Source organism: Corynebacterium sp. ACRPJ (assembly GCF_022347345.1).
Lineage (GTDB): Bacteria > Actinomycetota > Actinomycetes > Mycobacteriales > Mycobacteriaceae > Corynebacterium > Corynebacterium tuberculostearicum_D.
In genome coordinates, this window is sequence record NZ_JAKRNC010000002.1 from 1 (window position 1) to 57,671 (window position 57,671).

The 57,671-nt window shown below is 58.8% G+C and carries 50 protein-coding genes (1 of these 50 running past the window's edge); 23 read left to right on the plus strand and 27 right to left on the minus strand.

What is annotated here, in order from left to right; genetic code table 11:
* Positions 1-35: 35 nt before the first annotated feature.
* The 8 genes from secA to MHY08_RS01370 all read right to left on the minus strand — a co-directional run bounded on the left by secA (position 36) and on the right by MHY08_RS01370 (position 9,627).
* On the minus strand, positions 36-2,621 hold the full coding sequence (gene secA / locus MHY08_RS01335) for a preprotein translocase subunit SecA (protein WP_239234867.1): 2,586 nt from the start codon (positions 2,619-2,621) through the stop codon (positions 36-38).
* 225 nt (positions 2,622-2,846) lie between these two features.
* Complete coding sequence (gene hpf / locus MHY08_RS01340; protein WP_204609920.1) at positions 2,847-3,491, minus strand: ribosome hibernation-promoting factor, HPF/YfiA family; 645 nt, start codon at positions 3,489-3,491, stop codon at positions 2,847-2,849.
* Positions 3,492-3,635: 144 nt separating this feature from the next.
* A complete protein-coding gene (locus MHY08_RS01345; protein WP_239234869.1) occupies positions 3,636-4,157 on the minus strand; it encodes a ComF family protein in 522 nt (173 codons plus the stop codon).
* A 141-nt stretch (positions 4,158-4,298) separates the two neighbouring features.
* Positions 4,299-6,032 carry an MtrAB system accessory lipoprotein LpqB gene (gene lpqB, locus MHY08_RS01350; RefSeq protein WP_239234871.1) on the minus strand — a complete coding sequence of 578 codons (1,734 nt, stop codon included), beginning with the start codon at positions 6,030-6,032 and terminating at the stop codon, positions 4,299-4,301.
* 2 nt (positions 6,033-6,034) lie between these two features.
* A complete protein-coding gene (mtrB, locus tag MHY08_RS01355; protein ID WP_239234873.1) occupies positions 6,035-7,792 on the minus strand; it encodes an MtrAB system histidine kinase MtrB in 1,758 nt (585 codons plus the stop codon).
* Positions 7,793-7,881: 89 nt separating this feature from the next.
* A complete protein-coding gene (gene mtrA, locus MHY08_RS01360) occupies positions 7,882-8,574 on the minus strand; it encodes an MtrAB system response regulator MtrA (protein ID WP_005322406.1) in 693 nt (230 codons plus the stop codon).
* A 3-nt stretch (positions 8,575-8,577) separates the two neighbouring features.
* Positions 8,578-9,192 carry a dTMP kinase gene (locus MHY08_RS01365; protein WP_239193477.1) on the minus strand — a complete coding sequence of 205 codons (615 nt, stop codon included), beginning with the start codon at positions 9,190-9,192 and terminating at the stop codon, positions 8,578-8,580.
* A gap of 81 nt (positions 9,193-9,273) precedes the next feature.
* Positions 9,274-9,627 (minus strand): DUF4259 domain-containing protein, encoded by a 354-nt coding sequence (locus MHY08_RS01370; protein ID WP_179387511.1) that lies wholly within the window; start codon positions 9,625-9,627, stop codon positions 9,274-9,276.
* 247 nt (positions 9,628-9,874) lie between these two features.
* On the opposite strand from MHY08_RS01370, the gene MHY08_RS01375 reads away from it, so the two are divergent.
* Complete coding sequence (locus MHY08_RS01375; protein WP_239234875.1) at positions 9,875-10,663, plus strand: hypothetical protein; 789 nt, start codon at positions 9,875-9,877, stop codon at positions 10,661-10,663.
* Between the two features lie 242 nt (positions 10,664-10,905).
* On the opposite strand, the gene manA is transcribed toward MHY08_RS01375, so the two are convergent.
* Positions 10,906-12,135: a mannose-6-phosphate isomerase, class I gene (gene manA / locus MHY08_RS01380; RefSeq protein WP_239230506.1), complete on the minus strand. Its 1,230-nt coding sequence runs from the start codon at positions 12,133-12,135 to the stop codon at positions 10,906-10,908.
* A 6-nt stretch (positions 12,136-12,141) separates the two neighbouring features.
* Positions 12,142-13,164, minus strand: coding sequence for an exopolyphosphatase (locus MHY08_RS01385; RefSeq protein ID WP_239234877.1), 1,023 nt, complete (start codon positions 13,162-13,164; stop codon positions 12,142-12,144).
* 41 nt (positions 13,165-13,205) lie between these two features.
* Here MHY08_RS01385 and cobA point away from each other — a divergent pair, with 41 nt between their 5' ends.
* The gene (gene cobA / locus MHY08_RS01390; protein WP_239193469.1) at positions 13,206-13,943 is read left to right on the plus strand and encodes a uroporphyrinogen-III C-methyltransferase; all 738 of its coding nucleotides are present in this window, start codon (positions 13,206-13,208) and stop codon (positions 13,941-13,943) included.
* A gap of 106 nt (positions 13,944-14,049) precedes the next feature.
* On the opposite strand, the gene MHY08_RS01395 is transcribed toward cobA, so the two are convergent.
* Genes MHY08_RS01395 through MHY08_RS01410 form a run of 4 tightly spaced genes read right to left on the minus strand, consistent with a single transcriptional unit; the run spans position 14,050 to position 17,715 of the window.
* Entirely contained in the window at positions 14,050-15,099 is a 1,050-nt protein-coding gene (locus MHY08_RS01395) for a sulfite exporter TauE/SafE family protein (RefSeq protein ID WP_239193467.1), read from the minus strand.
* Positions 15,093-15,779, minus strand: a complete 687-nt coding sequence (locus MHY08_RS01400; RefSeq protein ID WP_239234879.1) for a sirohydrochlorin chelatase — start codon at positions 15,777-15,779, stop codon at positions 15,093-15,095. Before MHY08_RS01400 ends, MHY08_RS01395 begins: the two co-directional genes overlap by 7 nt.
* 11 nt (positions 15,780-15,790) lie before the next feature.
* Positions 15,791-16,042, minus strand: a complete 252-nt coding sequence (locus MHY08_RS01405; RefSeq protein ID WP_005322420.1) for a hypothetical protein — start codon at positions 16,040-16,042, stop codon at positions 15,791-15,793.
* Complete coding sequence (locus MHY08_RS01410; RefSeq protein WP_239234881.1) at positions 16,039-17,715, minus strand: nitrite/sulfite reductase; 1,677 nt, start codon at positions 17,713-17,715, stop codon at positions 16,039-16,041. The genes MHY08_RS01405 and MHY08_RS01410 overlap by 4 nt, the downstream gene beginning before the upstream one ends.
* Positions 17,716-17,968: 253 nt before the next feature.
* On the opposite strand from MHY08_RS01410, the gene MHY08_RS01415 reads away from it, so the two are divergent.
* Positions 17,969-19,324, plus strand: a complete 1,356-nt coding sequence (locus tag MHY08_RS01415; protein ID WP_239234883.1) for an FAD-dependent oxidoreductase — start codon at positions 17,969-17,971, stop codon at positions 19,322-19,324.
* On the opposite strand, the gene MHY08_RS01420 is transcribed toward MHY08_RS01415, so the two are convergent.
* Entirely contained in the window at positions 19,321-20,688 is a 1,368-nt protein-coding gene (locus MHY08_RS01420) for a phosphomannomutase/phosphoglucomutase (RefSeq protein WP_239234885.1), read from the minus strand. The two genes, MHY08_RS01415 and MHY08_RS01420, sit on opposite strands and share 4 nt — an antisense overlap.
* A 54-nt stretch (positions 20,689-20,742) precedes the next feature.
* Positions 20,743-21,210 (minus strand): DUF3499 domain-containing protein, encoded by a 468-nt coding sequence (locus MHY08_RS01425; RefSeq protein ID WP_370658778.1) that lies wholly within the window; start codon positions 21,208-21,210, stop codon positions 20,743-20,745.
* Between the two features lie 96 nt (positions 21,211-21,306).
* Here MHY08_RS01425 and MHY08_RS01430 point away from each other — a divergent pair, with 96 nt between their 5' ends.
* Complete coding sequence (locus MHY08_RS01430; RefSeq protein WP_005322429.1) at positions 21,307-21,777, plus strand: metallopeptidase family protein; 471 nt, start codon at positions 21,307-21,309, stop codon at positions 21,775-21,777.
* Between the two features lie 80 nt (positions 21,778-21,857).
* Here MHY08_RS01430 and MHY08_RS01435 read toward each other — a convergent pair whose 3' ends face one another.
* From MHY08_RS01435 to MHY08_RS01445, 3 genes are all read right to left on the minus strand, one after another.
* On the minus strand, positions 21,858-22,106 hold the full coding sequence (locus MHY08_RS01435) for a WhiB family transcriptional regulator (RefSeq protein ID WP_005528147.1): 249 nt from the start codon (positions 22,104-22,106) through the stop codon (positions 21,858-21,860).
* Between the two features lie 564 nt (positions 22,107-22,670).
* Complete coding sequence (locus MHY08_RS01440; protein ID WP_179387501.1) at positions 22,671-23,765, minus strand: sugar phosphate nucleotidyltransferase; 1,095 nt, start codon at positions 23,763-23,765, stop codon at positions 22,671-22,673.
* Positions 23,766-23,866: 101 nt separating this feature from the next.
* A complete protein-coding gene (locus MHY08_RS01445; RefSeq protein WP_239234887.1) occupies positions 23,867-24,766 on the minus strand; it encodes a glycosyltransferase family 2 protein in 900 nt (299 codons plus the stop codon).
* Positions 24,767-24,890: 124 nt separating this feature from the next.
* Here MHY08_RS01445 and MHY08_RS01450 point away from each other — a divergent pair, with 124 nt between their 5' ends.
* The 7 genes from MHY08_RS01450 to MHY08_RS01480 all read left to right on the plus strand — a co-directional run bounded on the left by MHY08_RS01450 (position 24,891) and on the right by MHY08_RS01480 (position 32,028).
* Entirely contained in the window at positions 24,891-26,522 is a 1,632-nt protein-coding gene (locus tag MHY08_RS01450) for an LCP family protein (RefSeq protein WP_239234890.1), read from the plus strand.
* 25 nt (positions 26,523-26,547) lie between these two features.
* Positions 26,548-27,210, plus strand: a complete 663-nt coding sequence (locus MHY08_RS01455; RefSeq protein ID WP_239234892.1) for a TIGR03089 family protein — start codon at positions 26,548-26,550, stop codon at positions 27,208-27,210.
* Positions 27,211-27,255: 45 nt separating this feature from the next.
* Entirely contained in the window at positions 27,256-27,993 is a 738-nt protein-coding gene (locus tag MHY08_RS01460; RefSeq protein WP_239234894.1) for a sulfite exporter TauE/SafE family protein, read from the plus strand.
* A gap of 503 nt (positions 27,994-28,496) precedes the next feature.
* Complete coding sequence (locus MHY08_RS01465; protein ID WP_239234896.1) at positions 28,497-29,888, plus strand: hypothetical protein; 1,392 nt, start codon at positions 28,497-28,499, stop codon at positions 29,886-29,888.
* 149 nt (positions 29,889-30,037) lie between these two features.
* Positions 30,038-30,199, plus strand: coding sequence for a glycine betaine ABC transporter substrate-binding protein (locus MHY08_RS01470; protein ID WP_239234898.1), 162 nt, complete (start codon positions 30,038-30,040; stop codon positions 30,197-30,199).
* Positions 30,200-30,360: 161 nt separating this feature from the next.
* On the plus strand, positions 30,361-31,680 hold the full coding sequence (locus MHY08_RS01475; RefSeq protein WP_239193455.1) for an amino acid permease: 1,320 nt from the start codon (positions 30,361-30,363) through the stop codon (positions 31,678-31,680).
* Positions 31,681-31,737: 57 nt separating this feature from the next.
* Positions 31,738-32,028 carry a YrhK family protein gene (locus tag MHY08_RS01480; RefSeq protein ID WP_234447434.1) on the plus strand — a complete coding sequence of 97 codons (291 nt, stop codon included), beginning with the start codon at positions 31,738-31,740 and terminating at the stop codon, positions 32,026-32,028.
* A gap of 266 nt (positions 32,029-32,294) precedes the next feature.
* Here the strand turns inward: MHY08_RS01480 and MHY08_RS01485 are convergent, their stop codons facing one another.
* The 3 genes from MHY08_RS01485 to MHY08_RS01495 all read right to left on the minus strand — a co-directional run bounded on the left by MHY08_RS01485 (position 32,295) and on the right by MHY08_RS01495 (position 37,048).
* Complete coding sequence (locus MHY08_RS01485) at positions 32,295-33,614, minus strand: MFS transporter (RefSeq protein WP_239234901.1); 1,320 nt, start codon at positions 33,612-33,614, stop codon at positions 32,295-32,297.
* Positions 33,615-34,011: 397 nt separating this feature from the next.
* Complete coding sequence (locus tag MHY08_RS01490) at positions 34,012-35,322, minus strand: threonine/serine exporter ThrE family protein (protein WP_239234903.1); 1,311 nt, start codon at positions 35,320-35,322, stop codon at positions 34,012-34,014.
* 508 nt (positions 35,323-35,830) lie between these two features.
* The gene (locus MHY08_RS01495) at positions 35,831-37,048 is read right to left on the minus strand and encodes an amidohydrolase (RefSeq protein WP_239234905.1); all 1,218 of its coding nucleotides are present in this window, start codon (positions 37,046-37,048) and stop codon (positions 35,831-35,833) included.
* 259 nt (positions 37,049-37,307) lie between these two features.
* On the opposite strand from MHY08_RS01495, the gene MHY08_RS01500 reads away from it, so the two are divergent.
* The 6 genes from MHY08_RS01500 to MHY08_RS01525 all read left to right on the plus strand — a co-directional run bounded on the left by MHY08_RS01500 (position 37,308) and on the right by MHY08_RS01525 (position 44,096).
* Positions 37,308-38,288, plus strand: a complete 981-nt coding sequence (locus MHY08_RS01500) for a carbohydrate ABC transporter permease (protein WP_239234907.1) — start codon at positions 37,308-37,310, stop codon at positions 38,286-38,288.
* A 27-nt stretch (positions 38,289-38,315) separates the two neighbouring features.
* Positions 38,316-39,161, plus strand: a complete 846-nt coding sequence (locus MHY08_RS01505) for a carbohydrate ABC transporter permease (protein WP_239235176.1) — start codon at positions 38,316-38,318, stop codon at positions 39,159-39,161.
* An 81-nt stretch (positions 39,162-39,242) separates the two neighbouring features.
* Entirely contained in the window at positions 39,243-40,565 is a 1,323-nt protein-coding gene (locus tag MHY08_RS01510) for an ABC transporter substrate-binding protein (RefSeq protein WP_204609956.1), read from the plus strand.
* A 46-nt stretch (positions 40,566-40,611) separates the two neighbouring features.
* Complete coding sequence (locus MHY08_RS01515) at positions 40,612-41,733, plus strand: ABC transporter ATP-binding protein (RefSeq protein ID WP_005326643.1); 1,122 nt, start codon at positions 40,612-40,614, stop codon at positions 41,731-41,733.
* A gap of 175 nt (positions 41,734-41,908) precedes the next feature.
* Positions 41,909-42,526, plus strand: a complete 618-nt coding sequence (locus MHY08_RS01520; protein WP_239234909.1) for a M48 family metalloprotease — start codon at positions 41,909-41,911, stop codon at positions 42,524-42,526.
* Between the two features lie 175 nt (positions 42,527-42,701).
* Positions 42,702-44,096: a GntP family permease gene (locus MHY08_RS01525; RefSeq protein ID WP_239234911.1), complete on the plus strand. Its 1,395-nt coding sequence runs from the start codon at positions 42,702-42,704 to the stop codon at positions 44,094-44,096.
* Here MHY08_RS01525 and MHY08_RS01530 read toward each other — a convergent pair.
* On the minus strand, positions 44,093-44,602 hold the full coding sequence (locus tag MHY08_RS01530; RefSeq protein WP_239234913.1) for a gluconokinase: 510 nt from the start codon (positions 44,600-44,602) through the stop codon (positions 44,093-44,095). The two genes, MHY08_RS01525 and MHY08_RS01530, sit on opposite strands and share 4 nt — an antisense overlap.
* A 137-nt stretch (positions 44,603-44,739) precedes the next feature.
* On the opposite strand from MHY08_RS01530, the gene MHY08_RS01535 reads away from it, so the two are divergent.
* Both MHY08_RS01535 and MHY08_RS01540 read left to right on the plus strand, forming a co-directional pair.
* A complete protein-coding gene (locus MHY08_RS01535; protein ID WP_239193445.1) occupies positions 44,740-47,322 on the plus strand; it encodes an AAA family ATPase in 2,583 nt (860 codons plus the stop codon).
* Positions 47,323-47,368: 46 nt separating this feature from the next.
* On the plus strand, positions 47,369-48,403 hold the full coding sequence (locus MHY08_RS01540) for a restriction endonuclease (RefSeq protein WP_239193444.1): 1,035 nt from the start codon (positions 47,369-47,371) through the stop codon (positions 48,401-48,403).
* Between the two features lie 182 nt (positions 48,404-48,585).
* Here the strand turns inward: MHY08_RS01540 and MHY08_RS01545 are convergent, their stop codons facing one another.
* From MHY08_RS01545 to MHY08_RS01555, 3 genes are all read right to left on the minus strand, one after another.
* On the minus strand, positions 48,586-49,527 hold the full coding sequence (locus MHY08_RS01545) for a nucleoside hydrolase (protein ID WP_239234915.1): 942 nt from the start codon (positions 49,525-49,527) through the stop codon (positions 48,586-48,588).
* Between the two features lie 9 nt (positions 49,528-49,536).
* Positions 49,537-50,976, minus strand: a complete 1,440-nt coding sequence (locus tag MHY08_RS01550; RefSeq protein WP_239234918.1) for an MFS transporter — start codon at positions 50,974-50,976, stop codon at positions 49,537-49,539.
* 98 nt (positions 50,977-51,074) lie between these two features.
* On the minus strand, positions 51,075-52,448 hold the full coding sequence (locus tag MHY08_RS01555) for a GIY-YIG nuclease family protein (RefSeq protein WP_239234920.1): 1,374 nt from the start codon (positions 52,446-52,448) through the stop codon (positions 51,075-51,077).
* A gap of 196 nt (positions 52,449-52,644) precedes the next feature.
* Here MHY08_RS01555 and MHY08_RS01560 point away from each other — a divergent pair, with 196 nt between their 5' ends.
* The 3 genes from MHY08_RS01560 (at position 52,645) to MHY08_RS01570 (ending at position 56,451) form a co-directional block, all read left to right on the plus strand.
* Positions 52,645-54,195: an alkaline phosphatase gene (locus MHY08_RS01560; RefSeq protein WP_239234922.1), complete on the plus strand. Its 1,551-nt coding sequence runs from the start codon at positions 52,645-52,647 to the stop codon at positions 54,193-54,195.
* 21 nt (positions 54,196-54,216) lie between these two features.
* Positions 54,217-55,122 carry a polysaccharide lyase family protein gene (locus MHY08_RS01565; RefSeq protein ID WP_239234924.1) on the plus strand — a complete coding sequence of 302 codons (906 nt, stop codon included), beginning with the start codon at positions 54,217-54,219 and terminating at the stop codon, positions 55,120-55,122.
* A 135-nt stretch (positions 55,123-55,257) separates the two neighbouring features.
* Positions 55,258-56,451 (plus strand): amidase, encoded by a 1,194-nt coding sequence (locus MHY08_RS01570; RefSeq protein ID WP_239234926.1) that lies wholly within the window; start codon positions 55,258-55,260, stop codon positions 56,449-56,451.
* On the opposite strand, the gene MHY08_RS01575 is transcribed toward MHY08_RS01570, so the two are convergent.
* Entirely contained in the window at positions 56,448-56,957 is a 510-nt protein-coding gene (locus MHY08_RS01575; RefSeq protein ID WP_204609976.1) for a 2'-5' RNA ligase family protein, read from the minus strand. The two genes, MHY08_RS01570 and MHY08_RS01575, sit on opposite strands and share 4 nt — an antisense overlap.
* A gap of 104 nt (positions 56,958-57,061) precedes the next feature.
* Between MHY08_RS01575 and MHY08_RS01580 the strand changes: the two genes are divergently transcribed.
* A protein-coding gene (locus MHY08_RS01580; protein WP_239234928.1) for a fructose-specific PTS transporter subunit EIIC crosses the window boundary here: on the plus strand, positions 57,062-57,671 show its start. 1,289 nt of this gene lie beyond the right edge of the window; only the first 610 of its 1,899 coding nucleotides appear in the window; the start codon lies at positions 57,062-57,064; its stop codon lies off the right edge, out of view.

Below are 57,671 nucleotides of genomic sequence, written 5' to 3' on the forward strand. Positions count from 1 at the left end.
GGGTTGGGGCGGGGTTGGAGGAAGGACGCCGAGGCCTAGGCCTCTACGGTGCCCTCACCGTTGCCGGAAGCGGTAGCAGCGGATTCGCCGGCCTGCTCCTCTTCCTGCTGCTTGAACTGCTTGCGCAGCATAAACAGCTGGCGGACGGTCTCTTCCTTCACGCCATCGTTCATGGCGTTGAACATCTCGCCACCCTCCTTCTGGTACTCCACCAGCGGATCGCGCTGCGCCATCGCGCGCAGGCCGATGCCCTCCTTGAGGTAGTCCATCTCATAGAGGTGCTCGCGCCACTTCTGGTCGATGATAGGCAGGATGACCATGCGCTCGGTATTGCGCATCTGCTGCTCGCCGCCAATGGCGGTCACAGACTCTTCGAGCTTGTCGTACTCATTATTGGCGTCCTGCACCAGGGCGTCGCGAAGCTGCTCAGCAGAAAGCTCACCCGGGGAACCATATTCGGAGCCTTCCACCAGCTCCTCATGGGAAATGGTGGGGCCGTAGAGGGAATCCAGCGCATTCCACAGCGCGTCCAAATCCCAGTCCTCCACATAGCCGGTGGCGGTAGCGCCAGCGACATAAGCGGACACGGTGTCATCGATCATGCCGCGAATATTGTCCTGAATATCGCCGGCATCAAGGATGTCGTGTCGGGTAGCGTAGACCACCTTGCGCTGCTCGTTGAGCACCTCGTCGTACTTAAGGACGTTTTTACGCATCTCAAAGTTCTGGTTCTCCACCTGCGCCTGGGCGCCCTTGATGGAGTTGGAGACCATCTTGGCCTCGATGGGGACATCGTCCGGCACGTTGAGGCGGTTCATCATGTTTTCCATGGACTGGCCCACGAAACGCACCATCAACTCATCGCGCATGGACAGGTAGAAGCGGGTCTCACCCGGGTCACCCTGGCGGCCGGTACGACCACGCAGCTGGTTATCAATGCGGCGGGACTCGTGACGCTCGGTACCCAGTACGTAGAGGCCACCGGCCTCGCGCACCTGGTCACCCAGTTTCTTAGAGCGCTCCCTCTCGGAATCGATTTCTGCTTCCCAGGCCTCCTGGTACTTCTCTTCATCCTCGAATGGATCGAGGCCGCGCTCGCGCAGCTTCTCATCGAGGATGACCTCAGGGTTGCCACCGAGCACAATATCGGTACCACGGCCGGCCATATTGGTAGCCACGGTGACGGTGCCGGGGCGGCCCGCACGGGCGATGATCTGCCCCTCTTCTTCGTGGTGCTTAGCGTTGAGCACGTTGTGCTTAATGCCGCGCTTAGACAGCAGCTGGGACAGGTACTCGGAGCGCTCCACGGAGGTGGTACCGACCAGAACCGGCTGGCCGGACTCGACGTGCTCGGCAATATCGTCCACTACGGCAGCGAACTTAGCTTCCTGCGTCTTGTAGATGCGGTCAGAGTGATCGGCACGCTGATTCGGCTTATTGGTAGGAATCGGCACCACATCCAGGTCATAGATGGAGTGCAGCTCGGCGGCCTCGGTTTCTGCCGTACCGGTCATGCCGGAGATCTTCTCGTACAGGCGGAAGTAGTTCTGCAGGGTAACGGTAGCCAGGGTCTGGTTCTCGTTCTTGATCTCCACCTGCTCCTTGGCCTCAATGGCCTGGTGCATGCCCTCGTTGTAGCGGCGTCCGGCCAGCACGCGGCCGGTGAAGCCGTCCACGATCATGACTTCGCCATTGCGAACGATGTAGTCCTTGTCGCGGGTGAACAGCTCCTTGGCCTTCAGGGCGTTGTTCAGGTAGGACACCAGCTGGGAGTGCTCGGGGGCGTAGAGGTTATCGATGCCGAGCTGATCCTCGACGTATTCCACGCCCTCTTCCAGCACGCCGATGGTGCGCTTCTTGTGGTCCACCTCGTAGTGGATACCCTCGCGCATACGCGGGGCCAGCTGGGCGAAGACGCCGTAGAACTGGGAGGAACCATCTACCGGGCCGGAGATGATGAGCGGGGTACGGGCTTCATCGATAAGAATCGAGTCAACCTCGTCCACGATGCAGAAGTTGTGGCCGCGCTGCACCACATCGTTGAGGGAGCGGACCATGTTATCGCGCAGGTAGTCAAAGCCCAGCTCGTTATTGGTGCCGTAGGTAATGTCGCAATCGTAGGCAGCCTTGCGCTCTGGTGGGCGCATCTCGGACAGGATGACGCCCACGGACAGGCCGAGCCAGCGGTGAACACGGCCCATCATCTCAGCATCGCGCTTTGCCAAGTAATCGTTAACGGTCACGATGTGGACACCCTTGCCATCAAGGGCATTGAGGTAGGCCGGCAGCAGCGAGGTCAGGGTCTTGCCCTCACCGGTGCGCATCTCGGCGACGTTGCCGAAGTGCAGGGCCGCACCGCCCATGATCTGCACGCGGTAGTGCTTCTGATCGAGGACACGCCAGGCAGCCTCACGGACGGTGGCAAAGGCCTCGAGCAAGATGTCATTCATCTCTTCGCCGTCTCGCAGGCGAGTCTTAAACTCGTCGGTCTTTGCCTTAAGTTCGTCGTCCGAAAGCTCCGCGTACTTATCCTCAAGGGCAATTACATCGTCTGCCATTTTGCCCAGGCGCTTGACCGTACGGCCCTCGCCCGCGCGCAGCAGCTTGGAAAGTCCAAACACGGTTAGTTAGTCCTTCTAGTCGCGACAATAAAGTTAACTCGTCGCTATTGTACTCACTCGCTTTCACAAAGCATCTCCCGCCTAGCACATAGGGCAGGCGCACAGCCTCCGTTCAGCCTGTATATCCCCCGCAACCTGCTTGCCGACGCCCCCTCCCCTAACCACACATTCGACCCCGCTGCATACTCGCAGCAGGGTCGTTAGCTAAGAGAAGTATGAGCTCCTTTAAGCTTCAGCGTCTTCCGATAGGGAGATAATGCCGTAGTCGTAGGCGTGGCGGCGATAAACCACGGACGGCTTATTGTTCTCCTCGTTGATAAAGAGGAAGAAGTCGTGGCCCACCAGCTCCATCTCGCTCAAGGCATCATCCACGCTCATCGGGGTAGCCGGGTGCTCCTTGGTGCGCACGATCTGGCCGGGTCGAACGTCCTCCACGGTCTCAGCATAAGGGTCAACGTAGCGCTCTTCCTTTGCGCGCTCAGCCTCGGCCTGCGCAACCATTTCAGCGGCAATCTCGCCGGTGCCCTTCTGCGCGCGGTGACCGCTCTTGACGTTTTCGCGGCGCACCTTCACCTTGCGCAGGGAGCGCTCCATCTTGCCCAATGCGGTTTCGAGCGCTGCGTAAAAGGAATCTTCCTTGGCTTCAGCGCGGGCGATATGCCCCTTGCCCGTAGCGGTGATCTGGATGCGCTCCGCCTCGGAGTCACGGCGCGGGTTCGGCTCGTGCTGTAGCTCCACGTGGAAGAAGGTCAGGGTGGGGTCAAGGCGTTCAATCTTGGCCAGCTTGTCATTAACTCGCTCTTGGAAGTGATCGGGGACCTCGACGTTGCGGCCCGTAATCGTTACCTGAGCTTTGTTCGGCTGGGACATTGAGATGCCTCCCTTGAGTAGTGGGGACTAGAATCAATCACAGTAACTATCTCTCTGTGATACTCCTCATGATAGCACTGGTTATGACCTTTGCGGGAGATTTTTAGGCAACTCCCCTACCTCGAGGGTGGGCACCACCCCTATCTAGGCATCAGCAAAGACCAATGCCCCACAGACTTCTACACCCGTGGCCTGCAGGGCGGCGATGCTGGCGGCGAGGGTGGCGCCGGTGGTAATGACGTCGTCGGCAAGCAGCGCAGGCGCCTGAGCAATAGGCACGCGCACGCGGACTCGGCCCTGCAGGTTTGCCCACCTATCCTGCGCGTTGAGCTCGGACTGGTCCGCGGTGGACTGGCCCATAGTAAGCGCCGCGCACACGCCCACACGCTGGTGCTGCGCCGCGGCGTGACACACAGCGGACACCGGATCTCCGCCGCGTGCCCGCGCCGAACGCGGCCGAGTAGGCGCGGGCACGAGGGTGAACTCGCGCGGGATATCGCCGCGGGCACTCAGATGGGCCAGCCCGGCCGCGAAGACGGCCCCCACATACTCGCGAACCGGCCGATTGCCTCGCTCCTTCATGCCAATAATGATGCGGCGGCGAATATCGGAATAGGGGCCGAGAGCATAGACGGGCGCGCCCAGCGGCCGGGGTCGTGCGACCATGTAGGGCGGCTGCCGCAAGTGATCGCGACACTGTGGGCACAAAACCTCGCCCGGCGCGCCGCACCCAGCGCACGCACGCGGAAAAATAAGCTCCCCCAAGCCCATACTTGCCTCTCCCCAGCCGCGCAGGCCCTCTGGCGGCTAATTAGAAACGATAGGGGAAGAACGCCGACCCTGCAGGCCGGAGACCTCGCGCCAGTTGGTTTCGTCCATGACGGTGGAAGGAAGCTCAAGCATAGCGTGCGAATCAGTAATAAAGAGCTTGGTAGGTGAGGTTGCCACGGCCACCACGGGGGCGGTGATATTGCCGGTAGGCATGGTCGAGGCCGAGGAACCATCCTGCTCGATGCGCCATACGGGCGACTGGCTCGAGGAAGTACCCACGATGAGCGAGCCATCCGCATTCCAATCCAGCGAAAGGGCCGAGCCGGATACTTCGGGGCCCACCTCGCGGGCGTTGACGATGCGCTTATCGCCGCTGCTGGATTGGGCAACGGCCGCGATATACACGTGGCCATCAATAATCATGGCCACGCGCGCACCGCTATGGGACAGGCGGATAACGGAGATTTCGCCCTCGATATCGTCGATGCTGCGGGCATCCACCTCGGATTCGGAGATACGGCCTGTGGTCTTGGAGCGCACCACGCGCACGATGCGATCGCCATCGACCACGGTCCAGGCGGCTTGCCCGTTGTACTCGAAGGTCGGCCGTGCCAGTGTGGGGCCATCCACTGAATCCTGCAGCTGGCCGTCAAGCTCGCCTATCTGCAGCGAGAAGTCATTATTGGACTTGCGCCGCACTGCCGCAACGAGGCCGCTATCGGCAACATCCACGGATTGCACGTCACCGCTGCTGCCCAGCGTGGATTTCACGGGCTCGGCCACACCATCGTCCACCTCCAGCAGGTTGCCCTCATTGAGGGCATAGAGCTTAGACAGTGAGGTGCTGCTTTCCTCCGGGTTATAGTCCGCGAAGTCATCCACGCTCAGGCTATCCATGCCCTCTACTAGGTCACCGCCATCGGCTTTGACCTTGAAGGGTCCGGTATGGCCGGCTTCCGTAAGCGTCCACACCAACTGGGCTGCAAAGAGCGTGCGATCATGGGAGTCCAAATCAGCAAGGCCCTCGAATTGGTAGCCCTGTTCGCGGTCATAGCCGGCAAAGGTGACATTCTCCCCCGCTGCCCGCCGCGTAGCGGGCGCAATGCTGGCTGAAGGCCCCTCCATCAGCAGCGTAATGAGCGTCGACTCCGATTGTTCGCCGCCCTTATATAGCCAGCGGCGGTCTGGAACCAGCACATCGTTGCTTTGCTTAAAGAAGTACAGCGATTGCGGGGTGTAGTGATTGCGCATTTCATTGCGCTCCAGTACTACTCCGGCCGGCAAACCATCGACGCGCCACCTATCGTCTTGCATCTTCATGTAGATGACGGCCTCGTAGCCCTCATTTTCCGGCACGTACGCACCGCCGGATTTCAGGCGGCCGATGATGGTGCCGCGCACGGTGAAGGCACGCTCATTGTCCCTCGAGCTTTGCTTACTTGCGGGCGCGGTAACGATGTCCAGGCTATCGACCACCATTACATCGCCGCTGGCGTCCCAGGCTTCGCGAGCGTTATCGGTCAGAAAGCCGCGCGCGACCTCATGGTCGTTTCCCGGCACGGCGGAAGCCTGGTAGAAATCGCGCAACGTCAGATCCGGGTCATCGCCGGGTTGCGGTGCAATGACTTCTTCAGGGCTATCCTCTTGCTGTTGGTAGGTACCGACTACTTGCGGACCGGTGTTATTCGGCAGCGTGGAACAACCGCTGACGAACAGCACGGCCGCTGCGGTGCCGACAACCGCGGTCTTGCGATAGTTCGCTCTCAACACGCTTACTTCCTCCTACCCTCAAAGTCCGGGGCCTTATAGGCGCGCCTGTCCGGGGCGGCCGCGCCGCGGTTCAGTTCGCGTTCCGAAGGCCAGAGGATGCCATCACCCTCCGCCTCCCCATCGGTGCCATTTTCGCTCTTGTCGACGTGCGGCGAGCTCATGCCCGAGGAAATGGCCGGCGTTGCAGCGGCAGGCCCTGCATCCGGCTCGGCGGCGCCAGTATCCTGTGCTTCTGTAGATTCAGCATCGGGTTCTGCCAGCTCGCTACCGTCCGCAGTGCTGGTGACGGGTGCGCCGGGAATCTCCACAGCGATGGGAGCCTCACCCACCTCGGTATTCGGGGTACGTGGAATAATGAGGCGGAATCGGGAACCAAAGCCCTCATAGCCGGTGGCATCTAGCGTGCCGCCGTGCAGGACGGCATCCTCGCGGGCGATAGCCAGACCCAAACCAGTACCACCGGAGTGGCGCTTGCGGGAAGAATCCGCACGCCAGAAGCGGTTGAATACCAGCTCTTCTTGGCCGGGTTTTAGGCCCACGCCATGGTCCGTAACGGTAACGCCCACCGCAGTGTCCGTGGCTGCGACGTCAACCGCCACCGGATTGCCCTCCGAGTGATCAATGGCATTGGCCAGAAGGTTGCGCAAAATGCGCTCGAGGCGGCGGGAATCGGCCTCGACACCGATGCGCTCCTCCGGCAGATTGAGCTGGACCTCCACGTCGAGCTCGCGGGCCAAATGCTCCACCTGCCCGTAGGCCGCCTCCACACACGAGCGCAGATCAATGGCTGCCGTAGACAAGTCCGCCACACCAGCATCGTGGCGAGAAATCTCCAGCAAGTCCGCGAGCAATTCCTCGAAACGGTCGAGCTCGCTCGACATCAAGCGGGAAGCACGCTGGGCGCCGTGCGGCAGGCTATTGCTTTCCGCCTCAATCATGTCCGCGGCCATGCGCACGGTGGTCAATGGGGTGCGCAGCTCATGGGAGACGTCAGAAGTAAACTGCCGCTGCAAATCGCCGTACTCCTCCAGCTGCGCAATTTGGGAGGAAAGCTTATCGGCCATGTTATTGAAGGACGCGGCCAAGCGGCCCATTTCATCATCACTATCGACGGCCATGCGCTCCTTCAAATGACCCGCCGCCAAGCGCTGTGCGATGCGTGAGGCCGAGCGAATCGGCGTAATAACCTGCTGGGTGGCCAGCCAGGCAATGCCCACCAGCAACACCACGACCACCACGCCGGCAGCCGAAAGCAGGCCGCGCATCAGCGCCATGGTGGATTCTTCCGATTCCATGGACAACGCCAGGTAGACCTGTGTATGGGGAATATCGGTATCGGTAGGCGTGCCTACCAGCAAGGCGTTGTAGTGATCACCATTTTCGCGCGGCGCTGGGAAATACTGTTGCGCAATCTGGCCTTTATCCACCATCTCGCGCAGCTGATCCGGTACGGGAAAATCCTCGGGCGAAGTGGTAACAGAGCCATCCTGGTTTTCCACCACGATGACCGGCTCGTAGACCGTCTGGGCGTCGCCCTGCTGGGCGGAGAGCTGGCCCAACGCAGCGCGAGCGGAATTAATGCGTACCTGGACGGAGTTAGCAGAACTGGTGGCATCGATCTGCTGTTCCACGGCCGTGCGGGCACGCTCCAGCTCCTGTTGGGCCACGTCTTCCTTCTGGCTGACCAGGCGCTGGGTAAGCACGGACACCAGCGCGTAGGCCAAGATGATCATGACCACCGAGGAGGCGACCAAAATCATGCCAATGACGCGCGCCTGCAAAGAGGTGCGCCACGTTGTAATGAAGGCGTCTCGAATGCGCCTTAGACGCTCAATGATGCCGATGGTCCTTACTCCCCGGCGCCGGCCTTGCCGGTCTTATAGCCCACGCCGCGCACGGTCAGCACAATCTGCGGGTCTTCCGGATCGTGCTCGATTTTGGCGCGCAGGCGCTGCACGTGCACGTTAACCAGGCGCGTATCAGAGGCATTGCGATAGCCCCACACGGATTCCAGCAGCGATTCACGCGTATGCACCTGGCCTGGGCGGCGCGCCATCTCCAGCAGCAGGTCAAACTCAAGCGGGGTCAGGTTCAGCTCGGTGCCATCGGTGCGGCGCACGGTATGCTCCGGCACATCAATGACAAGGTCCGCAACCTCCAGGATTTCAGATTCCGCAGAATCGGTGCGGCGCAGGCGCGCACGGATGCGGGCGATGAGCTCCTTGGGCTTGAATGGCTTGGTGATGTAATCATCCGCGCCGGATTCAAGGCCGAGGACCACATCAACCGTATCGGTTTTGGCGGTCAGCATAACGATGGGCACGGAGGATTCACGGCGAATGGCACGGCAAATATCTACGCCATTCATGCCCGGAAGCATGAGGTCCAGCAGGATGAGATCCGGCTCGTGCTGCTCAAAGGCAGGCACGGCATCATTGCCATCCATGACCGGAATGGGCTTGAGCCCCTCGGACTCGAGCACAATGGTCAGCATCTCTGAGATAGCCGGATCGTCATCGACAACCAAAATCTTGGGCGCCACGTTTTATTCTCCTACAAGGTCTTTTATCGCTGAAATAATAGTATCCGCATCGGCGGTAGCGATCCAGCGTCCACCCCAGCCCGCATCTGCCAAGCGCCGGTAGGCTGCGGCGGTGCGTTCCTGCAACCCGCCATCGCGTTCGTAGCGGTCGCGTTCCCGGCTGGCGTCTGCCTGGGCTCGTGCCTGCGCTCTTTCCGACGCCACCTCTACCGCCGTATCCAAATACACCTGCAGGTCTGCCTGCGGCAGGCCGAGGGTGCCAAATTCCAGATCGTGCACCCACTCCATCACCGCATCGTCTTCGAGCCGCGCCGCCGAATACGCCGCATTGGAGGCCACGTAACGATCCAATAGCACCACGGTGTCGGATTCCTTGGCGCGCTGCAGCTGGTCCTTGACGCCATAGCGATCCAACGCGAATAGCGTCGCCATGGCATAAGCCGAATCCGTGAGGTCGCCCATCTTTCCGTAGAGCGCCTTTTGCGCTAGTTGCGCGTGAATCGAATCTGCATAGCGCGGAAAGGCAATAACCTCTACGGGCCGGTCCAACGACTCCTTGAGTGCGGAGACCAACGTATTTTTACCGGCACCGTCGATGCCTTCGATGCTGATCAGCATAGGTGTGGGCTATCTTCCCTTCTGTTATTTCACCCGCGGGGCCGCTTTCGCGCCGCTGCTGCCGCGGGCAGCAGGATCGACTTAGGACAGGGCCTCAATGAACGGTTCGAGGTCATATTCTTCCTCGACGTTTTCGAGCACCTCGAGGGCATTTTCCGTCAAGGTCTCGCTGCCAGAGCCCACCAGTTCCCTAATATAGGGGTAGTCTTCGACAACTTCGCCCGCGCTAAAGGGCGCACCAGCCCAAATGGCAGCAATGGTGGCCGCCGCTTGAGCATTCTGTTCCTCTTCTTCGCTGAGTTTTGGCTTGCTGTGTGCGACCTCGCAGGCATCCTCGACGGCGCGAATTACACCTTCTTCATCGAGGTTTGCCATCTCGTCCAAGAAATCCACGTTGAGGTCCGTGCTGAAAATATTTTCGTCCCAAGTACTCACTTTTTGACTCCTTCGGTGCTTTCAGCGCCATTTATACACGCTTTCTTGGTGAAAGAAAGCAGACAATGAAAAGGTTTGCATGGCCTTCTACGCCCGTGAACTGCCTTTTTGTTTACTTATCACAGAATTGCGACGCCGTCGCAATGTTTCCCAAACATGATAGTCTCGTTACCAACTTGTTACCGGGGCGCCGTATCGCCCTCCCCCTTGGGCTGTAACGGCCCGCCTCATAGAAAGGACAGCCACGATGAAGCCAGATTCGCGCCGCGTCTACGTGTTCATTGTGGCCGGACTGATCGCCGCGGCGGTTGTCGGAGTCGCCGTCTGGCGCATGAGCTCGCCAAGCGCCAACTATTCCAATGCCGCGGATCAGTCCGCGACCACCTCCGTCTCCCCGACCCACACCGCAGCCGAGGAGACCACCACTTCTTCCACGGACCGCTCCCCCTCGAAGAAGCACTCCTCGCACACTACGACATCTACTGCCTCGTCTGGCGATTCCAAACACCAGCAGCCGCACAACAACGATCCGTTTCTCGCCCCTAATGCGGTGGTGCGCCCACAGGCAGCAACCCAGCCCACCAAGGTCTACCGTCCAGAAAACATCTCCCCGCAGGGCACCGCCTCGCAGGGCAATACCACCACCCAGGGTGGTCAGGGCACCGGCCAGGGCAATCAGCGTCTAACGCCCGATTACCCGAGCAACCAGAACGGCTCGCAGGCTACTGGTGCCCCGCAGAGCAACCAGGGCGGCACCACCCCGCCGGCCACCACTGGTCCGTCCACTCCACAGCCCTCACCTGAGGCACCTGCCGCGCAAGATAACTCGGGCAAGAATTCCAACGCTCCGGCCCAGGAACCAGCTGGCACGGAGCGACCCGAGGCCGAGAAGGCGGAGCAGGAACAGCTCACCGGCCATGCCGCTGCAGAGCGATCTTCCGCCGATCAGAACCAGGAGCCTACCGACTTGGTGCCAACTAAGCAGGCACCGGCCACGGCCCAGCAGGCTCCGAGGGAAGCAGCGCCTACGCGCTAATTCGGAGCCGGTTCTCGGCGTAGACGAACAAAACAAGCACGTTCCCTCGATTTTAAAGGCAGAAATCGGGGAAACGTGCTTGTTTTGTATGCGCTGGAATGCGGTAGTTACGACGCAACCACAATGTGCGCCAAAAATTGGGCGGAGCAGACCGCAACGCGGCCGTAATGAAGACTGAAAAGCACGCTTCTCCTGAAACCGGAGGACGGCGGCGAAGCGTGCTTGTGTGGGTTAAACGCGGACTAGGCGCGGGCGACGAAGAGGTCGGCGGCGTCGGATTCCGCCGTAGCGGTAACGAGACCCTCGGAGGCTGGCAGCCAGACGGCCTGGCCTGGGGTCGCGGTGAGGGTCTTGCCCCCAGCATCGGTAAAGGTTACGGAACCTGCGGTACACAGGGCGATGGTCGGGCCATCGTAATCAAGATCCACAGAAGACGAACCGGTAAGCTCCACGCGATCCAGCAGGAATTCCTCGATGGGTACTGGGTAGGACCATGCGGCGGCATCGTGGACATTGTCTTGGGCGGACTTATCTTGTTGCTGCACACGCGGCTCATCGGCAGCGGCGTACGTCAAGACCTTGACCAATTCTGGAACGTCCACGAACTTAGGCGTCAGGCCACCGCGCAACACGTTATCGGAGTTCGCCATGATCTCCACGCCGAGGCCCGAGACATAGGCGTGAAGCTGACCGGCATCCAAGTAGACGGCCTCACCGGGCGAGAGCTCGATGTGGTTGAGCAGCAATGCGCCCAGCACACCGATATCGCCTGGGTAGCGCTGGTTGAGATCCAGCACCGTGGACATGACGCGGGACTTCCAATCGGCTGGGTCGGCGGCGATCAGGCGCTCGCCAGCGGCAACAATGGCGGAAATGAGCTCCTTGCGCTTGGCAGACGGAATGGTAATCCATGTGGTGAAAAGGACGCGCAGGTTGGCGGACTCGGTGGTTGCCGAGGGGTCGTCGTCAAGCATGGCAACGTAGTGGTCCAGCTCCGGGCACTCGAGGGCGGCAAAAAGCTCGCGGGTGCGCGCCAAGGGGCGGAAGCCGGCCATGGCATAGAAATCCGTGAGCGCGACAATGAGCTCGGGCTTGTGATTATCGTCCTTGTAATTGCGATTAGACGCGGTGAGCTCGATGCCGGCGGCGTTTTCGCGGGCAAAGCCCTCTTCCGCCTGCGCCTTTGACGGGTGGGCCTGCAAGGACAGCGGCTCCTCGGCCGCAAGCACCTTGAGCAGGAAGGGCAGGCGCTCGCCGTACTCGGCAGAAACGCGGCCACCTAGCTGCCCTGCCGGATCCTCGGCAATGACCTCATTGAGCAGGCGGCCATCCACCGTGGAAGGGTCGCCGGGGTGGGCGCCGAACCACAGCTCTGCGACGGGCTTGTCGGAATCGGGCTGGCCCTGCAGGTGCGGGATAAGGGTACGCGAGCCCCAGGAATAATTGCGAGTGGCGCTGTGCAACAGCTGCATGTGTTTCTATCCTTTAGAAATCTCGTAGGCGGTCGCGGCAAAACTCCGCGTAATAAGCTGCAGTGAGCGGGCAAGATGCCCCATGCCCGGTTCCGGGTCGATGCTGCGGACTGCAAGCGAGTTGGGCAGGTTCGCCTCTTCCTGCCCCCAGAAAACTACCTTCAAGGGTACCAAAGCGCCCTCAGCACCATCGCCATCAATAAAGGGGTCAAAGAAGAGATCAGTGGCCGGGGAACTATCAGAATCCCGGTCGAGCGCGCGGCGCAATTCGGCCGGGTCCACATAAGCGCTCGGCAGGCCATGTACGGCCCAGATGGTCGCGGCCATGCGGGCCACGAGGGCGTCGAGCTGCACGTGCTCGCGACGCTCAGAATAAGAGTACGGGTCGAGCACGCAGGAATGGATGACGCGGGCGCCGTCGATAAACTCGCGCAGTTGGCGGCCCGGATTGGTAGTGGCATCGCGCTCGGGAGAAAGCTGGGCTAGCTCGCGGTCCACGGCCGCAGCGAGGTCCTCAAGGGTCTCCCTCACCGCGGTCGGGCCCTGATAGAGAAGGCAGCACAGCGCATGCAGGGCGGCAATGCTCCGCGCGGGCGAGCTACCCTCGGCCGTCGGCAAGCAAGGGGCGACGAACGTATCCTCCGGGCAGTCCTCCACCAGTGGGCCCTTAGCCGGTCCGATGAGCAGGGTGGTGGCACCGCGCTGGCTGGCAGTTATGAGGGCGCGCGACGCCCAGTCGCACTCGCCGGGCTCGCCGACGACCACGACCAGGTCCAGCGCCCCCACGTAGCGCGGGAGCGATTCGGTCACCACAATTGGGATCCGCAGCGGCTCGGCTAGGCCAACTCCCAGGTGGGCGGCCTGGCGGGCAATCGCGTCGGTGGGAATAATGACAAGCGAGCGGGGATTGAGCCCGCTGAGCGCCTCGCCCCAGCGCTCCACTTCTCCGGCCACCAGGCGGATTTGGGCGCCTTCGTGCGCCACATCAAAAAAGCGCACGGTTTCGGCATCATAATTACCGGTATCCATGTGGCCCAAGCATAGTCGGGCGCCCACTAAGATAAAGTCCTATGACTTCCGCACAGATCCATCCTGTAACCCTGATTGGCGGCGGCCCCGGCGCGTGGGACCTCATTACCGTGCGCGGCATGCGTGCCCTGCAGGATGCAGAGGTTATCCTTGCCGATCACCTGGGACCTACGGCGCAGCTCGATAAGCTGTGTGATATTTCTTCCAAAGAGCTTATTGACGTCTCCAAGCTCCCCTATAAGAAGTCAATCTCGCAGGAAAAGATCAACGAGCTGCTCATCGAGCACGCCCGTGCCGGCCGCAAGGTGGCCCGCCTTAAGGGGGGCGATCCCTTCGTCTTTGGGCGCGGCTTTGAAGAGGTGCAAGCGCTGGCGGAAGCGTCTATTCCCACCACGGTCATTCCGGGCGTGACCTCAGCCATTTCCGTACCTGCGGCCGTCGGAATCCCAGTAACCCAGCGCGGCATCGTCCACGGATTCACGGTGGTTTCCGGCCACCTTCCGCCCGGCCATGAAAAGTCCTTGGTGGACTGGGCAGCGCTTGCCCGCTCTGGCGCCACGCTGGCTGTCATCATGGGCGTGAAGAATGCCCCGGCGATTGCCAATGTGCTTATCGACGCCTCCCTCTCCCCCTCCACTCCCTGCGCCATCATCCAAGAGGGCACGCTTTCTACCGAGCGCGCCTACCGTTGCACCTTGGGCACCCTTGCGCAGACGATGGCCGAGCACGAGATCTCCGCGCCGGCGGTCTACGTCATCGGCGAGGTTGCCGGGCTGTAGCACCCCTCGAGGCCTTCAGGGTCCGCGAGGCCGACTTGTGGCCGCGCTCTATCCCACCGCAGTTGGGGTTTGGCCCGTATCGTGGCCAAAGGTCGCGGCAGAAGGGCTACGCGCGGTCAGCGGCGGGGCTTTCGGGCGCCTTATCCTGCACGATGGTTACGGCAGACCTGCGCGAACCGTGGACGCGGTAGGCGGCAGCGACGCGCTCCGGATAATCCGGGGCATGGAAATCCGCGTGGGCGGCTTCCTCAGCGTTTTCGGCTTCCAATTCCGCCGCACGCGCACGCCTGGTGCGCAACGCGCCACGAATGGTGGCTGCAACGCCAGCCGCGACCACGACCGCGATGGCAACGGGGGTAACTGCTGCAGGCACTGCCCAGCCAAAGTACGTCTCGGCACCGCCGATCACCTTGCTGATGTTCAGGCCCACGATGGCGGTGCCCACCAGTCCGCCGAGTAGGATCGGGTTGATGCGGGAGATGAGCCACGCGGCGATGGGCGCGGTGATAGCGCCGCCGATGAGCAGGGCAATAACTGCGGCCAAGTTGGCGACGATATCGTGCCAGAGACCGACGATAAAGCCCGCGGTAGCGCCGAAGGTCACCAGGAACTCAGCGGCGTTGACCGTACCCACGATGCGGCGCGGCTGCTCGCGGCCGATGGCCATGAGCGTGGAAGTCGACACCGGGCCCCAACCGCCGCCACCGGTGGAATCGACGAATCCGCCCACAAGGCCCAGTCCGGCCAGAAACGGCGTGGAGTGGGTGCGCTTATAGGCGGAGCCACGGCGGCGCGGTTGGGAGAAACGCCAAATGAGGTTCGCGCCGATGCCGACCAGGATGAGTGCGGTCACCGGCGCGGCCGCCGCGGTGGAGATATTCGACAACAACGTAGCGCCCAAAAAGGCGGCGATCCCGCCCGGCACGCCGAGACGGACCACGGTTTTCCAATCCACGTTGCCAAAGCGCGCGTGGCTCAATCCAGAAATGGCCGTGGTACCAAGCTCGGCGGTATGAACGACGGCCGAGGCCTGCGCGGGGCCAAGGCCGGCAAGAAGCAGCATCGTGGTGGACGTGACGCCAAAGCCCATGCCGATGCCACCGTCCACGAGGTTGGCGGCCGCACCGGCGAGCGCGATGAGGATGAGGGTTAGCATGGCACGAACACCTCTTGTGCGGCGCGGCGGGCGTGGTGAAAGCGGTCTGCGACGAGGCCCGCGAGGTCGGTTCCTAGCGGGCGGTCGACGGTTGCGGGAACGCCCGCCAGCCGGTCCAGGAGCAGGCCCTCGGTCACGAAGAGCGGAATCACGCGCACGCGAGAGGGGTCTTGATGCTCGCGGCACAGGGACACGATCCCTTCGCGACCACCGCGAGTGGCGAATTCCACCGCCGTAGGTACGCCGGTGAGCGCGAAGGTGCGGTGGGCGAGCTCACGGATGGCATCGTTCGCCGCAGTATCGGAGGACCCAACGGAGTAGATGACCACATGGGCATCGCCAGGCCGGGTACGGGAGGCGAGCACGCGGGCGAGGTCCTCGCCGGTGCCGAGCCCAGGGGCGAGGTGGAGGGAAAGGTGGGAGGTTTGGGCGGCGTCGGCAAGCGTGCGCGGGACGTCCACGCGCTGGTGGTAGCCCTGGGTAAAAAGCAGCGGAACTACAACGGTCTCGGTCTCCCCGAGCTGGGCGAGCTCGAGCGCGGCCGTGGTGAGGTCGGGCTCGTTGAATTCCAGGTGCGCCGCGCGGGCTGGTCGCAGACCCGTGGCCTGGGTCAAACGCTCAATGCCGGCCGCGGCGCCCGGGTGCCGCGAACCGTGGGACAGGGTAATAAGTGCGGGCATGGGGCGCATCCTTAAGCCTGCGGTGCCGTGGAGTGTCCGCGGCGGGCAAGCGAGCGCTTTAGGGCCTCGTTGGAGGACACGGCCGGTGCGGGGGCTACCGGGGCATCGTCTTGGCCGTGAAAGCGCACGGAGAAAATCCGCAGGCATTCCTGGCACTTCCAGGCAAAGTCATCTTCCTCATCCGGGAAGAGGTCGGTGCCGGCGCAATACGGGCAGAAGCTGGGATGGTTGCGGTTGGGGTTGGGCTGGCGGCGAAAATTCACTGCAAGTCCTCCTCCTTGGCGCGCAAGACCCAGTGGCGGAATTGCTCGCCTTCCTCGCGCTGCTCTTTGTATTTGTTGACCAGGCGAATGACGTACTCGGGCACCTCATCGGCGACGACCTTGTGGCCGCGCAGCTTACGGCCCCAGTCCGGGGACAGGCCAAGGGCGCCACCCAGGTGGACCTGGAAACCCTCGACGCGGTTGCCCTCGGAATCGGTAACAATCTGGCCCTTCAGGCCAATGTCCGATACCTGCGAACGCGCACAGGCGTTGGGGCAGCCGTTGAGCGCGATGGAAATTGGCACGTCCAGATCGCCCAAGGTGTCTTCCAGGATGTCTACCAACTCGATGGCGCGGGCCTTCGTGGTCACGTGCGCGAGCTTGCAGAACTCCAGGCCGGTGCAGGAGATGACGCCGCGGCGGAATTCGGACGGCTGGGAGTACAGGCCGGTCTCATCGAGCGCGCGGGAGAGCGCCGGAATGTCTTCTTCCTCCACATCAAGGAAGAGCAATTCCTTCATCGGGGTGGTGCGAATGCGGCTGATGCCGAACTTTTCGGCCACGTCCGCAATGGCGATGAGCTGCTCGCCGGTGGCGTGTCCCACGGTGGGCTTTACGCCAACGTAGAACTTGCCATCCTTCTGGCGGTGCACGCCAAGATGATCGCGGGAGCCGGGCTCGACCTCCAGTGGGATGCCATCCAGCAGTGGCTTGTCTAGGTATTCTTCCTCCAGCACCTGACGGAACTTTTCGATGCCCCACTTGGCTACCAAGAACTTCAGGCGGGCGCGGTTGCGGTTGCGGCGGAAGCCGTAGTCACGGAAGATGCCGACCACCCCGGCCCAGACCTCCGGCACGCGCTCTAGGGGAACCCAGGCGCCGAGGGACTGCGAGAGCATCGGGTTGGTGGACAGGCCGCCGCCAACGAAGCAATCGAATCCCGGGCCGTATTCGGGGTGGTTCGCGCCCACGAAGGCAACGTCTTGAATCTCGTGCGTGACGTCCTGACGGGAGTTGCCGGAGATAGCGGTCTTGAATTTGCGCGGCAGGTTATGGAATTCCTCGCGCGGCAGGTAGTTATTCTTGATTTCTTCGATGGCCGGGGTGGCATCGATAATCTCGTCCTCGGCCACGCCGGCAACCGGAGAGCCCAAGATGACGCGGGGAACGTCACCGCAGCCCATGAGCGTGCTCAGCCCCACTGACTCGAGCTTGTCCCAAATGGTGGGCACATCCTCGATTTGAATCCAGTGCAGCTGGATATTCTGGCGGTCCGTAAAGTCCGCCGTGGAGCGGGCATAATCGCGCGAGATCTCACCGACGGCGCGCAGCTTGGCAGGATCGGCACGCCCGCCGTCGAAGCGCACGCGCATCATGAAGTACTCGTCCTGCAGCTCGGCGTTGGACAGCTTGGAGGTCATCTCGCCGCCCAAGTTCTGGTTGCGCTGAGTATAAAGGCCCAGCCACTTGAAGCGAGGGGCTAGGTCATCGGCTGGGATAGAGGAAAATCCCTGCTTGGAGTAGATATCGATGACGCGCTGCTTGGCAGAAAGCCCGCCGTCTTCCTGCTTAATTACCTCATCGTTATTGAGGGGCTCGGTACCGTCAATCTTCCATTGGCCTTCGGGCTTTTTGGCGCGGTGCGTGCGCTTGGTATTAGTCGCGGTGGTCATGGTGTAGATCTCAACCTGCCTTTCCAAAGTATTGAAAGACAACCTACCCGTCTAAAATGAGCAGACAAAGCGGTCTTTTTTAATTTCACGTAAAAAATCGCCCTGAACTGGACGAAAGGAAGAATATTTTTAGAATCTAATTCAACTCCTTGCCGCAATCTAGACTAAACGGTTCAATGCCCAGAAAGATAAGCCTCCAAAAATGAACCTAGCGGTCTAGACCCCGCAATTAAGAGAAAGGCATTCACGCAGCATGAATCAGCCCCTGAAGGTAGCCGTCATCGGCGCAGGTCCGGCCGGCATCTATGCCTCCAATATCCTGGTGAAAAAGACCGGCGGCGAGGTACAGATTGACCTCATCGAGCAGATGCCCGCGCCCTTCGGCCTCATCCGCTACGGCGTAGCGCCGGACCACCCGCGCATTAAGGGCATCATCAAGTCCCTGCACCGCGTGCTCGATACCGAGCAGATTCGCCTGTTGACCAACGTGCACATCGGCCGTGACATCACCGTTGACGAGCTGCAGCAGCACTACGATGCCGTGGTCTTTGCCACCGGCGCCGTGGGCGACCGCCACCGCGATATCCCTGGCGCGGACTTGGACGGCGTGCATGGCGCCGGCGAGTTCGTCGGCTTCTACGATGGCAACCCGCGCTTTGAGCGCGATTGGGATCTGTCCGCCAAGGAGGTGGCGGTCATTGGCGTGGGCAATGTGGGACTGGACGTCTCCCGCATCTTGGCCAAGACCGGCGATGAGCTCAAGGTCACCGAGATCCCCGATAATGTCTACGAGTCCCTGGCTAAGAACCAGGCTGAGACTGTGCGCGTTTTCGGACGCCGCGGCCCGGCGCAGGCCAAGTTCACTCCGCAGGAGCTCAAGGAGCTGGACCATTCTGAGTCCATTAATGTTGTGGTCTCCCCCGAGGACATCGACTATGACGAAGCCTCGCTGGCCGCGCGCCAGGAGAGCAAGTCCACCGACTTGGTGTGCCAGGTGCTCGAGCAGTATGCCATCCGCGATCCCAAGGAGGCGCCACACACCCTGCAGATCCACCTCTTTGAGCAGCCGGTAGAGATTTTGGGCGAGGACGGCAAGGTCAGCGGCATCAAGACCGAGCGCACCGCCCTCAATGGCGATGGCAGCGTGCACGGCACCGGCAAATTCACCGAATGGCCCGTGCAGGCGGTCTACTTCGCCACCGGTTACCGCTCCGATGCGGTCGATGGCGTGCCCTTTAACCAGGACAAGAACGTCATCAATAACGATGGCGGCCATGTCATCGATGCGGCCGGCGCGGTAGTGCCGGGTCTCTACACCACCGGGTGGATTAAGCGCGGCCCAGTGGGCCTGATTGGCAATACCAAGTCCGATGCCACGGAGACGATTGGCATGCTGCTTGCCGACGCCGCTTCTGGTGCCCTCCCCTCCCCCTCCAGCACCGCGGATATCACCGAAGTCTTTGCCGAGCGCGGTATCGATTACCTGACGTGGCAGGATTGGCAGCGTTTGGACGCGGCCGAGCGCGCCCTAGGCGAGCGCGAGGGCCGCGAGCGTAAGAAGTTTGTGGAGTGGGAGGACATGGTCTCCCACTCGCGCGCCGAAGTTTAGCGACGAATGATGGCAAGGACTTCGTCGACGATGGACTGCACCTCGTCGGCGGTCTTTGCCTCTACATTGAGGCGCAGCAGCGGCTCCGTATTGGACGCGCGCACGTTGAACCATGCCTCGGTTCCCTTGAGCTCGACGGTCACGCCATCGAGCTCATCGACGGACTCAATCTTATCGGCCAGCTCATCCAGCACCGCCTGGGTAGCGGCCTTCTGGTCCTCCACGGTGGAGTTGATCTCACCGGAGGCCTCGTAGCGGGAGTACTCCGCCATGAGCTCGCTCAGCGGCTTATCGGACTGGCCCAGCGCGGCCAGCACGTGCATCGCAGCAAGCATGCCGGAATCGGCGTTCCAGAACTCCTGGAAGTAGTAGTGCGCGGAGTGCTCGCCACCGAAGGCGGCCTGGTGCTCGGCCATCTGCGCCTTGATGAAGGAGTGGCCCACGCGGGTGCGCACCGGGGTGCCGCCCTTTTCCTTAATGAGCTCCGGCACGGTCTTGGAGGTAATCAGGTTGTGGATGATGGTAGCGCCGGGGAACTTCTCCAGGTAGCGCTCCGCCACCAGTGCACAGATGGCAGACGGAGAAACCGGCTGGCCCTTTTCATCCACCACGAAGCAGCGGTCCGCATCACCGTCGAAGGCCAAGCCAATATCGGCCTTCTGATCCACGGTGAACTTCTGCAGGTCTACGAGGTTCTTTGGATCCAAAGGGTTCGCCTCGTGGTTCGGGAAAGTGCCATCGAGCTCGAAGTACAAATCGCGGACGTCGAAAGGCAAGCCATTGAAGACGGCCGGCACGGTGTGTCCACCCATGCCGTTGGCGGCATCGACAGCTACGACGAGCGGCTTGGAATCCTCCAGCGGCACCAGCTTGCGCAGGAAGTCGGCGTAACCGGCCAGAATCTCCTGTTCGGCAATTCCGCCCTCGATGCCGGTGAACTCCGGGGTGCCGTCGATAAGCATCTGCTTAATCTGCTCCAAGCCGGTCTCCTGGCCCACCGGTACCGCGCCGGCGCGGCAGAGCTTAATGCCGTTGTACTTGGCCGGGTTATGAGAGGCGGTAAACATAGCGCCCGCACACTCCAGGGAGCCGGCGGCGTAGTAGAGCTCGTCGGTAGAGGTTAGCCCCAGCAGGGTCACGTTGAGGCCCTGCGAGGTCACCCCCTCAGCAAAAGCGCGCGCCAGGGACGGCGAGGACGGGCGCATATCGTGGCCGACTGCTACGGTATTTTCGCCTTCTTCCCGCAGGATGGCGGCAAACGCGGCGCCCGTATCGCGCACGAAGTTCTCATCGATATCTTCGCCCACCACGCCACGGACGTCATAGGCCTTAATTACTGCATCAAGATGCTCACGAGTTCGCATAACCTGCAATAGTACTCCCGCCCGCTGGGAAACTACCGCACCACAGGGTCCGTGTCAGTCCTGTTCCGGTTCCGTGGGCGTCGTTTCATCGGGCACGACCGAAAGGTGCGCGCGGCGCGCCTTTTTGGCATAAGCCACGCGCCGGGTGCGAAAGACCGGGTGATTCGAATTGGCAGGGTCCGCTCCATCAAAGGTCGCGGAATAGTCGATAGGGTCTGCACCGGAGCCGGCGCTGCGGTCATCGACCAAGCCGGTGGTCACGCGACCGTCTTCCTTGACTGCCTCTGCCAGGGCCATCAGGTCATCTTCCTCATCCAGCTCGATGCGGTCCACACGCACCAGCTCCCAACCCACTGGGGCGGAGATGCGGTCGCGGTGGGTGGCGCACAGATCCCAGCTGTGTGGGTTTTCCTCTTCTGCCAGCGGTCCAACGACGGCCGTCTGGTCCGCGTAAGCGTAGGTCAATGTCGCCACGGCGGGGCGGCCGCAGCCTGGGCGGGAGCAATGGCGAGAAATAGTCACAACGCATAAGTCTAAACCCTTAGTTGAGATTTAGATAGTCTTCGCCCCGGCGTGGCTCCGCTAAATCCAGCCCGTCAGCACCTTAGAATCAGGGTCATGACCGCCGCTCGCCCGCATATCCGCCCCGCCCGCGACCGCCACGGCCACGGCATGCGCGGACCGCTCCTCCCCCAGCAGACCCCGCGCTACCGCAGCGCGCGCGAGCACTTCGACATGGCCGTATTGGAGGCCTATGCCCCCATCCAAAACGCCTTCGCGCCACAATTGCGAGGCCTCGACTTGGCCGTGGATACCATCCCACGCATGCGGCTTTCGCCCGATATGACCGTGCTACCGGATGAGATTATCGCCGATGGCCCAGTTCCCCTTGGCCGCGTGGTTCCCGCCGGTGTAGATTCCGAGGGCCAGCCCACCCGCGCGCGCCTAGTCATCTTCCGCATGCCCATCGAGCAACGTGCCTCTACCCCGTCCGAGCGCTCCGAGCTCCTAGGCACCGTTATTACCGCGCTGGTGGCCAACTACCTCAACTTGGATCCCGAAGAAGTGGACCCGCGCTATAGCTGGTAACCTCCGGCAAGTTTCGCGGCAGCAGAAAAGCCCCTGGCCGCACATTGCGTGCTAACCAGGGGCCTTACTGGACACCTTAATTATCCAATCTCGCGCTTGAGGCGGCGGCGCTCACGATCCGATAGCCCGCCCCAAATACCGAAGCGCTCATCGTGCTCCAGCGCGTACTCCAAGCATTCATCGCGTACCGCGCAGGCCTGGCAGATGCGCTTGGCCTCACGGGTAGAGCCTCCCTTTTCGGGGAAGAATGCTTCAGGGTCGGTCTGCGCGCACAGCGCCTGGTCCTGCCACTCCTGCTCGACGGCACCGAAGAGTTCATCGAGCGACATCTCTGCAGCAGCACCGCCACGGAGAATGGCGTTGTTATTAGCCATTTTGTCCACGCCTTTTCCTTTCTCCGAGGTTGGGTAATTCTCATCAGCGCGACCGACTGTACACCACATTTCCTTTGGGCTACCCCGCTGGGACTGTGTGGAAGTAACGGCGCCGGCCGCTGTTTCTTTCACTGATGTAATTTCACACCGGATCACTAAATATCGTCAACCCGAATTGGCGGCTTCTTCGCGCTTTCCGGCAAAAACGCAGCACACGATCCCCATGCGTCACATCCGTAACAACTGATCCCCCGCGGGGGTGTAGGTAGGGGGTACTACATGTAGTGGTACCCCGTTTTTCTGTCAACAATTTTCAGGAAATTCCGGCGTGTCGCGCGCACAACCCCGCAAAGAAGGGATCCATGCGCTTCATATCTGTGAAGATTTCGTACCATGTCGGCCGGTGCAGACAGGCGTAACAGGTGGCCCCATAAAAGAAAGGCCGAACCGAGGCTCTTTATCCTCAGTTCGGCCTATGTCAGCTAGACCTAGTGCAGCGCCCAGACCACGGCGAAAGCGTTAAGCATCGGAGCTAAAACGCACGCCGGCATCAGGAATAGAAACGCCGGGGAAGACTCGCATGCCGTCGAGAAGCTCGCAGCGTGCGCCGATATGCGCGCCTTCACCAATGACACAGTTCTCAATGACCGCGTTGGCGCCAATGTGAGCGCCGGAGGCAATGATCGAGTTGTGAATGATGGCGCCTGGCTCAATGCGCACGCCGTCAAAGACAACGGTGCCCTCCAGGCGGGAGCCCGCGCCCACCTCAGAGCCTCGGCCCACGGCGGTACCGGACAGCAGCAGCACGCCACCGGCGATACCGGCGGAGGGATCCACCAGGGACTCGCCGGTCTTGCCCTCGATTAGCGGGGAAGGCGCGATGCCGCGTACTAGGTCGGAGGAACCACGGGTGAAGTCATCCGGGCGGCCCATGTCGCGCCAGTAGGAGTTGTCTACGTGGCCGACAACTAGACGGCCTTCAGCCAAGAGCCCTGGGAAGGTTTCGCGTTCGACGGAAACAACGCGGTTGGCCGGAATGGACTCGATGACGGAGCGCTTGAACACATAGCAGCCGGCGTTGATCTGGTTGGTTGGCGGATCCTCGGTCTTTTCTAGGAACGCGGTAACTCGGCCGTTGGAGTCGGTCGGCACGCAACCAAACGCACGCGGGTCAGCCACGTTGAGCAGGTGCATGGTGACATCGGCGTCCTTGTCATGGTGCGTGGTGAGGATGCCTTCCAGATCCATGCCGGAGAGCACGTCGCCATTGAAGACCATGACCGTGTCATTGCGCAGCTTGTCGTAGACGTTGCGGATGCCGCCGCCGGTGCCGAGCGCGGTCTCTTCCACCACGTACTCGATCTCCAAGCCCAGATCGGAGCCATCACCGAAGTACTCCTCAAAGACCTCGGCCTTATAGGAGGTAGACATGACGACGTGCTCAATGCCGGCGGCCTTGATGCGGGCGAGCAGGTGCTGCAGGAACGGGTAGTTTGCCGTCGGCAGCATCGGCTTCGGCGTACCGATGGTTAGTGGGCGCAGGCGGGTGCCGCGGCCGCCGACGAGAATCACTGCATCCGTGCTGGCACCGTGGGTGGTGGCTGCTTCAGTCATAGTCTTCCTTATGTATGCGGACAGTTTTATTCTGTGATTTTCTGAGGGACAGTGTAGAGCGTATGGCGCGCAATCCAGGTCAACGGCACGCGCACCGGACCTTAAGAACGTGCCGAGGCCGAGGCAATAAGCCCGCGGACTCGCAGTCCCAGCCACAACGCTCCGCGCAGTGGGGCCTGCCACCATGCAGGGTGGCGGTCTGCCTGAAAGCGATAGGCGGAGTTGTGGTGGGCGCGCAGCATCGCTCCGGCGTGCGCTTGGGTGGAATGCCCCTTAGCGTGGCTGATGACGGCCTCCGGGCAGAAGATGTTCTGGTAGCCGGCGCGCGTGAAGCGATCTCCTAAATCCACGTCTTCGAGGTACATGAAATAGCGCTCATCAAACCCGCCGATGGCGGCGAAGGCCTCCCAGCGCACAAGAAGGCAGGAACCGGATAACCATCCGGCCGGGCGCTGGGCGGTCATATCGGCTTCATCGCGGTAGGCGCGTGACCATGGATTGGACGGCCAGATCGAAGAAAAGAGTGCGTGCCCAATGCCGGTCGCCACGGTGGGCACGGCGCGGGCCGAGGGATAATTGCTGCCATCCGGTTCCACGATGCGCGGGCCCACGGCCGCAGCATCCGGCCACTGGCGAGCGCACTCGATGAGCCGGTCAATAGATCCCGTGGTAAAGGTGACATCGGGATTAGAGATAAGGAAAAACTCCTCATCCACGCCACCGCGCTCGCGGGCGAAGCGGGCACCCGCATTCATGCCAGCGCCGTAGCCGATATTTCCGCCGGTATCGAGAAAGTCCACTCCGGCGCGCTCGCGGGCGGCGGCCTCGGGCACGCCGTCGGTGGAACCATTATCCGCAAGCACGACCTTGGTGCCGCGAGCGCAGGCACCCGGCAGGGAGTCCAAAAAACTACCGAGGTATTCACCGGGACTATAGGTCACGGTGATCACGGCCAGCGGGGATTGATTTGGTGTAGTCACAATGGCCCCGAGCTTAGTCACTGGCGCTCCTCGCACGGGGCAGGGACACTACCCGAACACGCGAAATCGGACACGGATCACTAATTTTTGCCCGTTCTGCCTTAAACTGTCTCCAGATCCCCACCAATCTAGAAAGCCTCCACTTGTGACTTCTGAGAACACTCGCCGGGCACGCACCATCCAGCCGGCGCCCTCTGCCGCTAGTGCGGTAAAGCAAAAAGGTTCCACGGCCATCAAGGCGATCGTGGCACTCCTGTCTGCCTTGATCCTGGTGGTATCTGGCGTGGGTTATGCCACCGTGGGTCGGCTGGATAATGGCATGTCTTCGGCCACGGACTTGTCCCTGGACGGCCAGGGCTTGTCGGGTAACTCGCTCGATGGCGCAGTGGATATCTTGCTGGTGGGCAAGGATTCGCGTACCGACGCCAAAGGCGATCCCCTCTCTGAGAAGGAATTGGCGGACCTGCACGCCGGCGTGGCCGATGGTGAGGAAAATACCGACACCATGATGCTGATCCGCGTTCCGGAGGACGGTTCCCGCGCTACCGCCGTATCCATTCCGCGCGATACCTATGTCAAGGATCCGGACTACGGCAATATGAAGATGAATGCTGTCTTCGCCTCCCATAAGAACGCCAAGGTGGAAGAGCTCGAGCAGGAAAATGCCGAGGCGGAGGCTAAGGGTAAAAAGAAGCCGCACTCGGATAAGGACATCGAAAAGCAGGGCGTTGAAGCCGGCCGCGAAGGATTGCTGGCCATGGTGCGCACCCTGACCGGTGTGTCCATCGATCATTACGCGGAGGTGGGCCTATTGGGCTTTACCCTGCTAACTGACGCCGTCGATGGCGTGGATGTCTGCCTCAACGATGATGTTGATGATGACATGTCTGGCGCTAAGTTCAGCAAGGGCAAGCAGACCCTCGACGGCGCCAAGGCCCTAGCTTTCGTGCGCCAGCGCTATAACCTCCCGCGCGGCGACCTCGACCGTATCGTGCGCCAGCAGGCCTTCATGGCTTCCCTAGTCAATAAGATCCTGGACAATGACACCCTGGCTAATCCTTCCAAGCTGTCCAAGATTGCCAAGGCGGTAGAGCGCTCCGTGGTCATCGATGATGGCTGGGACATCATGGGCTTTGTCACCCAGCTGGCCGGCCTTGCCGGCGGCAATGTCACCTTCACCACTATCCCGGTAACCTCCATCGACGGCCAGGGCGATTATGGCGAATCCATCGTCACCATCGATGCCGCCGAGGTCCACCGCTTCATGGATGACCTGGCCAAGACCCACGATGAAGCCACCGATGAGTCCAAGGCCGAAGATAAGGACAAGCAAGAAAAGGCAGACAAGGACAAGGACGTCGATCCGAATATCAATATTCACGTCCTCAACGCCGGCAATATTGATGGCTTGGCATCAGGCATCGGCTCTTGGCTGGAAGGCAAGGGCTACACGGTGGAGCGCTCCGCGAATGCGCAGCCGGGCATCTACAGCGAGTCGCAGGTCGTCGCCGCCGATCCGACGAGCGAGGATGCTAAGGCCCTGGCCAAGAAGCTGGGTGGGTTGCCGGTGGCAGAGAATCCGCAACTCGACGATGACACCCTCATCGTGGTTGCTACCGACGATTACCAGGGACCTTCCGATAAGGAAGCTAGCGACCAGGAGCCGGAGGCGGATAAGTCCAGCCAGCCGGTAGGCACCCCGGGCGATGACTTCGGTACCGCTAAGGTCTCCCCGGAGATTGACGCTGGTGGCGACGGCCCGCGCTGCGTGAACTAGCACTTCTCCCCTACGATGGGCGGGTATGGAACTACTCGCCCATCTTTTGCGTGCCGACGCCGCCTCCCCGCGGCTTACCGTATACAACGAGGCGACCGGCGCGCGCATGGATTTTTCCGCGCAAACGCTCGACAATTGGGTGGCCAAGATCGCCAATATGCTGGAAGAAGAGCTCGACCTAGAGGCGGATTCCACCATCGCTATCGATCTTCCTTCCTCGTGGCAGGCGGCCGTTGTAGCCTTGGGCGCCCTTGCTTCTGGCCCTTCCTATAGCTTTGGCGAGTCCGCGCCGCTTGCCGACGTCGTCTTCACCTCCCCCTCCCGCTATGCGGCCGCCCATGAGCGCCAACCCCAGGCCGACATCGTGCTCATTAGCGAGGACCCCTTTGGCCGCGGCGTCGTAGAGTCCGGCGGGGAGCTGCCCACCGGCGCCATCGATTTTGGACCCACCGTGCGCTTCTACGGTGATCAGTACTTCGGCGAAACCCAACCACTGCCCCAGCTTGTCGATGCCCCCGCATCTGCCGAGCGCCTGCTTTCTACCGGCTGGTCAGATAATGAGTCTTTCTCCCGCGCTGTGCTCGAGCCCCTAGCCGCTGGCGGTTCCGCGGTCATCGTTGCCGGCATGTGCCCGACCGAACGCTTGGAGGAAATCGCCGCCAATGAAAAGGCCACCGCCCGCCTCTAATAGTTTCAGAATGCAGACTGGGCCCAGATACACTTAGCCCTCGTTATGTTTCTGGGAATCTCTGTAGACGCATGGTCCTCTATCTTCATCGGCGTCCTCATCCTCGCTGGCACCATTACTCAAGGCACCATTGGTTTTGGCTTAGGCACCATTGCCACGCCCATAATCGCGCTCATTCGACCTGAGCTCGTGCCCACGCTCATTCTGCTGCTCGCGCTGTGCATTTCCAGCTATACGCTCGCGCGCACTTACCGCGAAACGTCCTGGCGCGTTGTGGGCATTTCCTCCCTCGCCCGCATTCCCGGTTCTCTGGTGGGCGCTTGGGCAATTGCCAGCCTCTCCCCCGATGGGCTGTCCATCTTTATCGGTTGTGCCGTACTCCTTGCTATGACGCTATCCAGCTTGGGATGGAACCCTCGCCCCACCACCGTCAATACGCTCATCGCTGGCGTAGCCTCCGGCGTCCTGGGCACCTCGACCTCCATCGGCGGCCCGCCTATGGCGCTGATCATGAAGCGCTTTGACCCCAACCGCACACGCGGCACCTTAGCGGGCACCTTTGTGCTCGGAACCTTAATTTCTCTTATAATTCTGACGTTTAATGGGCAAATCAGCGGCACCCAGGTCACCACCGCGGCGGCCTATTTCCCCCTAGTCGTCATTGGGCTCATTGCCGCCAACTACCTCAACCGATTTATAGATAGGCACCTTCTCAACCGTATCGTCATCATCGTGGCCATCGCTGCGGCCCTTATGCTGATTCTCGAATCGGCCCTATTCTAGCCCCCGGGCCCTACCCCTCAGCAGAAAACCTCGGCAGGCTCCAGTTGCGAAACATGCCAACCTCTGCCATGTAAACGCCTATAACTTATGTCACGTAACATTCATAACAAAGCATTTTATACCCCTTCCCTACCCGCTTAAATGCAGCGCACGACGCATATTGTGACGTGACCACAACTTTTCGTCAGGCCCCTAAACCCCTCCCAGAGGCCACCCAAACACCCCCAGATAGGGGCCCACTCCCTTCGTGTCGATTCTCTATTGTATAGACAATCATTTATCAATATTTTTTCACGCACTATCAGCCGCTTAGCGGGAACAAGCCCCAATAAACAGCTTAGTCTATATAAAAAATACCCACCCGTCGGCGTGGAAAATATATAGACATCTAAGAGATGAATTAATTCTGTGCCTGTTTTAGCGTTTTCTCAGCGCAACATTGAGAGTTGCTGGATTTCATTCATAAGTTCATTCATTTTCTACCTGCCCAGGAGAAGTTATATATGTCGATTCGTCGTCGCATGACCGGCCTGACCGCCGGCCTCATCGTCGCCGGCACCGCATTCGCGGCACCGCTGGCTGGCGCAGCTACCCAGACCGAGTCCTACCCGGAGACCCCGGCCCTGAACCCGGACCTGCCAATCATCCACACCACCCACGGTTCCGACCACATGAAGGCGAATATCCTGAACCCTCGCCCGGTATGTAACCCGTGGGAGGACCACCGCACCGTGGTCTACAAGGTCTCCGACCGTTTCCTGCCGGCCGGCACCATCTCCACCACCAACCAGACCAAGAAGGACATCCCGCTGCAGCAGGATCTATCCAAGTCTCAGTCCATCTCCCTTTCCGTCAACGGTGACCGCACCGAGACCACGTCCATGAACCTGGGCGGCAAGGGCTCCAAGAAGGGCGCTGAAGGCTCCCTCGGCATTTCTCACGAGATCGCTACCAAGATTGGTGCTAGCGCTTCCTACTCCCTGTCTTGGGATGCTGGCCAGTCCATCGGACCTTACGACGTTCCGCCAAACCACACCGGCGAGGCTACCTACGGCTTCCGCGTGCTGAACATGACTGGTACCCAGCAGTACTGCAAGCCAAACGGCACCTGGTCCACTCCGACCGCTTGGAACGCTATGCAGCCGGTAAAGAACGAGGTTCGCGTCAAGCTGTACGATAAGCTGTCTGACTCCTACGCTCCCAACAAGGACGCTCAGAACACCACCGACGTCAATGACCCGAAGGTCGTTGAAGAGGACAAGAACCTCGAGGCTGACGCAGAGGTAGTCAAGGAGTCCGAGGGCAACGCTAAGGAAGCAACCGAGAAGGTCTCTGAAGCAGAGGGCAAGAACGAAGAGGCGGCTGACAAGAAGAAGCAGGAAGAGGTTGACGCCAAGGAAGACAAGAAGGACTCCAAGCACAAGCTCGACCTCGAGCCTTACCTGACCGTTTCCGGCGCTAAGCACGCTGGCTTCGCAGGCACCGTTGCTCTGCGCGCCAAGAACGTTGGCTCCGAGCGTTACTACGGCGAGTTCCCAGCTACCCAGTTCCGCGTGGACGTAAAGACCGCTAAGGGCCCGAAGGGCGTTGACCGCCTCATCACCCCGCGCTCCTCCAACGGCGCTCACATCCGTGACCTGGGCTTCAACGAGAAGACCTCCACTCGCTCCTTCGAGGTAACCCTGGCTAACCCGATTAACGCTGGCGAAGAGGCCCGCATCGCTAACCTGGACTTCGGCGACGGCAACACCAAGGAAGGCCGCCTCATCAACAACATCGAGGTAACCCAGACCTCCCGCATCAAGGGTGATGACTCCAAGCACAACGACCAGAACGTTGACTCCCGCGAGCACACCCTGAATGACTTTGGCAAGAAGAACGAGGGCCTGTTCTAAGAATACCCTACTTCTGCCCTAGGAAAATAGTTTCCTAGTCAGTCACTCCCAGAAGGCCGCTGCATCATCAAACGGTGCGGCGGCCTTCTTTCTTACCCTCGCCTACCCATACACGTCATTACTCCGCTTCAGATGTTCCCACCGAGGTTTTGGACGAGCACCCAGAGATTGAAGAGCTCTTCGCTCCCCTTTCGCAGTTGCTTACCGACGAAAAGATGCAGGAACTCAACGCCCGCGTCGACGTCGATGGCGAAGACTACATCACCGTGGCGCTAGATTTCTTGAAGGAAGAAAACCTGATCGCGGACTAGCTGCGGCACCTTAACAAGATTCCCAAAGACCGTTGCACCACCCTCGGTGCGGCGGTCTTTAACATTTATTTAACTTAGATCACAAATTTGCTTTCGTTCACCAGAACCTTCAGATAGATTGTGTATGTTACCCCATTCACAAACACTGGAGGATGAATTCTATGTCTCACACGACTGCGAATGCGCCCGCTTCACCAGCCAGCCCACCCACCACTGGCGGTGCAGGTACTTCACCCAGCGGCCAGGTGACCACTAATAAGGCCGTCAATAGCCAATGGACCATCACGCTCTTCGGCACCGCCGTGGGTGCAGGCATCCTCTTCCTGCCGATTTCGGCCGGCAGCTTCGGCTTCATCCCGCTACTGGTGGCTACCCTGCTCATCTTCCCAATGACCTACCTGGCCCACCGCGCGTTTTCTTGGATCATCAGCTATTCCCCGCTACACGGCGAAGATGTCCTCGCGGTACTCACTCACTTCTTCGGCCGCGGCAATGGCATCATCCTGGCAATCATCTACTGGTTCACCATCTTCCCGGTGGTGCTCATCTACGGCGTATCGATTACGAATACGGTCGATAGCTTCATCGTCAACCAGCTGGGCGGCCCGGAAATCTCCCGCTACATCCTGGCGCCACTGTGCGTGGGCCTCATGACACTCGCGCTCGCCTTTGGCAACGCCATCATGCTCAAGATTGCCCAGTTCGTGGTCTACCCGCTCATCGTGGCGCTCGCAGCGGTATCGCTCTACCTCATCCCGCAATGGGACTTGGGCTCCTTCCTGGAAGCCGGCGACCACAGCGCCGGCGGCGTCCTCAAGGCCATCATCCTCATCCTTCCAGTATTGGTCTTCTCCTTCTCCTTCGTTGCCGCCATCTCCCAGTTCTCCCTGGGCATGGAGAAGGAATACGGCGCGGACCACCACGCGCAGTCCGATAAAGTCATCCGCAACTCCGCCATCCTGCTGACCATCTTCACCATGTTCTTCGTCTGGTCCTGCGCCCTGGCCATGGGCGCGGACGGCATGCAGGAGGCTAATGACAAGAACCTGCCGGTACTCTCCTACTTCGCCAACGAAACCGGCACCCAGTTTATGGCCTACATGGCGCCCATTGTCGTTATTTGCGCGGTGGCCTCCTCCTACTTCGGCCACGCCCTTGGCACCATCGAGGGCACCCAGTACCTCTTCAACCTGGGCGCGCCAAAGGCCACGAAGAAGATGTCTACGCGCACACTCGACTTGTGGACCTACCTCTTCATCTTTGTTTCAACCTCCCTGGTGGGTATTTTCAACCCCTCCATCCTGGATATGATTTCCGTCGTGGGCGGTGTCTTCTTCGCCTTCATGACCTACCTGCTACCCATCTGGGTCATCTACCGCGTGGAGGCACTGGCACGGTTCCGGGGCAACAAGACCAACTTCTTCGTGGCGATCATGGGTCTTATCGTGCTCTTCGCCACCATCTGGGGAATGTTCCAATAATTCCACAAAAACATGGTTCGACAAGGCCTTTTCCTCTCTGGCAGGGTGGGAGACATCATGTCAGAACAGGAAAAGGATCCCGACCTAAAGATTAAGCTCGGGCAGAACAACGAAATCAAAATTAAAAACAAGTACGAGACTTTCTCCATCGCCAATGACATCGCCATCTCTGTGGTCTTCATCCTTGGCTCAGTGCTGACACTGGCCGGCATGTCAATGGTCGCCACCGTCTTCTACCTTCTCGGCAGCCTGGGCATGGCAGCCCGCCCAGCTATCCGCTTGAAGCGGCGCACGCACCTGCAACGCATTGGAGCGGATGCCAATACCGCCGAAAGCTACGACTACTAGGCGCAATGGGCAGACGCGGCTAACAGTAAACTTTCAGCAACTCGCAGCGACCTATCAGGCGCAACCCATTGCAGTAGCAGCCCCGTACCCCATACTTAAATCATGCGTTTGAGAGAGCGCATACGAGAGAGATAGAGAGAACCCCTCAGTTTCCAGAGGGCGGCTTTAAGCCGATACATGGGAACACCTTGTAGAGAGAGACGCCTGCGGCCCTCGGCTCCTTTTAGGTTCCGAGGGCCGCAGGCGTTTTACACGGCTCCACGGTACTACTCGTGCAGCTTATTTTTCTTCGATGCGAAGAGAACTGCGATGCCGGTCACCAGCGCCGCGGCCACCAAATAGAAGGCGGGGGCGAGCTGCAGGCCCGTGACGTCAATAAGCCACGTGGCAATCATCGGTGCGGTACCGCCAAATACAGCGTTGGCGGTATTAAACGTCAACGCGAAACCGGACAGGCGCACGTGGGTGGGGAATTGTTCGGAAAGGAAGGAGGGCAGGACGCCGTCGTTAAGCGCCAGCACGCCGCCCAAGCAGACCTGAATGATAATGACAAGGAAGAGCCCGGCGCCATCGAGAAGCATGAAGGCCGGAATGATGGTCGCGCCCATGAAGGCGGCCGCGCACAGCATCGTCGTGCGGCGACCAAGACGGTCCGAAAGCATGCCGGTGAGCAGGGCAAAGCCCACATAGAATGCGGACGCCACCGAGGACGCGATAAATGCCGGCGTCGCGGCCATGCCCAACTCCTCCGACAGGTAAGTGGGCAGGTAAGTCAAAATGACGTAGAAGCCAATGGCGTTGAGCACCGCGCCCGCAAAGGCAATGGCTAGGGCCTTGGGGTACTTCAGAACCTCGCGCAGCGGGGACTCCTCCGGCTCATCCTGGTCCTCAAAGTGGGAGGACTCTTCCGTGTTGCGGCGAATCCACAGGCCGTATAGACCCAAAGGCAGCGCAATCAGGAATGGCACACGCCAACCCCAGGAATCCAGGGCGGCATCATCAAGGACTCCAGTCAGCAGCGCCGCAATGAGCGAGCCCAAGAGCAAGCCCGAGGCCGTCGCGGAGGGCACCACCGCCGAATAGATGCCACGCTTGCCGGCTGGGGCAATCTCAGCCAGGTGCGTGGCCGCGCCCGCATACTCGCCGGCTGCGGAAAAGCCCTGCACCATGCGGCACAGCAATAGCAAGATGGAGGCGGCAAAGCCTATGGTGGAATAGCCCGGCAGGAAACCGATGCACGCAGTTGCCACCGACATCATCACAATAGACACCGTCAGCGTATGGATGCGCCCGTATTTATCACCAAAGTGACCCCACACGATGCCGCCCAAGGGCCGCACTAGGAACGACAACGCGAAGAGCGCAAACGTCATAATCAGCGCGCGGCGGCCTTCCATCTCCGGAAAGAACACACGGGAGATAATCGCGGACATATAGATATAGGCCGCATAGTCGAACCACTCGATGAAGGTGCCAATAAACGCCGCCTTAATGGCCGAGCGATGCTGGCGCCTGGTTTCTTCCGCATCCTCTACCTGCGCCGGCACAACGTCCTTGGCTGGGGGTTGGGCTGTGAGAGGAGACATGCTCCTCACCTCGATTCTGTAGCTCTACAAGCAGGTGAAACGGCGCAGCCTGACTGCGCGCATATCTTCCACCCTACAGAAACAAACTATGTTCTACGTCACTTTCACGCGCCAATGTTGCACATCTCCACCCCAGTCCTGCTTTCCGACGCCCTCCCCACCCCATTCCCAGCCACTAACAGCAACCCAACAGCCGGACCCCATGGCCGCTACAGCCCAGTGCCCCATACTGAGATTGTGCGTTTGAGAGAGCGCATATGAGAGAGATAGAGAGAACCCCTGCAGTTTCCACAGGGCGGCAGATGCCGATACATGGAAACGACATGAGAGACGCCCGTGGCCTCCAGCTCCGAAAGGAACTGGGGCAACGGGCGTTTCCCTAGCTAGAGTCTAGGCATCATGCGGAAGAAGGCCGTTGCGGAAGCTTTTTATCAAAATCAATTAGGCGACCAAAGGCCCAATCCTTATCAGTAAGCAAGCGAGAAAACACCAAACCGGCACCAATAGATCCAACTACCATCATTCCAGTTGCCACATTGGCCAACGCTTGATCCATCTGACCATCGTTCAAATAAAACACCGCCCGGAACATTGTCACCCCTGGGATCATAATCACCGCGGCCGGAACGGTGGTTGTAATACGAGGAAGACGCGCCCTTTTAGAAGCTACTGCCCCCAGCAACCCGATGATTAATCCACCCACAAAGGCTGCAAAGAAAATGGTTGTTCCCGCGTGAATTAGAATCAAACGAAGCTCATTTGCCACGGTTCCAACGCACGCCGCTACCAAGACCATGCGGCGAGAAGAGTTAAAAAGAAAAGCAAACCCAGCAATGCCCAGAAAACTTGCCAGCGGCGCCAACAGAAACCATTGCATATCCTGCACAGGTGCAGGTGGTTCAGGACTAAGTTTTGTCAGCCAGCTAACCATAGAGACCGTGAAAGCCGCCGTGAATATGACGGTAAAGGCGTACCCCAATCTGACAATCCCCGCATCAAGATCAAATCGCGCTATGTCGATCAAAGCAGAGAAAAGTGGAAACCCGGGAATCAGGAATAAAACGGCCGCCACAAAACCCGAGGACAGTTCACTGGGTTCCACCGAGCCTATAGCCCCGAAAAATTCCGTCAACAAGAAGAAAACTATGCTTGCCGTCGCACCACCAGCAATCACTCCTCCAATTTGATGAACGTGACGGTGGAGAACTGTATAACGAACAAACTGGCCTGCAAACGCCGCCAAAGCAACCAACCCCACTGCTTCCAGCGGGAAAAAATTAAGATACGCAAACGCCGCACATGCGATCGCGGCAGCGAAAGAAAGAGTTAGACCGCCCCAGCGCTTTTTGACATTATGCTCGATAGTATCCAGCATCGCCGCTAATTCCTGAGCGGTGATCCCTGCGTAGAGGCGATTGTGGGTTAAATCTTCCAAGGCTTCAATCCGAGAGGCATCAACTGCAGGCGAATGTTGCCGAGCAATGACCGTCCGGAAGTATTCGCCACGGTGAAACGTACAGGTAATCTGCGTCAGACCCACTGTGGCATCTAGATGGTCAAACCCCAATGCTCGCGCACTCCGTTTCATCCCTCTAAGTACGCGATAACCAGAGGTGCCGGCCCCCATTAGGAGCATTCCCACCCGCAATACAACGTCCGCCTCGACACCCATTTGCCGATGCATCTCCGGATCAAATTGTTGTGCCATCTCTCCTCCTCTGACACTGCTCCTGGCGCACAATTAAAGACTTGTCGACCCCAACCCGATAGCGCGCTTGTAGTTTCCCTAGAATCTTACGCAAAAGAAGCCTCTTGTGAATCAGGCTCATCGATCCAAAAGCCTCCACCTTGATACCCGTAAGCTGATTGAGCTATTTTTTATCCTCCGCCAAATGATTGCCACTATATTCACAGGAAAATACCAGACCTATGGCAGCCTAGCGCGTTATCTTTAATTTACGTGTTCGAGAGAACGCAAGAGAGATAGAGAGAACCAGTTCCAGCGCCCTGTGGCCCCAAGCGAGGCCCGGGCGTTGGAGCTGTTTTAGGGGTCTGCAGGTTGGGGCGTGGAAGGAGAAGGCGTCGGAAAGCGGTGCATGGCTCAAATTCGCGGTTATAGATCCTACGGGCTACCCCCGCCACCTCATACAGCGCGCATGCCAAAAGGAATGGCCACACACCCTATTGGAGCCGTGCGGCCGAATGCTGCACTTCGGTTAGCTGTTTCCTAAGTAACTCATCGCAGCGGCGATAAGGGCTTCGGTGCCGGTGCGCAGAGTGGGCTGGAGCAGCGGAGCGAAGTGCGGACTGTGGTTGGGGACATCCTTTTCTTCTTCGCGGCCGGAAAATACCCAAAAGCAGTAGGGAACGCCGAAAGCGCGGGCGATGGTGGAAAAATCTTCCGAGGCGGTGAGGGGCTCGGCATCAAGGACGCGGTCGGTGCCGAAGTAGGACACAAAGGCTTCCTTAAGGCGTTCCGTAGTGCCCCCATCATTGCTGGTAAGCGGGTAGGAATCGTGGTAGCTGAACTCGGCCGGCTGCGGGCTGCCGGCAGCCTGACACTCGGCATTGACAATGCGCTCGATGGCGCCGGTGATTTTATCGCGTACCTGCTCGCTATAGGCGCGCACATTGATTTTCAGGTTGGCCTCGAAGGGGATGATATTGGCCTTCGAGCCGGCGTTGATGGCCCCCACGGTCAGCACACCGAATTCGGAGGGGCTGAGTTCGCGGGAGATGACCGTCTGTAAGCGCATGACAATCGAGCTGGCCAGGACCACGGGGTCAACACTGAGGTGCGGCATGGAGCCGTGCGAGCCTTGTCCATAAACCTTGACGTCCATGCTGACCGCGGTGGACATGAATGGGCCGGAGGCCAACGCCACCGTACCGGCGGGAAAGTTGCTGGCAAAGACGTGTTGACCAAGCACTACGTCCGGCGTGGCGACCTTATCCACAAGTCCGTCATCCACCATGGACTGGGCACCGGCGGCAATCTCCTCGCCTGGCTGAAAAATGAGCTGTAGGGTGCCAGACCACTGGTCGGTCGCCTGCGCCATGAGCGCGCCCATGCCCAGCAGGCTGGCGACATGGGAATCGTGGCCGCAGGCGTGCATGACGGGGACCGTGTTTCCTTCCTGGTCAACGGCGGTATCGGTGGAGGCATAATCCAGGCCGGTGTCCTCCTGAACCGGCAGGCCATCGAAATCCGCGCGCAGCATGACGGTAGGCCCGGCACCGTTTTCTAAGACACCGACCACGCCGCCGCCTACTTCAATGTGGCGAAAACCGAGATCGGCAAGCTTGTCCTTGATAATGCCCAGCGTGCGCTCTTCCCGCATGGATAGCTCTGGGTGCTGGTGCAGATCCTTATAGAGCGGCTCCTGCCAATCCTTGACGGAGTCATAGTTGCTGCAAACAGTACGGACAGACATTGCTTCCTCCTTGTGGGGTCGCGGTGGATTTTGGGGCCAGTGTAGTGGGGTGGGAGGAAGGTGGGCGTCGGCAAGCGGGGCATCTTTGTAACGGCAGACATAGTTGGGCAGCGGAGCGACCAGCGCCATAGAGGGTTGAGCTGCGACTTTATAGAATCTTTGATGACGTGTCCACCTTTAACTCATCGGCCTCTTATTCTTCATCGGATGTTTGTTTTCTGTGTAGCTGGGTGTCACCTGCCCGCCCTAGATTGACCGAGTGACTTTTCAGGAAGACTCTCCCGGTGCCAGTGGCGCCGGCACTACAACCGCATCTCCCGCACGCGCGAAAAACTCCGGTGATTCCGCGGCGCTTGTCCGCAAGGCCAAGCGCAACCGCCACAAGGAATGGTTACTGGCCGCGGCGCTCTTAGCGCCGAACCTTATCTTGCTGGCCGTTTTTACCTACCGGCCGCTGCTGGACAATATCCGTCTCTCCTTTTTCAATTGGAATATCTCTAGCCCCACCTCCACCTTCGTGGGCTTGGATAACTATGTGGAGTGGTTTAGCCGCGATGACACGAAGACCATCGTGCTCAACACCCTGGTCTTTACCTTCTTCGCAGTGATTGGCTCCATGGTCATCGGCCTAGCGCTGGCCTTGCTGCTGAACCAAAACATTAAGGGCCGCAACTTTGCGCGCTCGGTGGTCTTTGCCCCCTATGCCATCTCCGGCGCGGCCATTGGCATTGCCTTCCAATTCGTCTTCGACCCCAACTTTGGCCTCATCCAGGAAATACTGGGCTGGTTCGGTGTGGACTCCCCCAACTTCTACGCAGTACCGGGCTGGGCCATGTTCATGGTGACCTTTACCTTTGTGTGGAAGAACCTGGGCTATACCTTTGTCATCTATTTGGCAGCACTACAGGGCCTGGATAAGGAATTAGATGAAGCTGCCGCTATCGACGGCACCGGACGCTGGCGCAAGTTCTGGCGCGTGACCATGCCGCAGCTGCGCAATACCACCTTCTTCTTGTCCATTACGGTGCTGCTCAACTCCGTGCAGGTCTTCGACATCATCAACGTCATGACCCGTGGCGGCCCGCAGGGCAATGGCACGCAGACGCTGGTCTTCCAGATCTACAACGAGACCTTCGTCAACTTCCGCGCCGGCTACGGTGCGACTGCCGCCACCATCTTGTTCCTCATCCTGCTCATCATCACCCTGATCCAGGTCCGCATCATGGATAAGCGAGGTTAACCCGACATGGCTACTTCTACCCTTCACATGGTCACGGATGAATCCCCCACCGCCCGCCGCGCCAAGCTCATCGGCGGCTACCTGGGCATCCTGGCGGTCTTGCTGCTCATTGGCCTGCCGCTGTTTTGGATCCTCATGACCTCGTTTAAGGCCAAGGGCGATATTTATACCGACCCGGTCAATTGGCTTCCGCCGGTGTGGGAAACCGAGAACTACTCCGATGCCACCACCCGTGTGCCGTTCTGGACTTACCTGCGCAACTCGGTGCTCATTACCGCAGTACTGTCCATCATCAAGATTGTGCTGGGCGTCATCTCCGCCTATGCGCTGGCCATCTTACGCTTCCCGGGCCGCCACTTGGTGTTCCTGCTGGTCATTTCCTCGCTCATGGTGCCCAGCGAAATCACCGTCATTTCCAACTACGCCTTGGTCAATTCCTTGGGCTGGCGCAATACCTTCGTGGGCATCATCGTGCCGCTAGCCGGCGTGGCCTTCGGTACCTTCTTGATGCGCAACCACTTTTTGTCCCTGCCCTATGAGCTGGTGGAAGCCGCCCGCATGGACGGCGCCGGCCCTATCCGCCTGCTCACCAAGGTGCTCCTGCCGGTCTCATGGCCCACGCTGACCGCATTTTCTGTCATCACCATGGTCAATGAATGGAATACCTACCTGTGGCCCTTCCTCATGGCGGATACGGAGGATGTCGCCCCGCTGCAGGTGGGTCTGACCATGCTGCAAAACAACGATGGTGTGACCAACTGGGGCCCGGTAATGGCCGCCACCATTCTCACCATCATCCCAATGGTCATCATCTTCCTAGCCTTGCAAAAGTACATGATTCAAGGCCTCACCACTGGCGCCGTGAAGGGTTAGAAGGCTTCTTCCCCACCCACGCTCGCCGTTTCCACTTGTTTTTGTTTCCCCCCCTTAACCACGCTTTTTAAGGAGAACTACATGCTACGCCGCAAATTCCTCGCCCTGGCCTCCACGGCCGCTTCTGCTACCGCACTCGCTGCTTGTGCCGGCACCTCGTCCACCAATTCACAGGGTGGCAACGACAAGGGCGGCGACGGTGAAGTCACTGAGCTGACTTGGTGGTCCAACCACCCCGGCACGTCCAAGGACATTGAGAAGGAGATCATCTCCCGCTTTGAAAAGGAGAACCCGGACATCAAGGTCAACCTCGTTGATGCCGGCAAGAACTACGAAGAAGCAGCACAGAAGTTCAACGCCGCGCTCACCGGCCAGGACCTGCCGGACATCGTGGTGCTGTCTGACGTCTGGTGGTACAACTTTGCCATCAATGGCCAGATTGCCAACGTGGACGACCTTGCCAAGGAAGCGGGCATCGACCTGTCTACCTACGTACAGCCGCTCTACGAGGACTACAAGTACGACGGCGGCCACTTTGCGATTCCTTTCGCTCGTTCCACGCCGTTGTTCTACTACAACAAGGACGCGTGGAAGAAGGCTGGACTGCCGGACCGTGGCCCCAAGTCCTGGGATGAGATGGATGAGTGGTCCAAGAAGTTGGCTGAGGCTGATTCCAAGATGAAGCCTTTTGGCTGGGGCGATGCCGTGGACTACCTGGGCTGGATCTTCCAGGGCCCGCTGTGGTCCAAGGGCGGCGCTTACTCCGATGAGTGGGACCTGAAATTCACCGATGACAAGACCATCAAGGCCGTCGAGTGGCTCAAGGACATCACCGATGAGAAAAACGGTTACTCCTACGTGGGCAATGACATGGCCATGGAGTTCGGCACCGGCCGCGCCGCCGCCACCGTCCTGTCCACCGGTGATCTGGCGGGTCTGACCGATACCGCCAAGTTCGAGCTCGGCACCGCCTTCTTGCCTAACCCGACTGGCGACGGCGCCTGCCCCACCGGTGGTGCCGGCCTGGCCATCCCGGCCGGCATCAGCAAGAACCGCCAGCTGGCTGCTATCAAGCTCATTGACTTCATCACCAATGAGGAAAATACCTGCTACTGGTCCCAGAACGTGGGCTACATGCCGGTGCGCTCCACCGCGGTGGACAACGAGGACCAGAAGAAGTTCATGAAGGACAACCCGAACTTCGAAACCGCTATCAAGCAGCTGCCTGAGACACGCCCGCAGGACAATGCCCGCGTCTTCCTGCCCGGCGCGGACCAGGAAATCGGCGGCGCCTTTGAAAAGATCGTCACCAACCGCGATGACGTCACCAAGGTGCTGACCGATCTGCAAAAGACCCTGCAGTCTATCTACGACAATCAGGTTAAGACCGTCATCAATAAGTAGGCTCTCGCAGCCACTCCCCCGCCCCACTAGTTTCTGAAAGGTAACCATGGCTACTGTCACCTTCGATGGCGCAAGCCGCATCTACTCAAAGGACGCGGAACGCCCCGCCGTTGACCGCCTTAACCTGGATATTGCCGATGGCGAATTCTTGGTCCTCGTCGGCCCATCCGGCTGCGGTAAGTCCACCAGCCTGCGCATGCTGGCAGGTCTCGAGCCCACCGACCGCGGCTCCATCCGCATCGGTGGTAAGGACGTCACCGGGGTCAGCCCATCGGACCGCGACGTGGCCATGGTCTTTCAGAACTATGCCCTCTACCCCAATATGTCCGTGGCGCAGAATATGTCCTTCGCGCTAGAAAACCGCAAGGTCCCCAAGGACGAGATTCAATCACGCGTGCACGAGGCGGCGAAGATCCTGCAGATGGAAGACCTGTTGGACCGCAAGCCAGCAAACCTCTCCGGCGGCCAGCGCCAGCGCGTGGCCATGGGCCGCGCCATCGTCCGCGAACCGGCCGTATTCTGCATGGACGAGCCGCTGTCCAACCTGGATGCCAAGTTGCGCGTTTCCACCCGCGCGCAGATCTCTAACCTGCAGCGCCGCCTTGGTACCACCACCGTATATGTCACCCACGACCAGACCGAGGCGATGACCATGGGTGACCGCGTCGCCGTTCTCAATGCCGGAGTCTTGCAGCAGGTGGATACCACCCGCACCATTTATGACCGCCCGCAGAACGTCTTCGTCGCCGGTTTCATTGGCTCCCCGGCGATGAATATCTACGACCTCACCCATAACTCCTCTGAGCTCACCATCGGCTCTACCCGCATCAATCTGGCCAACTACAACTTTGAGGGCGTGGAGACCGTTACCGTGGGCATCCGCCCGGAAGACTGGCAGCTAAGCGATACCGGCAACGGCGGGGCAAAGTTCACCGTCGCGCACGTCGAGGAGCTGGGCAACCAGACCTATGTCTATGGCGAGCTTAACGACGCCGCCGGCAACAGCTCCACCGACGGCGTCCTCAAGTCCTCGACCCGGATGGGCGGCCAGACCGGCATCCTGGTTGATGCCCGCGGCCGCTATGCGGTGGGCGATACTTTCTACGTTTCCCCCGACCCAGACCGCGTACATTTGTTTAGCACCACCACTGGGCAGCGATTGAACTAGAAGGCGGTAAAAGGCAGTAAGTTCCTCAGTTTCTTATTTTTCCCTTTGCAGACAATAAGAAACTGATATATGCTCGCACGCATAAGACACCCATACAATGCCGTTTACCACGGATATTGCTGGGAATATCACACTCTGCGAACCTTAAAATCAACCGAAAGGTAACTCACTGCCTATGCCTTCTTTCAAGAAGCTTTCTGCTGCCACCCTGGCCGCTTCCGCCATCCTTGGCACCGTCGCCGCACCGGCCGCTAGCGCTAAGAGCGACCCAGTTCGCTCCCTCATCTCCCCGAGCACCTGCAAGACCATCACCAAGCTGGCTAACGATGGCAAGCCGGTCCCGGATCCCTCCATCCTCCACGATGAGGACTCCGTAAAGCCCTACTTCCAGGACGGCGTACTGGAGTACAAGGTGGTCGGCGACTTCCCGTACCGCAAGCAGCTGGATGCCGCGGTAGCCGAGTGGAACAAGGCTCTCAAGGGCAAGGCTTCCCTGAAGGAAGTAAAGCCTTCCGAGGCTGACGATGACACCGTCGCCATCATCTACAAGCCGGACCCGAACGGCTACGTGCAGGGTGCCGCTTACCCGGACCACAAGATGGTCTTCATCAAGATTCCTAATGCCCAGTACCCAGAGGCAGTCCAGGGCACCATCGCCCACGAGCTGGGCCACATGATGGGCGCGGGCCACTCCTGCGCCGGCGCGCTTATGGCCGGCGCTAACCAGAACCCCATCTCCTACCACGTGACCCCGCTGGATGCGGCGGCTGTCATCCAAGGCCAGTTCGACTAAACTGCCTGCACCTCCCCTAGGTTCCTGCACCGGCGCCTAGGGGACTTTTATATACCCCGCCCCTTTGGGGGGGTGTTGGCTGGGTCGCATTTGGAGGAAGGGGGACGTCGGTAAGCGGGGCTACTGCTAACATTGCCGTTATTCAAAGGTTTGCATTAGAAAAGGAGCCCGCTTTATGGATACGTGGGAACCCACCCTGTCGACCGGCCCGCTGCTAGGCATTGCGGTGGCCGCCATTGCCGTGATTTTGGTGCTGGTCATCTATTTCAAGCTCCACGCTTTTCTCACCCTGCTGGTGGTCTCGGCGCTCACGGCGCTGGCCGCGGGCATTCCACTCGAGGGCATTGTGCCCACCATGACCGAAAGCTTTAGTTCCACTCTGGGCTCGGTGGCGTTGCTGGTGGGACTGGGCGCCATGATCGGCCGGTTGGTGGAAGCCTCCGGTGGCGCTAAATCGCTTGCCGACGCCATGGTCCGCCACTTCGGCGAATCCAAAGCACCCCTTGCGCTCGGCCTGGCATCACTGATCATGGGCTTTCCCATTTTCTTCGACGCCGGCCTGATTGTGATGCTGCCGGTTATCTTCGCCGTAGCGCGCCGCTTGGACGGTCCCGTCCTTGCCTTTGGCCTGCCGGCCGCCGGTGCGTTTTCTGTTATGCACGTGTACCTGCCGCCGCACCCAGGCCCTGTGGCGGCGAGCGAGTTCTACGGCGCTGACCTTGGCCTCGTCCTCCTCGTCGGCCTGCTGCTTGCGCTGCCTACCTGGTATATTTCCGGCTACCGCTTCGGCCTGCTCTCCGGCAAGAAATTCCCGCTGAAGGTTACTGATGCCATCGCCGGCCCTGTGCTTTCTGAGGAAGAACAGCCGCTTAAGCCGGCCTCTGCCCCAACGGTGATTTCCCTCCTGCTCATCCCGATGGTGCTCATCTTCTTCAACACCGGCCTCAACGCGCTGGCTTCCAACGGCACCATCGATGCCGACGCGGCATGGGTACGGTTCTTTGTCATGCTGGGCCAGACTCCTATCGCACTGCTCATCACCGTGCTCATTGCACTCGTGGTCCTGGGACCGCGCCGCGGCGTGGACAAGACCGCGCTGGAAAAGCTCATTGATTCCTCGCTTGGCCCCATTTGTTCCGTCGTGCTCATCACCGGTGCCGGCGGTATGTTCGGCGGCGTTTTGCGTACCTCCGGCATTGGCGACGCCCTGGCCGATTCGCTTTCCGGCCTCGGCATCCCCGTCATCCTTGCCTGCTACCTCATCGCCGTGGCGCTGCGCCTAGCCCAAGGTTCGGCCACCGTGGCACTAACCACGGCCGCCGCCCTCATGGTCCCGGCCGTGGAAGCCGGCGGATTCAATGAGCTACAGCTCGCCCTCATCGTCGTGGCCACCGCCGCCGGTTCCGTCTTCGGCTCTCACGTCAACGACTCCGGCTTCTGGCTCGTCGGCCGCCTGATGGGCATGGATACGGTCACCACCCTGAAGACCTGGACGGTCAACCAAATTCTGATTTCCGTAATCGGCTTTGCCCTGGTCTTGGTGCTCTACGCAGTAGCAGCGCTCTTTTAGGCACCAGCCTTAATCCAAGCAGCAGCTTCCTGGGCAATCTCCTCAACTGTCCGCGTCACCTCAAAGACGCGGCCAGTTTCGTCTTCTTCCAGCGGCTCCAAGGTATCGAACTGCGACTGCAAGAGCGATGCTGGCATAAAGTGCCCCGGCCGGTGCTGCATCCGCTCATGCAGCACATCAAAGTCGCCGTGCACGTGCACAAACACCACGGCTGGGCAGTACTCGCGAATCAAATCCCGGTACTTCCGCTTCAGCGCGCTGCAGCCCACCATCGCACCTTCTGGCCTATCCGCCAGCCACTGACCAATCTGCTTCAACCACGGCTCCCGGTCCGCATCATTGAGCGGTGTTCCAGCAGCCATCTTGTCGATATTGGCCTGCGGATGCATATCATCGCCATCGCGGTACTCCAGGCCTACCAACGGCGACAGCGCCTCCCCCACCGTTGTCTTTCCCGAACCGGATACTCCCATCACTACGATGTGGCGGAAACTGTGCTGGTTCATGGTGGCTCCTTGGGTTGGGGTTCTTCCCCCTCGATTTTATCCTCCTGAAGTTCCCAATTGAGATACGCCCATCCCCTGTGGATCGTTCTCCTATTATTATGAGAACGCCCCCTGCTTTGAATTCTAAGGATGCTTTGATGAGTAACCGACAGCAATCTTTTTCCTGGAGAACCGTTCTTCCCGTCGTCTTAGAGACGATGCGGGGTATGTCCGTAGTCGCTTACCCTGAACTATTTGAAGACGTTCAAAAAATTGCTGAAGCGGACTTTCCAGGACAAGCTCACCGCCAGCTCAAAAGCCGATCAGTTGTGGAAGACCGGACGCGATGGGCAGTGTTCTATGCAAGGAGATTAGGCTTTGTCAGCTCCTCTACACCGGGGTCCTTTTCCTTGACCGCCGAGGGCGCCACTTGGCTTGCTTCCAACCCATACCCTTTAGGCAAAGATCAGATCCGAGAAATCGACGACCTTGTCTCTAAAGCGCATAAGCAACGAGAAGTCCATTCGGGCCCGCAAGAAGAGGTTCCTGAAGAATCAAGTGCGGATTTTTTCTGGGTACTTCGAGCGGGCCGTAATGGTGAACGCGAAAAGAAAGCTTTAGAGTCCAATCTAGGCATCCCAGGTATGGACTACGGCCCGGAGGTGAATAAGCAAACTACCTTAGACTCCATCAAGGCCTCGATGGTGCGAGAGCACCCAGATCTCAAAGCACAAACATCCACAAGCTACGCTTCTCAACTCAACCGGTTTAAGAACCAAATGCAGGTAGGCGACCTGGTTCTGATGCCGAGCAAGTTGCACAAAGGGCGAGTTTATTTTGGCTATGTCTCCGGCGATTACGAGTACCGCCCTCATGAGCCAAAAGAGATGCGGCACGTCCGACCGATCAACTGGTCAAGCGATTTCTTCAATCGCGATGACCTAGGAATAGACCTCCAACGATCTCTAACTTCACTGCTTACTATCTGCCAAGTTTCTCGGAACCATGCCTTTGACCGAGTAGAGTCCGTCATCCAAGGCATGGGAGATCCTGACTTTTCCTCTGAAACTCCATTGTCACCGTCGTTTGACTGGCCGGAATTTTTCGCAGAACTCGCCACCAAACTTCTTGCCTTCAAAAACAACCGCGCGGAGCTACTCGAAAAACTAAAAGAGACTGCTGAAATCTCAGGACGCCCGCTCCGGTTCAAGCACCTATGGAAATGGCACATAGATGATGAAGAAGTGCCCGCTACTGATATGGATCCTTTTACCATCCTCGGTGTTGCTAACCGGCAAATTTCGACATCTAATAAGGTGGCAATTTGCCAAGCCTTTAAAACCGTCTTCGGAATTGAAGCCCCAGCACCAACGGATTTTTCGGGACTGCCCCAACTCAACAACTTACGCTCGTGCTTTGCTACGAAGCCGTCAGATGTTATTAATCTAAGTTTTTGGGAGAATAGCTGGAGCCTTTTCGCTTCGGCCCTCGCGGTGAGCCAATCGGATACGCCCGAAAATCGAGCTCAGTTTATACACGATTTCGACGTGATGACCAAAGACCGCCAGATCACGGCATACACCATGGCATTGTTCTGGGCGCGTCCCCGCTATTTCCTCACTTTCGATTCAGTCATCACCAAGTATCTTGCCCAAGACTCCGCGCTTGGAATCAATATTCAGAAAAATGTTTCGACGGGTAAAGATTATTTGCTTACACTCGATGAAATCCGAGATTGGCTTACTACTGCCGAGATCGAACCGGCTAATTTTCCCCAATTGTCTTACGAAGCATGGGTTTTCAACCAAGAACCAACCGATGCTACTGCCCAAACCGTAGAGTCTTCGTCGGAAGAGGATGTCTATACCATTTCTGCAATTATCGAAGACGGATGCTTTATCCCGAAAGACGATCTCGAACTAATGCTGGAACGCCTGAAGGAAAAGAAAAACCTGATTCTTCAAGGCCCGCCGGGTACGGGAAAGACTTGGCTTGCACGTCGCTTGGCATATATCTTGTGCAAGTCAGACGCAGAAGATGTAGTCACCTCCGTCCAATTCCACCCTTCTACTTCTTATGAAGACTTCGTTCAGGGTTTCCGTCCCAGCAGTAGCGGGAAGCTTGAACTAAAAGATGGCCCATTCCTCCAAGCAGTGGAAAAAGCTAAGGAGGACTCCAATCCACACGTAGTGGTGATTGAAGAGATCAACCGCGGCAATCCAGCGCAGATTTTTGGTGAGATGCTTACCCTCTTGGAAGCTGACAAAAGAAACCCTGAAAATGCGCTTACCACGCTTTATAGCAAAGAAGGAGAAGCAGTTTTCCTTCCCGATAACTTTTACGTCATCGGCACGATGAACCAAGCAGACAGGTCCCTTGCCATGGTAGATATGGCTTTACGTCGTAGGTTCGCTTTCATTAATCTCGTACCGCAGTTGGGATCCACTTGGCGGAATTTTTGTGTTTCCAACCGTAATCGCAATGACGAGGCTCTCAGTGAAATCGCGCGAAGGATCGAAAAGGTCAATCAATTGATCCGAGACGATTTCAATCTCGGTGATGACTACCTAATCGGACACAGCTTTGTTACTCCACGCCGAAAGCTTGCAGACAGTTCCTTCGATGCAACTATGGAATGGTTTGACCAGGTAGTAGCCTCGGATCTCAAGCCGCTCATAGCAGAGTATTGGTTCGACAATCCTGCGAAACGAGAGCAGGCCCTCGATGTCCTCAACGGATAGTTCCCCTCAACCGGAAGACATATACGTTCCTATTCGAAGTGTATGGATGCTCCAGCTATACGCCTCGCAGTCTTTTATTGATGGGCATATATCCAACGCCTCGGTGGAAGACGCGGGTGTTGAGCTTCCAGAGCTGATCGGAACGATGCTGTGTGACGCTGTAGAAAGGCGTTTTCGGAGAGAATTGAGCATTGGTTTCACCCTTACCGAACGAGATATAACTCGGGTGCGAGGCCGAATTGACATGTACGAAACCACTCGCCACCAACTCCTTGAAAAGGGACTCATTGCCTGTGAGTTCAATGAACTCACCATCAATAGCAAAGTTAACCAATTCCTTAAGTACGCCCTCGAATATGCAGCACAAATGCTCTTAGACGTAAGCAGTTGCGATGCTGCGCACCGGTGCAAGGTGCTTGCTCGAAGGCTTACTCAAATGGGGGTTTCCAAGCCGAAATCGACAGCCTTCCCTCGTGGAAGGCTGTCTCCTGCAGATAAGAAACCGGTTGCAGTAGCCAGACTGCTTTTGGAATTGGCCGTGCCCGCGCGTGGGGATGACGCCCATACTCGATTCAGCAGAAAGCAACTCACGCAACACGAGCTCCGAAAGCTTTTCGAAAAGGCTCTATTTGGTCTGTTTCAATACCACCTCAGCCCTATCGGTTGGAAAGTAAGCAGCGGAGAATGGTTGCACTGGAATGCTCAACAAACGCCCAGACAATTACCGAGTATGCAGACAGATATCATTCTGCGATCCCCAGAAGGTGAAATTACAGTTATTGATGCCAAGTTCACGAATATGTTTATTGAGAATCGCGTAGGAAACGAATCCTTGAAGAGCCCGCACCTTTATCAGCTTTACGCCTACTTACGTAGCCAAGAAGCGCTTGGCGGAGAGTGGAAAACCGCAAAGGGCATCATGCTCTACGCTTCTTCGGGTCGAAGCTTACAGGATGAGACGATTTCATTCCTCCTCGACGGACACCCCGTAGCTTTCGCTAGCATCAGTCTCGAAACCTCAATTCGTGAGTTTCGCCAGAAAGCGCTTCATCTTGTGGCCCCGAATCTCGAAGTCCTTTAGAAAGAATCTCACGAAAGTCCTTAATGACTCCCCAAGCTACGCAAGCAAAGAAGAGGTGAAACATAAGGGCGCAAAGCAGCCACGTTATGACCCCGAACTGGTGGTTCAGGAGCCATAACGTGGCTGAAAGTTGGGTCCCCTCGCGGTGGACGTGCAGCTGAGGCGGGCGAGGCGAAGGTGGCCTAGGCGAGGTTTTTGAGGGCGTCGGTGACAAGGCGCCAGAAACCGGCGTGGTCAAGGGTGGTGGCGACTTGGGTGTGGCAGGAGGCGTCGGCAGGCTCGCGCAGATCGGTGACGGTCATGCCGGTGGTCAGCGCGCCGGCGAGCTCGACGTGGACGGGGGCCTTGCGGGTCTGGACGATGTCCGGATCGATGAGGTAGGCGATGGTGCACGGGTCGTGTACCGGCGGGTTATCAAAGCCCTGGTTGGCCTGGTAGGCCTTGCGGAAGAAACCAAAGAGGCCGACGACGAACTCCGAGACGGGAGTATTTAGCGCCTTGATTTCGGACTCGACTTCTGGGGTGGCAAGCGCCTGGTGAGTAAGATCGAGGCCCACCATGGTCACGGGCCAGGGCTCTTCAAAGACGATGTAGGCGGCCTCAGGATCGATCTTGATATTGAATTCGGCGACTGGGGACCAATTGCCCTCGTGGTAGCCACCGCCCATGAGGACGACTTCCTTGACGCGCTCCACGATGCGCGGCTCCTTGCGCGCGGCCATCGCGATATTGGTAAGTGGGCCGGTGGGCACCAGGGTGATGGTGCCGGGCTCATGGGACATGATGGTGTCGATGATGAAGTCGATAGCGTGGACGTCGGCAAGCGCCGTGCTTGGCTCCGGAAGTTGGACGCCCTCGACGTCCATGCCGGTGGAGCCGTGGATGGCCTCGGCGACCTCGACGGGGCGCACGAGCGGGCGATCGCAGCCTGCGTACACCGGAACCTCTGGGTGGCCGGCGATTTCCTTGACCACCCGGGCATTGTGGGAGACTTTATCCAAGGTCTGGTTGCCGCCTACGGTGGTAATGCCCAGTAAGTCAATGGTGGGGTTGCCCATAGCTAGGAGCAAGGCCACCGCGTCATCGTGGCCGGGGTCGCAGTCCAGAATGATTTTTCGCGTCATGCCACGAGCCTACTTTCGGGCGTTGACGGCCGCCACGGTGTCATCGATGGACTCCGGGCGAGGAATGAGGAAGGACAGGGCAAGGGCCGCAAGCAGAATAATGACGCCGGCGATCATGCCCGCGCGGTAGCCGTGCTCGAAGGAACCAGAAACCGCAAAGAGCACGGCGAAGGACAGACCCGCGCCGAGGTTGAAGGCACCGGCGTTCATGCCGGGCAGGTAGCCCTGGTTATCGGCCGGTGAAAGCACAATGCCCAGGCCATTGAGCATAATATTGGCAATGCCGGCGTAGGTTACGCCCAAGAAAATGGAAACGAAGAGCAGGGTCCATGCGTTCGGGGCGCCTACCACGAAGATGGAAATAATCAGGCCGACGACGGTGCCGATGAGGCCGGTTTGCAGGACGTACTTATATCCCAGCTTGGAGGCCATCCAACCGGCAATCGGGCCGAAGACTAGACCAGCGAGGGCGTACGGGGTAAGGGTGACCCAGGAAATGGTGCTGGCGGAAATGCCGGCACCGGCATCCGTGTCCTGGCCGAGGTTCGGAATAAGGCCGTTCATCACGGCAAAGACGCCGGTCATGGTAAGCAACGTGGTAGAAAGCAGCGCCCACGTGCGGCGCTGCTTGAGGTAAGCCACCGGCACGAGCGGGTCGGCGACCTTCTTCTCCACATTCCAGAAGGCCCAGAAGCCGGCGGCACCGATGAGGAGAAGGATAATGACGAGGAACCAATTGGCCTCGGCAAGTTTGCCGGCCTCGTTGAATGCGGTGAGAACGCAACCCAGCGCCACGGCCAGGGGCAGCACACCCGCCCAGTCCATGCGCGGGGTTTCGGTGGCCGTGGATTCCTTGGTAAATACCTGAACTGCTACTACCGCGATGGCGCACAGTACTGCCATGGTCCAAAAGACCGAGCGGTAGCCGAAGTTGCCCGCCAGCCAGCCACCGGCCAGGGCGTCCACGCCCGCAATACCACCATTTACCGAGGTCACAATGCCCAGCAGCAGTGCATATTGCTTCTCATTGAGCACCTGCTGGCGCAGCATGATGAGGCAGAGCGGGACGGTCGGCCCGGCCACGCCCTGGATGATGCGGCCGATAAGCAGCACGGCGACGTTGGGCGCGACGGCGGAAGCCACGCAGCCCAGCGCAGCAACCGCCATCATGCCGACAAGAACCTTCCTGCGACCGATAAGGTCGCCCCAGCGTGGTAGGAACAGCGAGAACAATGCCGCGGCCGTAAAGAAGGCCGTTTGCGTTAGGCCGATCTGGGCGGTGGTGGCGCTCAGCTCATCCTCCATCGTCGCCAGGGCAGGCGAGAGCATCGACGCATTGAGCTGGAAGGCAAACACTGCCGTGAGCAGTGCGAACATCAATGGGATATAGGAGCTGGGCTGGAGCTTTAGGGGATCAGAGACACCCACATCTTCGTTTACCGCATTCATATTTTATTCAACTATCCAACTAATTTGTTTCCGAGCCAATAGTTCGCTGAGCTCGCAGGAGATTGAAAGTTCTTTGCTTCAATGAAGCTTAATTGGCTCTATCCACGAATTCGTTTTGCGTTACCCTTATTTAACTCAACGTTATACAGAGGTTTTTCCGACAATATCGCCATTTTCTCGGCCTCCAGGACAGCTTCACGAGTGGAAAAGGGCTGCAAAGTATAAAAGTCCATTCGCGGGAACCACTTCGAAACCCGAGTACTTTGCCGCAGACTACTTTGATGAGATTTGAGACGTAGCAACGGAGCGTTAGAGATTCCTACATAAAGAAGCGACCCATCAGAATCGTAAGCCCGATAAAGCCATTCGTGGGTTCGGTAGGAGCGGACGTGGAACTCCCTAGCAAGACATTCATACTCCTTCTTCCATTTTTGCCTCAATTCGGCAAGTGCAACCTTGTTACGAGACGCGACCTCGCTCCAAGAATGTATTAATGTCTCCATTTCGGTAAAATTTTTGTAGGGATATTCAAGGAATTCTCTTATCTCGGAAGTGTATTCGGCGATATCAGCTACCGTAGCCCGTTGATACCATTTACTCTTTGTGTCATACGAACTTTTCAAATCTTTCAGATAAAATTCCGCTTGATCAACTAGAGCTTCAAACCAACCAGTAATGTGTTGATTAGGCAACCTCACGTCGTCGAAATCAACTCCAACGTGAAACAAACACTTCCCAGCCTCCCACTGCAGGCGGAGTTCCTCATAAGTTGATTCACGACGCCCATGGGATTCCCAATCGCCACATACTGACTCTGAAATGTTATAGGGATCCCAGAACGGCCCTAAAGAATCATTGTATTCTTCTCCATACTCTTTCCACCTTTGTTCCTTAGTTAGTCGATGTTCAGCTTCCGATTGAATTAAGTGGTCTAAGTACCCCCCATCAGACACCAACATTTCGCATTTTTGGAGAAAGCCCTGTGCACGTGGGATAACTTTTTCGGTCTCGGGATAGATTTCTCGAAGTTCCTCTAACAGCTCCTCTGTTTTCAAAGCCTCATGGACAGCATTAACTTCTAGCCTTTGAGCTGCATAAAAGCGCCGTCGATAGTCCACTACATTTCGAGCAAGATTCTTGGCAAAGCAGTTTCTTTTCAACCCCAAGCTTTCTATAGCCTCTTGCTTACTGTTAAATTTTGTGAGAAAACCTTCTTCCAAATAGTTCGACCAATTTCCCGTCTTCTCCACATGGGATACTTCATATTGCTGTTCATCATAGGTCGGTTCAAGAAGGAAAGAATATAGTTTTTCCCCTGTTCGACCGAAGAGCTCAAAGGTCCAGAAGTAGTCGTTTCTTTCTTCTCGGTATTCGCTTTCGCGCCATATTTCTAGATCTGGTTTTAGACATTCCTGTAGGTAATCAGGGATTTCGTAACCAGACTCGAAGCACTCTTCGCATTCTCTCTCCATTTAAACTCCATTCCCCGGTCGATTGTTAGAACCCTTGATTGAGTTCTAAAAGTACCTTTTGACTCAATACAAAACAGGAATCTCACCCTCTAAACGGAAAGTCAGCGCTTTCCAGTCTCATTCAACAGAACTTTACTGCATGTTAACGAGGTGAAGATAGTTTTGAGTCATCTTTGAACCTTTAGTGGAGCTTTGTATGTCTGATTCAAATAGTCGTCCTTCTTTTAATCGTCGTAATTTCCTGCAGATTGCGGGTGTTTCGGCCGCGGCGGTGGCCGCGGGAATTAATGCACCGACCAAGGCGGGTGCGCAGTCGAGTCTGAGTTCATGGGGATCCTCGCAAGGCGGTGAACTGCCGCAGGATTCGGAACTTTTTGGCCTGGGCGTAGCGGCGGGCACGCCGCGGCACGATTCGATGATCTTGTGGACGCGCCTGGCCCCTGAACCGCTGGCCGAGGATGGCCATGGCGGCATGACCGGCGGCGATGTTCGCGTGGGTTGGGAAGTTGCGAAGGATGAGGGGTTTGGGGACGTCGTCAAGCAAGGCGAAGCACTAGCCCAACGCGAGCTGGCGCACTCGGTGCACCCGCAGGTGGCTGGGCTGGAGCCCGCCACTGAGTATTTTTATCGCTTCCGCGTGGATGGCAAGGTGAGCCCAGTAGGTCGGTTTAAGACTCTGCCCGCGCCCGACGCAAAGGTGGATAATTTCACCTTCACCGTAGCTTCCTGCCAGGCGTGGTACCACGGCTATTTCACCCCATGGAAGCACATTGCGCAGGAACCGGACCTGGATATGACGATTTTCGTGGGCGACTACATCTACGAGTACGGCATTGTGGAAGGCGATAATCTCTGGCGCCAAGGCGCAAGCGTGCCCGATGTTTTCAAGGTCAAGGTGGAGACTCTGGAGCAGTACCGCCTGCGCTACTCGCTCTTTAAGTCCGATGAGAACCTGCAGGCCGCTCACGCGCGCGCCGCGATGGCGATTGTGTGGGATGACCACGAAGTAGAAAATAACTACGCCGGTAATTGGTCCGAGATTGGCACCAAAGCCGAGCACTTCCTTTACCAGCGCGCGGCTGCTTACCGTGCCTTTTACGAGAATCTGCCGGTTGCCCCGCCCGCGCTTCCCGAGGGCCCCAATAACCGCATCTATGATTCCTTCGACGTGGGCACGCTAATGCGTTTCAATCTGGTCGATACCCGCCAATACCGCGAAGCATCTGCAGAAGATGCCAGCATCTTGGGCGCGGAGCAGGAGCAGTGGCTCAACGATAAGCTCGCCACTTCCCCGGCACAGTGGAACGTGGTGGTCAATAGCGTGGTCGTCGTGCCGATCGCCGATAGCACCGATCAATGGGACGGCTTCCCCGCAGCGCGTCGCCGGCTTATCGAATCCCTTTCCAAGGTCAGTGACCCGATTGTCTTCACCGGCGATATTCATCAGCACTGCGCTGCCGAAATCCAATCTGAATCCGGCCAACCTGTAGGAGTGGAATTGGTTGCTACTTCCATTGCTTCCGATGGCGATGGCTTCGCCGGCTCCAAGAGCACCGAGTGGCTGGAAAAGCCATATGTGAAGGCCATGGATAAGCGCCGTGGCTATATCAAGGTGCGCGCTTCCCGCGAGCACCTTGATTCCGAATTCGTCGTCGTGCCCTGGATCGAGCGCGATGATACCGCCCCGCGTGAGACTGCTTTCTCCTTCCGCACCAATGCCGGCGAGCACACGCTGCGCTCCCTCTAAACCCCGAAAGGACAATTCATCATGGGACTTTTTAGCTCGCTTTCCTCTTCTTCCTCTCGCCGCGGTTCTTCCCGCAAGAACTCTTCTGACCAGAATTCCTCTACCCCAGCTCCTGGTGCGGTTGCTGCTCCGCCAGCCGCAACCGGTGTTCAGGCAGAACCGCAGCTCATGGAAAACTACGTCACCTGGGAGCCTGCCTCCTGGGATATCGTTTTGGATCACTACCGCGTCATCGGCACCGATCCCAATGGTGTAGACGTGCTGCTGGGCAAGACCATCTTCCCCTTCTTCCGCCACTCCCGGCGAGATGTTGCCGGTGAAAAGTGGTCTTATTATGTCAAGGTGGTTGATGCTACCGGTGCTGAGTCCTCTCCTTCTAGCAAAGCGACGTCTACCTCCCTGCCTTCGGTCACTGCTGGCACAGCGCTAGCCACGATTGGTTCCTTTGACCGAAAGGGCACGGAGTTTCAGTATTCCCCAAAGGACTACAAGAAGATCGTCACCGCGCATCCAAACCAGACAATCACTGTTGGACCGGATGCTACGCCCGCCGACGTCCCCTACCTTCTCCCCGGCCCCGGCGATAAGTGGGCGGGAAGCAAGGCTTACACGCTGAAGTGGACGGTGAAATTGGATAAGCCCACCGCGAAGGCGGCACTGGCGCTATGGCTCATTGACACTACCAAGCTCGGCGGCATTCTCGACGTCACTGTTAATGACTTTCATAAACAAGTAGAGCTCCCACAGGGCGCAACGCAAGGTTCGCGCCAAGGCGATGCCAGCGGGGACCCGACCCCGCTGCGCCCCGCAGCAATCGAGTTTGATCTCGCCGAAGATACCCTAAAGGAAGGAGAAAACCAGCTGGTTTTCACTCTCCGCGAAGGAGGCTGGCTTGCGTGGGATGCACTGGGGATTTTTGCTAAGTGACACCACTCAGACGGTGTTTTGCCTAGACTTGGAAAATTGTTCACCAATTTCTGATGTACGGTAGTAACATCTGCATACTCTATCTACCTCGCTAGCATCGCTAGTCTCCGGTGCTGAAAGGATTTAGCTCCCCTTATGCCTACTGTCTCTGATCGCCTAAACCGTGCCCAGCAGAATCATAATGCGGTGATTACCATTATCCCGTTTGATGAACACGCGGTGGATCTTTCGCCGACCCTCAAGGGGCTGCCGGTGGCGTTCAAGGACATTGTGGATGTGGCGTACGTACCAACCACCTGTGGCTCCAAGGTCAAAGCTGTCTGCACACCGGTGAAAGACGCGCCGGTGGTACAGCGTCTCACGGCCCAGGGCGCGCTGCCGGTGGCGAAGGCGAACCTGCAGGAGTTTTCCTATGGCATTTTGGGCGATGCCTCCGCGTACGGACGCGTTATCAACCCGCGCGATCCCGAAGTATGCGGTGGTGGGTCTAGCTCCGGGTCCGCCGCTTTAGTGGCGTGCGGTGCGCTCGACCTGACAGTTGGTTCCGATAGCGCTGGCTCGGTGCGCGTACCGGCTGCCTGCCAGGGCGTTTTGGGCTTTAAGCCCACCTTCGGGCTGATTCCGGTAGAAGGGGTCTTCCCCTTTGCCCCCAGCTTCGATTGCATTGGTTTCTTTGCCAGCTCCGTTGACCTAATTGAGCAGGCTTTTATCGCCGCTGCGGATGAGGAACCGGCCACGGCGCAGGACATTTCATCTATTGATGTCACCGCGCTTAAGGCCAAAGGCGAACGCTTTGCTGAACTCTTGGCGAAGCTGGAAACCTCGGACTTTGCACTCAGCGAGGGCGTAGATTTGGAAGAAACCATCGCCGCTACGGCCAAGCTCTATGAGCCGATGCGCCTGAAGGAAGTCTATGACGTCCACCGGCCATTGCTGGATCAGCGCGATAAGTACCAAGACGTTATCTTGCAGCGCGTTCTGGGTGGAGAAGATATCAGCCAAGAAAACTATGACGCGGCTGCACAGGGCGTAGAGAAGCTGCGCGAGGAAGCACTTGCTCTGCTTGGCGACGCCTCCATTATCCTCACCCCTACCCTCGATTCCGGTCCCCTCAAGTGGTCCAATATCACCCCAGACAATGCCGCGGAATCGGCTGCGAGCCTGCGGCGTTGGACCGAGCCTTTCAATGTGCTCGGATGGCCAGCTATTACCGTGCCGCTGCGCGGCGAAGAGGAAGAAGGAGTGGGTGATGCGGTGCAGGTCGTCGGCAAGCCGGGCGAAGACTTGACCGTCCTGCGCGTTGCCCGCACGCTGCAGGCCTTGCTCTAAGTCCCTGCTAGAAGGGTCTTTTCCTGCGTGCGCGGCCGCCAAAAGGCAGCCTCGACGGCGGTAAGTTCCTTGAAGTGCGCTGAGGTGAGCTCGTCCATCGCTTTGATATAGCCGGGGACCTCCTCGCGCGGCAGGCGCAAGCCCATGGTCAGGTGCGGGGTCCAGCGCGGCCCCCGCCCGTCTGGGTTGGCGGCACTGATTTTTCTCGCAGCAATTTCTAGCTCATCAGTGGTCTCAAGGAGCCAGGCCACGGTCTGCTTGCGCTTGGTGCCAAAAATGACGTTTCCTACCCGGCGAAAATCCGCGGGGATGACGGCCGGCAGCAGTTCGGCGGCCAAGTCCACCACTTCCGGCTGCATGTGCGGCGAAAAGGTCACCGTAATGTGCGGGCGTTGCTGCTGGATTGGAAAGCCGCGCTCAGCAAGACCGGCAAAGATGTCGCGCACCTGATCTTCCTGCTTTTTCGGCAGGTAGAGCAAGATATTATCCGGCGATGCTTTACTCACGAGCGAGCGTTCCCTTTCTATAGCGGAGTGCTTCCAGCGTACCGGCCATCGAGTAGGCAACCTCCTCTTGTGTCAACGCAAACGATTGCCGTTTAATGAGAGTCATGAGCACTACAGAGTCATCGCCCCTCATCCTCGCCATCACGGCGTGTCCGACGGGCATCGCGCATACCTATATGGCGGCCGAGAACCTCGAGGCCGCAGCCCAAGAGCTGGGCTACCGTATCAAGATTGAAACTCATGGTTCCATCGGCGTCGAGGGAACCTTTAGCAAGCAAGACATCGACGAAGCCGACGCCATTGTCATTGGTGCCGATACGGTCATTTCCAAGGACCGCTTCCACGGCAAGCGTCTCGAGGCCACCGGCGTGGACGAGGCCATCAAGCACCCGAAGGAACTGCTGAGCAGGTCCTTGAGCGCCACGCGCTGGGAGGGCTCTTCCGAGAAGACGGAGGAAGAGACGCCTCGGAAAAATAGCGTAGGCCAAACCTTGTACAAGGCACTGATGAACGGCGTCTCGCACATGATCCCATTCGTGGTCACTGGTGGCCTGCTCATTGCGGTGGCACTGTCCATCGGCGGCACGCCCACGCCTGAGGGCATGGCGATTCCGGAAGATAGCTTCTGGAATACAGTCAATGAGCTTGGCGCCCTGGCGTTCTCGCTTATGGTCCCGGTACTTTCCGGCTACATTGCAGTGGGCATCGCGGATC

Excerpts from the sequence above, each read along its gene's own strand:
- hpf (WP_204609920.1), bottom strand. The coding sequence starts at position 3,491 with ATGTCCCAGCCGAACAAAGCTCAGGTAACGATTACGGGCCGCAACGTC.
- MHY08_RS01345 (WP_239234869.1), bottom strand. The coding sequence starts at position 4,157 with ATGGTCGCACGACCCCGGCCGCTGGGCGCGCCCGTCTATGCTCTCGGC.
- mtrB (WP_239234873.1), bottom strand. The coding sequence starts at position 7,792 with ATGATTTTGGTCGCCTCCTCGGTGGTCATGATCATCTTGGCCTACGCG.
- MHY08_RS01365 (WP_239193477.1), bottom strand. The coding sequence starts at position 9,192 with ATGCTGATCAGCATCGAAGGCATCGACGGTGCCGGTAAAAATACGTTG.
- MHY08_RS01375 (WP_239234875.1), top strand. The coding sequence starts at position 9,875 with ATGAAGCCAGATTCGCGCCGCGTCTACGTGTTCATTGTGGCCGGACTG.
- manA (WP_239230506.1), bottom strand. The coding sequence starts at position 12,135 with ATGCAGCTGTTGCACAGCGCCACTCGCAATTATTCCTGGGGCTCGCGT.
- MHY08_RS01385 (WP_239234877.1), bottom strand. The coding sequence starts at position 13,164 with ATGGATACCGGTAATTATGATGCCGAAACCGTGCGCTTTTTTGATGTG.
- cobA (WP_239193469.1), top strand. The coding sequence starts at position 13,206 with ATGACTTCCGCACAGATCCATCCTGTAACCCTGATTGGCGGCGGCCCC.
- MHY08_RS01395 (WP_239193467.1), bottom strand. The coding sequence starts at position 15,099 with ATGCTAACCCTCATCCTCATCGCGCTCGCCGGTGCGGCCGCCAACCTC.
- MHY08_RS01400 (WP_239234879.1), bottom strand. The coding sequence starts at position 15,779 with ATGCCCGCACTTATTACCCTGTCCCACGGTTCGCGGCACCCGGGCGCC.
- MHY08_RS01410 (WP_239234881.1), bottom strand. The coding sequence starts at position 17,715 with ATGACCACCGCGACTAATACCAAGCGCACGCACCGCGCCAAAAAGCCC.
- MHY08_RS01415 (WP_239234883.1), top strand. The coding sequence starts at position 17,969 with ATGAATCAGCCCCTGAAGGTAGCCGTCATCGGCGCAGGTCCGGCCGGC.
- MHY08_RS01420 (WP_239234885.1), bottom strand. The coding sequence starts at position 20,688 with ATGCGAACTCGTGAGCATCTTGATGCAGTAATTAAGGCCTATGACGTC.
- MHY08_RS01430 (WP_005322429.1), top strand. The coding sequence starts at position 21,307 with ATGACCGCCGCTCGCCCGCATATCCGCCCCGCCCGCGACCGCCACGGC.
- MHY08_RS01435 (WP_005528147.1), bottom strand. The coding sequence starts at position 22,106 with ATGTCGCTCGATGAACTCTTCGGTGCCGTCGAGCAGGAGTGGCAGGAC.
- MHY08_RS01440 (WP_179387501.1), bottom strand. The coding sequence starts at position 23,765 with ATGACTGAAGCAGCCACCACCCACGGTGCCAGCACGGATGCAGTGATT.
- MHY08_RS01455 (WP_239234892.1), top strand. The coding sequence starts at position 26,548 with ATGGAACTACTCGCCCATCTTTTGCGTGCCGACGCCGCCTCCCCGCGG.
- MHY08_RS01460 (WP_239234894.1), top strand. The coding sequence starts at position 27,256 with ATGTTTCTGGGAATCTCTGTAGACGCATGGTCCTCTATCTTCATCGGC.
- MHY08_RS01465 (WP_239234896.1), top strand. The coding sequence starts at position 28,497 with ATGTCGATTCGTCGTCGCATGACCGGCCTGACCGCCGGCCTCATCGTC.
- MHY08_RS01475 (WP_239193455.1), top strand. The coding sequence starts at position 30,361 with ATGTCTCACACGACTGCGAATGCGCCCGCTTCACCAGCCAGCCCACCC.
- MHY08_RS01480 (WP_234447434.1), top strand. The coding sequence starts at position 31,738 with ATGTCAGAACAGGAAAAGGATCCCGACCTAAAGATTAAGCTCGGGCAG.
- MHY08_RS01485 (WP_239234901.1), bottom strand. The coding sequence starts at position 33,614 with ATGTCTCCTCTCACAGCCCAACCCCCAGCCAAGGACGTTGTGCCGGCG.
- MHY08_RS01490 (WP_239234903.1), bottom strand. The coding sequence starts at position 35,322 with ATGGCACAACAATTTGATCCGGAGATGCATCGGCAAATGGGTGTCGAG.
- MHY08_RS01495 (WP_239234905.1), bottom strand. The coding sequence starts at position 37,048 with ATGTCTGTCCGTACTGTTTGCAGCAACTATGACTCCGTCAAGGATTGG.
- MHY08_RS01505 (WP_239235176.1), top strand. The coding sequence starts at position 38,316 with ATGGTCACGGATGAATCCCCCACCGCCCGCCGCGCCAAGCTCATCGGC.
- MHY08_RS01510 (WP_204609956.1), top strand. The coding sequence starts at position 39,243 with ATGCTACGCCGCAAATTCCTCGCCCTGGCCTCCACGGCCGCTTCTGCT.
- MHY08_RS01515 (WP_005326643.1), top strand. The coding sequence starts at position 40,612 with ATGGCTACTGTCACCTTCGATGGCGCAAGCCGCATCTACTCAAAGGAC.
- MHY08_RS01520 (WP_239234909.1), top strand. The coding sequence starts at position 41,909 with ATGCCTTCTTTCAAGAAGCTTTCTGCTGCCACCCTGGCCGCTTCCGCC.
- MHY08_RS01525 (WP_239234911.1), top strand. The coding sequence starts at position 42,702 with ATGGATACGTGGGAACCCACCCTGTCGACCGGCCCGCTGCTAGGCATT.
- MHY08_RS01530 (WP_239234913.1), bottom strand. The coding sequence starts at position 44,602 with ATGAACCAGCACAGTTTCCGCCACATCGTAGTGATGGGAGTATCCGGT.
- MHY08_RS01535 (WP_239193445.1), top strand. The coding sequence starts at position 44,740 with ATGAGTAACCGACAGCAATCTTTTTCCTGGAGAACCGTTCTTCCCGTC.
- MHY08_RS01540 (WP_239193444.1), top strand. The coding sequence starts at position 47,369 with ATGCTCCAGCTATACGCCTCGCAGTCTTTTATTGATGGGCATATATCC.
- MHY08_RS01545 (WP_239234915.1), bottom strand. The coding sequence starts at position 49,527 with ATGACGCGAAAAATCATTCTGGACTGCGACCCCGGCCACGATGACGCG.
- MHY08_RS01550 (WP_239234918.1), bottom strand. The coding sequence starts at position 50,976 with ATGAATGCGGTAAACGAAGATGTGGGTGTCTCTGATCCCCTAAAGCTC.
- MHY08_RS01555 (WP_239234920.1), bottom strand. The coding sequence starts at position 52,448 with ATGGAGAGAGAATGCGAAGAGTGCTTCGAGTCTGGTTACGAAATCCCT.
- MHY08_RS01560 (WP_239234922.1), top strand. The coding sequence starts at position 52,645 with ATGTCTGATTCAAATAGTCGTCCTTCTTTTAATCGTCGTAATTTCCTG.
- MHY08_RS01565 (WP_239234924.1), top strand. The coding sequence starts at position 54,217 with ATGGGACTTTTTAGCTCGCTTTCCTCTTCTTCCTCTCGCCGCGGTTCT.
- MHY08_RS01570 (WP_239234926.1), top strand. The coding sequence starts at position 55,258 with ATGCCTACTGTCTCTGATCGCCTAAACCGTGCCCAGCAGAATCATAAT.